The following is a 57,671-nucleotide window of genomic DNA, read 5'->3' as shown; positions in this document are numbered from 1 at the left end:
AACCATTTTTTGTTGACAATAAATGTCGGTGTCGCGTTGATGTTGTAATGTTTGGAGACTTGCGTCATATAGTCCAGCAGCGCTTGCACCTGCGGTGACTGCCTGGCTTTTGCGTAAGCCTCAGGGTCGATACCGTTTGCCTTTAGCCAGCCATCAAGATTTAGAGAGTTGCTGAGATCAATTTTATCTTTGATAACGGCGTTATAAGCACTCTGCCGATGCTGTGGCTCAATACCCATAACGGTTAATGTGGCAAACAGCGGAGAGAAGCTTGCAAGACCATCCATCTGGTTATTATTAATGTGCAGACGGATGAATTTTGAACCTGCAGGCATACGCGCTTCCAGATTGATAACATTCTCTTCATTCAGAACGCAAAAGTGACAGCCATAAGAAAATATCTCGACGATGGCATTTTCATCTTTAATCGGGCTATTTTTAATATCACTGTTACCAATTGCCATTAGGCTTTGTTGATCGCTGTTCTGATTAAGCACAAAGTAGTGAAAATAAGCCGTAGTAATCAGCGATGAAATAATAATAACTACAAAGGTGTAGGCAACAAGAAACAGATTCTTCTTAAACATAACTTATATACTCAAAATAATTCGGGTTGCTTGTAGGCGGCAAGCTTGCGAAGCCCCAGGAGCATAGATAACTATGTGACTGGGGTGAGTAAGCAAAGCCAACACCCAAGCAACTTGAAGTAACTTGGGTATATACCTATTGCATCAGCGCTGAAATGATATCCTGAATTTCAGGATATCAAGCTTGATGCTTATGGAACAACAATGATGTTACAGTCAGCCAAGCTACCAGCAGGCTTGGAGTTTGTGCTAAGAACTTTGCCGTGTTTGTCAACACAGGTGGTAACTACGTTACAAGCTTTAGTACCGGTAGCTACATACTTAACAGTACAAGTTTGAGTACAGTTACCACCAACGATAGTGGTTGCCTCAGAAATAGAAAGTTTTTTCACAGAATCATCCTTATATAATAGTGAAATAAAACAATGCCTAGTATTGCTCCCATAACTTTATTACTTAAAGCTGCAGGTTGTCTGGTCTTCCTCACTCACCCGGAACACAAGATTGGGCAAGCTTGTCGAACTCGCCTGATTTAAACAGCGTTTACACTGCTCCATAAGGCGTAGCCGACAAGTACAACCGATACACATGCGACTTGAAATGTGACGAGTATATGGTTATTGAACAACTCTACGCTTGATATAAAGACACAAAGAATTATGCCTTTATTAAAGCGTAGATTTAGTATGTTTTATTCATGCTCCCTATGTATTGCGCACAAGAATAGCGTGATGATTTAAGCAGATCAATATGATTTTGATCGAGAACAATACTCTTTTTTTTAATCGCTCAATTATTAATACAGGATAATTCTCATTAAATACTGAGATGATTATTTGCTTTATTACCCAATCCCTTTTCAGGAAAGAGTCATAATTAATATCGCACAACAGGATATTTCTTATATCCTCAATGTTGCCTGTCAAAAAAGGAAGTATATTTAAGATAAAGTTAACTGTGATGTTGCCAAGGAGATCAAGGCGAGAGCCATTAACGCCCTAACACATAGCCAGCTGTTACTAGTTGCAAGAAACCATTGACCATATGAATGTACCATGTAATCCCTGAAGCGCAGGTTGGCCACAATCAAGATGCGTCATTTCCCCGTACCCCCTTCATCTTTTCATCCCTACCGCAAGATGAAGTATGAACCCCTGTTCATCATGAAGATATTTTTACCGATATTGTGGTAACACACTAAACTTGAAGAAGTTGCGAGTGCTTGAAACAGAAGGGAACGATGACAATGCTCATCACCGCAAAGGACAACGGAAATAATATGCCGGACCTGTCGCAGGAAGAAGTTATGACCTACGCTCATTAACATAGAGCGGTGAAAAGAGGGAGTTGGAGTAGTCGGGAATCAACGGGGTTGGGGGTAAATGGTAGTAAAGCGCTTCCAATCCTAGACGCCGTCAGAGAGTCAGAATGTTGTTTGGCTGCCTGATTATCACTTGATATCTGACGTATTTTTACCAGTTTGACTCGTTGCCTGTGCCCCAATCCAGCAGATGCCACGAATCATTTATGTTCACGCTAGGGCGTGAGTAGGGCCGGAGCGGTCCAGACGAGCGATAAACCGTAGCGCAATGGTGCACCATAATCTACGTGTTGAATCATCGCTCCCTTAAAATCTGATCCGAAGAGATTACATCGTGAAAACAAAACTTGTCGCTGTTCTACTTTTCGCACTTTCCCTTTCCGCCTGTGATAGAGCAGCGCCTGAAAAAAACGAAAGTGTACGCCCGGTGAACATTTTTGAAGTTAGCAACAGTGCACAGCTTGGGGCAAGGATCTTCCCTGCCAGAATTATCGCAGGCGATCGCACCGATTTGGCATTTAAACGTCCTGGGCAACTGCAACAATTGCTGGTACGTGAAGGGGAACGCGTCAGCCAGGGGCAACTGATTGCCGAACTCAACAGTAATGATGCCAGGCTGCGGCTGCGGGATCGTCAGGCTACGTTCGACCTGGCACAGGCTCAGTTCAACCGCTTCGCTACGCTGAGCGCACGCAACGTTATCCCTCGTGCAGAACTTGACGTTCAACGGGCGGCACGTGACTCGGCACAGGCCTCCTTAAAGTTGGCCAAAGAAGAAGTGAGCGACATGCAAATCCGCGCTCCCTTTTCTGGTGTTATTTCGATGGTCGATGCCCGTAACTATCAGGTTATTCCAGCAGGTCAGCCAGTGGCCAGATTAGATTCGCTGGACTCACTGGATGTCGTCTTCAGCATCCCTGAAAACCTGTTCATTATTATTGATAAAGATAATGCTAAATACCAACCAATTGTTCAGTTGAATAATTTGCCGGGGCGCGAGTTCACCGCCCGTTATAAAGAGCACACCACGAATACCACTTCAGGCTCACTGACCTATCAAATGACCCTGAGCATGCCGCGCCCGCAAGACTTGCCTCTGCTTTCAGGCATGAGCGGCAGTGTAAAAATCAATCTCGGCAATCTGGCTGGTGCAGCACAAACGGCGAATGTCATTGTTCCCGTTGAAGCGGTATTTAACCCAGACAGCACGGCCCGTAATCAACCCCACGTTTGGGTCATTAAAGAGCGTGACGGCAAACTGTTTGTTGAATCTCGTCAGGTCGAAACCGGCCAATTAACCGCTGATGGTATTCGGATCATTTCCGGCCTGGCTGATGGTGAACGGATTGTTGCAGCCGGCACCCGCGAACTGCGTCAAGATCAAGAAGTACGCGCCTGGGTCCGTGAGCGAGGTCTGTAATGAAACTGACAGAGAACTTTATCAACAACGGTACCCGTATCTGGCTGGCCATTTTACTGCTGGGCATTGGTGGGGTACTCGCGTTTCTGAATATCGGCAGGCTGGAGGATCCGGCCTTTACCATTAAAACTGCGGTGGTGGTTACCCGTTATGACGGTGCCTCGGCACAGCAAGTGGAAGAGGAAGTCACTCTACCGTTGGAAAATGAGATCCAACAGCTGCCTTATATCGACAACGTAACCTCGATCTCCAGCGTCGGCTTGTCACAGATCACCGTCAATATTCGTGCCGAATACGGGGCTGCTGAACTACCTCAGATCTGGGATACTCTGCGTCGGCGTGTTGGTGATGCTGCATTACGCTTGCCACCAGGAACCAGCTCACCTTTCGTTAACGATGACTTTGGCGATGTATATGGTTTCTTCTTCTCACTGTATGGTGACGGTTACAGCAATCAGGAACTGCGCAACTTTGCCGAACTATTACGCCGTGAGTTGGTGGTGGTCCCAGGCGTAGGCAAAGTCGCCATTGTCGGGATTGTACCGGAAGAAGTTCAAATTGAGATATCCAGGGCCCAAATGACTGCGGCCAATATCATTCCACAACGGCTTTATGACCTTCTGAGCCGGCAAAACGTGGTGTCCAACGCTGGCGATCTGCTGGTGGGCAGCGAGTCTATCAGATTGCATCCTACTGGCGAATTTTCCAGTGTGCAGGAACTGGGTAACCTGCTGATTAGCGAACCGGGTAGCCCCCGTAGCGTTTATCTGCGCGACATAGCCACCATTACCCAGGGAGTGACGCATTCACCAAACAATATCTACCGTGCCAATGGGCGGTCTGCGCTTTCTATCGGCGTTTCATTTGCACCTAATGTCAACGTGATCGTGGTTGGCGAGGCCGTCAAGGCCCGCCTGGCAGAGCTACAGGCTGAACGCCCGGCTGGGATGGGTATCAGCGTCTTCTACGATCAGTCACATGAAGTTGAAGGTGCGGTTAACGGCTTTATCATGAACTTCTTGCTAGCACTGCTGATCGTCGTTGGCACCCTGCTGCTCTTCATGGGAGTTCGCAGTGGCCTGGTGATTGCCGCTTCACTGGCACTGAATGTGTTAGGCACCCTGTTGTTGATGAAGTTGTTCAATATCGAGCTGCAGCGGGTTTCACTCGGTGCGTTGGTTATCGCCCTGAGTATGCTGGTGGATAACGCCATTGTGATCGTTGAAGGCGTGCTGGTAGGTCGCCAGAAAGGGGAAAGTACCCTGAATGCGATTAGCAACGTGGTAAAGCGCACGATGTTCCCGCTGTTAGGGGCCACCATCATTGCTATTCTGGCGTTTGCGCCTATCGGTTTGTCCAACGATGCGACCGGGGAGTACTGTAAGTCGCTGTTCCAGGTATTGCTCCTTTCATTGATGCTGAGCTGGTTTACCGCCCTGACCTTAACGCCTGTATTCACCAAGTGGGCGTTTGAAAAACAGAAAATAGCGCAACCCAAAACCGATGAACCGGCCAAAACGCCTTATGACGGCTGGCTGTTCCGTGTATATCGCTCCATACTGGCTAAACTATTGCGCCAACGCACCATTACGCTGGGAGTTCTGGCGGCGTTGCTGGTGGCTTCGGTGATTGGTTTTGGCAACGTTCGCCAAAGCTTCTTCCCTCCGTCCAATACGCCAATCTTCTTTGTCGACCTCTGGCTGCCCTACGGCACAGATATCACCTACACCGAAAAGATGACCTCCCAGATAGAGCAACATATCAGGGAACAAGCCGGTGTCAGCGAGACCATGGTGACCATTGGTCAGGGGGCAATGCGGTTTATGCTCACCTATAACCCGCAACGGCAATACTCCAACTATGCACAGGTGATGGTACGTGCCAAAGAGTTAAGCCAGATACCCACCATGATTGGCCAGATAGAAAGCTACGTACGGAGTAATTACCCGCAGGTAAACGTGCAGGCTAAGCGCATCATGTTCGGGCCATCGAATAACAGCTCCATCGAAGCACGCTTTATCGGTCCAGATCCGAATATGCTGCGTACGCTGGCGAACGAGGCAGAGAAAATTGCCAGTTCCGACCCGCAAGCTGACGGGGTGATGCACGACTGGCAAGAACGCACCAAGGTTATTCGCCCACAGTTCTCTGAATATCTTGGCCGTGAACTTGGCGTGGATAAGCGTGAAATTGACAGTGCGTTACGTATGAGCTTTGGCGGTATTGCCGTGGGTCTCTATCGTGACGGCACCCGGCTGATGCCGATTGTATTGAGAACACCGGATAGCGAGCGGCTAAACGCTGAACGGCTCAACGACGTGATGATTTGGAGCCAGGCACGCCAGACGTTTATCCCTATCGATAACGTCGTCAGCAGCTTTACCACCGATTGGGAAGATCCGCTGATAATGCGCCTGGATCGCAAACGTACCATGACGGTGCAGGCAGACCCAAGTTCTCAGGGTGGAGAAACCTCCGCCGAGCTGTTACAGCGTATCAAACCAGGCATCGATGCCATCCAGTTACCACCTGGCTATCAACTGCAATGGGGCGGTGACTATGAGAGTACCAAAGAGGCTCAGGCCGGGTTGTTCACCAGCCTGCCTGTCGCCTTTGTGATCATGTTCATCATCACCGTGCTGATGTTTAGTTCCCTGAAAAATGCCATTGCGATCTGGTTAACCATTCCTCTGGCACTGATTGGGGTCACACTGGGCTTCCTGCTGACAGGCATACCGTTTGGCTTTATGGCGCTGATCGGCTTGCTGAGTTTAAGCGGTATGCTGATCCGTAACGGTATCGTACTGGTGGAAGAGATCGGCCTGGAACGGCAGAAGAAACCGATGCTGGAGGCGATTATTGATGCGTCGACTTCACGTTTGCGCCCAATACTCCTGACGGCTTTCACTACCGTACTCGGCCTGGCTCCGCTGTTAAGCGATGCCTTCTTCCAGAGTATGGCGGTAGTCATCATGTTCGGACTGGGCTTTGCCACCGTATTGACCCTGTTGGTGCTGCCGGTCATATACAGCTGCATGAACTCAGACAAGAAGAAAGAGACGGCTGAAGCAGAAGCCTAAGCCCTCTCTCGCTGACGAGCCCTCTTTAGGCTGCGTCTCTTAACTGCACGCGAGCGCCGCTGGCAGTTAAGGGACACAGCCTAGTAATAAAGGGGGCTCTATTTTTTTGCCTTCTGCACTAAACGCCACTTGGCCACAATGCGCTGGAACCAACCCCGTGATTCAGGATGGACAATGCTCTGCAAAGCACGGGCATAATCCATCACCAGCCCTGGTGTCCAGGCCATTGAGAGCGCGCGTTTACGCAGTTGAGCGGCGATCCACAGTTCAGGCATGACCAACATACGTAATGTGCACAACCACTTTTTGCGTCGCTTGGAAAGCACCCCGTCAAGAGAGGCTTCCAAAGCATAGGCAACACTACTGGAACAGTTGCGATAGGTCAGATTATAGGTTTTGCTACAACGATATAGGTTCCAAAACCGTAACAACGCCCTGCCATTATATTGGTGAAACTGTATCTTCCGATCTGATTCACACCAGTTTGCCGCCTCGGTAACATAGTCCGGTTGAAATACGCCAGGAACATCATTATCCCGAGTAGCCCTAAGCGTATTAAGAAACTCTGAAGGAGAGCGATCAATATCCGCCGCAGGATAAAGGCTGATATAAATACTTGGCGGCAGTTCCAATGCTGCGTGCCCCGTCGAGATAACGCCTTGCGAATCTACAGCGGCGATATAGCGATTGATCACCGGCCTTGGAATCGGCGAAGTATCGGCCGATCCTTCAGGCGTCCAAATATGGACGATCAGCGGTTCTCTGAATTCCAAGCCGGAAATATCAGCGCCGGGTTGCGTCGGCGTTTTGCCAAAAACATCGGCAATATCGGCCGGTGCCAACAGCTCAAAAACAGAGGTTCCTTCGCGTAACCGGCTCACGCGCCGAGCCAACTTGACGGTGTTCACACCGCTGAAGAACATCAGCGTACCGAGAAATACCGATACCGTAGCTTTGTAATAGATGGGGTAAGGGCTAAACATCAGCACGGCAAACAAAATCTGGCTAAAACCACTGAGCAACGCACTTTTCCAGTGAGGGAATCTGACTATCCAGGCAGAGGAAATCACAAACAGGCCAATCACGAAATAGGCAAAGCCGAAAATGATCGCCAGCAACAGATCGCTGTAAGATCGGTTGGACAGGATCAGGATAGCCACAAAACAAAAAACGCCGCCCTTAAAATAAAGAACCACTTTTTGCGCACCAACACCGCTGGAGGCAATACTCAGCGTGACCAGGCTTTCTAATAGCAGCAGGATACCGAAAACGTGCAAAGGAAAATAAGCCACGCCATCCAGGCCATCAATAAAGATGCCTATTCCCAGTACACTCCAGATTACCCCAATGATAACCAGGTACTTGGCGCGAGAACGCACAAAATCAAGACCAAATAACAGCAGAGCTATCTGGATCACAGGCTGTAGCCTCCCAGCTTGGGTTTTAAAATTTTCATTCAGGAGGCAACCTATATTGACTGGCTTGCCAGTTGCCCACAATGACTCGCTTCTCACCGCTCGCCATTTGGACTGCGCCGCTATCAACCAGCGTCAACCATTCACCATTCGCACCCCGAATGCGGAAAACCAGCGACGAGCTTTTATTAAACTCATCGGGTGAGAACCAATGGTTGTAGAGTTTGTCCCGGTCCTGCGCATGAACTCGCTGTAAAACATCCTCAACGCTTTCGAGCATCCCTGGTTGCAGGTGCCCGAACAGTGTGGATATCTCATTCGCCCAAGACAGGCTGCCGGAGACTGGATCCAGACTATAGAGCACGCCGTTGCCTGTTAGCCTGCCAGTATCCGGGTTGAAGCTGTTGTTGGTATGCCTCAACACCCGAATAAACGCAACCAGCAGAGCGGTTGCAGAGAGATAGCTTAAGGCGAGTAGCAGGGATTCGGCTAAATCCAGACCATCTATGAAAAAGGGGCCTTTGCGCAGGTCGGTGAAATGAATAACGATGACGCCAAGCGCCAATAGTGAAGCAGAAGCGCCACTGTTGCCTGATACCACAGTGATGGCTATCACCAACACGATAGGTAGACATGCCAGGGCAAAATAGAGCGCAGCAGCATGGTTCTGCAACCAGGGCCAATCATGAGCAAAAATAACCCAGGTTAGTGCGCAGAGCAAAAGCCATAGGATTATGCCAGTAAGCCGGGTGAAAAAGTTTTTATTCACCACCGTTCCGCGCCTGCTCATAAACCCCATGACCACTGCGGTTGCAAACAGGATCCCGGTAACATCGGCAATAAAGCTACGCCAGAACAGGCTGAACACTGGCAAACCGTTCGCCAACGCATATCCGCTGCCGACAATTAACGCATCCAAGCCACTAATGGCAAAGGTTGCTGCAATCCACAGTAACACCACGTGAAGATCGTCATTCAAGCGGGCGAACCGGCGTACCACCCAAGCGATAGCGACACTGGCAGGCATAGATAAGAAGGAATATGTCAATGATAACAATAGATTGCCCTGCCAACCTTTATCGAGCAGGACATTTACCAAGGTAAACAGAATCAGCAACGCTGGATATTCACGCCAGCGGGCGCTCAGAAAAGCGGCAACCGTAACGCCAGCAGGGAACCACACAATCGCTATAGGCGAGTTAGGATCATCAAACTTCAATGAGATCAGCCCAGCCGCATAGAAAGCGAGCCCCCACAATAACAAGATGAATATTTGCCGTAGCAATGAAGAATACGATTTCATTGAACCTTCGCTTATTACTGGTTGGGGTGAATGCTGCACCAAGGTGCGACTTTCATGCTAGCAATCCCTGGTTAAAAAACAAAGCAGGTCATTTTGCCTATTTCCTAAAGCGATTACCCTGCACGGCTGAATTGATGCAATACACCAATGCAAGGGTGGGCATGGTCTGGGCACGTTTGAATTCAGTCATTCCTCCGCGAGCACACCATGAGTGGGGAATGCATGTTGCCAATCAGATACGCCTTGTCATTCAGCGGCCAGACGTGAAAGATACGCGGCTCTTTTCTATCTGCGCTGCCGAGCAAATAAGTATCAACCACTTCGTCAGGAGCATTATCATTCTTCCTGACTGCATCTCTAACGGGGCGAACATCGAACCAGCCATGTTCTGCGTCTACAACGGTATAGTGCATGATAGCGGTTCGTAGTACCTTGTAGTGGCTTTCACCTATCGATAGCATCCCCGCCAAGCCGATGATGCCGCTGCCATCATTGTTAAACCGCAGAGCGAGAGTACCGCTGAAGATCGGCGACTGTGGCCCAGCGTTAAAAATAAACTTGGATTGAGCACGGCAACTCAGTGGCGATATCTTCCTCTCAGCGCCGGGCTTCCAGTGCAATGCCACCGCCGTGGCGCTGAAGCACAATAACAGCAATATCGACCATCGCACGATCATGGTAGTACCATCGAATAAGAGTAAACACTTTTGCAGAAATCAGACGTTTCCTTATTGAAATTGCAAATTGCGAAAAAAGCGCGATTATTTCCTTCACGCGTTTCACCAGAACCCTGCTCATCCTGGACATGCATCAATAGCATGTCATCAAGTGTGCAACGTTTCTCCTGCGATCGTAAAAAGTATTCGGCATAACGGCGATATTTATCTTTTTGACCATTATCAATTTGATAAACTGAGTAAATTTTACATCCAGCCACCGTCGATACATAGCTTGGGCTTTCCCCTGTTGGCTTGAGAAAATTAAAAACGGCTAAAACCAGGAGAAAGGCCAACAGCACCCCACCACCAATATAGAGGAACAAGGGAGATCTGTTTTTTAGCATCGTTTGCCGGAAACGTCGCCACGGTTTATTCAATAGTAACCTTGTCGGCGGATGCGCGATAGTTTCATTAGCATGAATTTTATCACCTACGTTATTATTTTCAGTATTTTCATATAAATCTACTTCCTGCCGATAGACCTTAACATCAACCATTTTTTCCAGTTTAAATCCAACCCGGTGTACTGTAATGATCGCATCATTGATCCCGCAATCTTTCAGCGATTTACGTAAGAATCCAATATTATGATTCAGACTATTATTTGAGGCGAGGTAGCCATTTTTTTCCCACACATGTTCCAGCAGTTCATCGCGATGGACTGGTTTACCGTGCGCCTTAACAAGCTCAGCCAACACGCCTGCCTGCAATATAGACATAGGGATAGCGACCTGATCTTGATGTTTATAGCGTAATCCCTCTGTCTCTTTGAAGACTACGCTGTCATTGAAAATGTATTCCATAGTTTTCACAGTAGGCTCGTAAAACCACCTATCTTTACCTTATATAAAATACCACCGACTTAACCCATACCCTTCAGAGAAAATCTTTTTAAGAGAATTCTCGGTAATGCTTATTGCATAATTTCCAGAGGCTTGCAATCGGTTGAAGTAAAACAAGTGCTAATAACAGATGGAGTACCCACACTGTGAAAATGCTTATTTAAGACAACGGAATACTGCTTACTTTTGCGCGTAGCCATTTAATTTGCAGCATTCTACATAATAGAATGTAACTCTGCAACAACCAACTTTACAGGCTAAAATTCTGTATTTTTTGCAAAAATTGAATGCATATTCCAATGAAAGTGCATTGATGTTTAAGATACTGCCCATCTGGAACAGGTTGAAGCTGCCTGGCTAACCAGATAAAAAACAACTAGCTACGTATTCAATTCAATCCTTGTGAAATGACCTTGTGGACCAGATACGAAAAGGAATAGTTATTCACTCGTAACTTCTCTTACGAAATTTCACCGATTGGAAAATAGCGTGTCTTCATCTTTACGGATGAGTGAACTTCCACATGGAGTATACATAATGAAATTTAATCAATGCGCACTGATTTTAGGCGTGGGTATGTTTTTCTGCACCAGTGCCGTAAATGCTGCACCAAGTAATCAGGTACCAAAAACGATTCATCTCACGGCTCAAATTAGCGACTCTCTGTTTGTATCTAAACCCGATGGTTCAAGTTGGTATGATGTTGAAGAAATCAAACCGGTAGATTATAAGCAGCAGCAATTTACCAAAACACTGCCAATACGTGTTTGGAGCAAGAATGAATCGTTTAAGGTGACTCTGGCACAGCCGCTTAAAATGAGTAACGGTAATTATGAAATGCCAAATGCTAAAGTCACCCTGGATACCGGCACCGGTGCCAAAGCATTAGCTACTGGCACTGCATCTGAAGTCAAGCAAACGACAAAGTCCGGTACTGAATATGACCAGGTTTATAACCTGAACATCAGTCTTGATGCCCCTGCAATGGTTAATAACCTTAGCACCAACGGTAGTTACAGTGGTGATTTGGTCATGCTGTTTGAACCGGTAGTGACTGGTCCATAACACCTATCAGGCCACTTTGCATTGATAAAGTGGCCTTTAATTCCTGTTAATATATTTAACCCGCAGGGAATGCATAATTAATGAACATCAAGGAAAAAAAACCTTTCATAAAAGGAAAGGTTTATCTGGCTTTATGTCAGACGACGTTCCTGACGTTTATATTCGCTATTCAGTCTCAGGCAAACGAAAAACTTCAGTTTGTCTACGGTGTCCCTGCAGGCTTTAGCGAATCGGAAATTGATGATACTGCTAAATATATTGCTACCATTGACGGCACCACTCTGCCCGATTTTATTAGCTACTCTCCTCAGTTGAATTCGTTGAGTTTTGATCGGGAAAAATATCGCCAAAATGCGGTTTCCCCAGAAACGATCGCCAAACTAGAGAAAATACTCGCTCAGTTAGACTACAAACAGTGCCAGAACGGTTGCGACCTGAACCTGGAGGGCAAACACGTGACAGTAGATAAAGCTCGCCGCACCATAACCCTGCGCAGCAGTGCAAGCGACTACGTTTTGCCTGAAACCTCATTTGGGCTGGTGCACAATCAAAGCGTGGATGTCCGAGCCGCCAACGATAGCTACCACGCAATCAATATCAGTGGTGATAGCTGGTTAGGGATGCCGCGCCAGAGCTTCGCTTACCTCCACTGGTACGCCAGCCGCACCCGCATGATCGCGGGTAATAATCAAAGCCAGGAGATCTCAACCTACTATCTGCAGAAAAATTTCTCATCAACCTACATGCGTGCGGGTCGCCAAAACAGTATCGACTATAACTCAGGTAGCATCAGTACCACCCTTTCCCCCAGTTTTGATCAGTTTGTCACGCTGGGGAGTCAGTCAAACCTGCGCATTGATGATGACAATGGGCAATTGGCGCTGTTTTCAACCGCCGAGGGTAACTATGAGTTCTATCGTGCAGGGCGCATGGTCCTCAAACGCCCTGCGGTACTGGGCCGCAATGTTATCAACCTCTCCGACTTGCCCAGCGGCTACTATTCGGTTGAGATCCGCCTGGTTGATCGTAACGGCACCATCATCAACCGTGAAAATTACCCAATCAGTAACGTCAATTTTGGCGGTTATCCCGGTTATGTGGCATGGCATCTGACGGCGGGTAAAGACTCCAGCGGCAATGGGCACTTGTTTGAAGGTGGGCTAAGCCGAGATCTGTGGTGGTTATTCTTCAATGGCACCCTTATCAAAGGTTCACAAGGGAAATGGGCTACCGAAGGTAATTTCACCCGTCCCGGTACGCTGGGCGATATTCAAATATCCCCTACGCTAGGCCTAATGAGCGGTGAAAAAGGTGCAGGGGGTTATCTCAACCTGTCGCTGAACGGTAACGCCATGGGTAGCCTTTCCTACAGCCGTTATCAGAACAGTAATGTTTCATACTATAGCTACGGCTCGTCGAGCAGCGCATTGTCCTACAGCCGTATCTTGGGAAGCACCCTGTTTTCCTACAACTATAGCCGCTACAGAAACGGCGAATTACATCAGGTGGAATTGCGCTGGAACTATCGCCCCAATGGGCTTTGGTCAACTTTTTCATTGGGCGTACAAAAAGGAGGATTCCAGCAATCTGGCGCTAACTATGGCGTTTTTTTCAACACCACCTGGACATTGGATCGGGTTCAAGGCAGCTTCACTGCCGCACGTTCCGGTAGCCAAACCCAACTCAGTGGCGATTATCGCCATGCCAGTACTGATGCCTTCGGCACCACCACACTGGGTACGACGCTCAGCCATATCAGCCAAGCCAGCAACGTTAACCTGTTTGCCATGCGGGAAGGCAGCCGTGGCGATGTCTCACTCAACCTGGGGCACACCGACAGCAGTAATAATGCTGACTTGAACTACCGCGGCATGATTGCTGCCAATAGACAGGGCATAGCCCTTGGCCGCTATAGCAACAGCGGTGCCGCCATGTTGCTCTCCACACCAAAGTTACCTGGCGTGGATTATGCCTTTGAAGTTGAGGGCTCACCCGTTGGCAGTGGCAGCGTTTACGCCGTGCCGATTGGCAGCTACCAGGATATTGCTTTCGCCCGGGTTAATAGCCAGGGACGCGATCAGGATATGAACGTCGAAGTGCCTGCCAACATTACCCGTGCACATCCGGGCCAAGTCTATGCAGCCAAGGCCAGCGTCGATATCAACCTGCTTTACAACGGATTTCTACGAGACGCGCAGGGTGATCCGGTGAGTGGCACCATTCGCGAGACCGGTGATACTGCTTACCCCAACGGCCTGTTCTCCATTGCCAGCAAGCAACTCTTAAGGACCATTGACGTTGATGGCAAAGACCGCCATTTCCGCTGCGATCTGAGTAAATCCCATAATAATTTTTATACCTGTTCGGCGCTGTAGCGCTGTGCATAGTCATATCGGAGTCATGATGAAAAAAACGCTTTTACTGCTTCCCCTATTGGCCAGCCTCAGTGGCTTCCCCTTAGATGCGAGCGCGGGCCCACAATTAATGGTGACACCGATCAGTCTCAAGGTTTTTAACCAACATGAGCAACGCGTTTCGGTGCGTAACACCGGCGATGCACCACTCTATCTTTCTATCTCGCTGGCAAAAGTGGATAACCCCGGTGCAGAACAAGAACGTAAAACGCTGATTAGCCAACTACCACATCCTGAACTTATGGCCACCCCGGATAAACTCACGTTAGGCCCAAACCAATCGCGGGATATTGTGCTCACCTCATTGCAGGAACCCGCAAACGAAGCGGTGTATCGGCTTTATGTTGTCCCGGTAAAATCCCTCAGCATCAGTGGTGCACCAGACGACAAAATCACCGCGCCGCTGACGCTTTCCGTAGGCTATGGTGTGCTGATACGCCATCTCCCAGCACCAGCCAATCAGCGCAGTGCATTGGATCACCGTTGTAGCGCCAGCGAGATCACTTTGCTTAATAGCGGCAATGTTCGCCTACTGCTACGCCAGGTGAAAGCGGGCTCCAGCCAAACTACGCTCCCTGATGTGTTAGCGCTGTTCCCGGGCATGCCGCTAACCCTGAAAACCAGGATGCTCACCGCAGACCTGGACGGTAAACGGGTTGAAATAGCATGTCCTTGAGTTTCTGCTACCAGCTCGGTGCTTTGGTCATTCTGTTATTTATTCAGGACTGTCATGCGGGTGGTTTATTGAGCCTATCGCAGGCTGAGTTGACGATCAAACCGCAAGGCCGTTTGCCAGAACTGGTGGTCGAAAATCTGGGGGATGGGCCACTGTATCTGAGCGTGAGCCAACAGTTGCTCACCAATCCGGGAACCCAACCTGAAACGTTGATCGACGTAGGCGATACCAAGTCCCCTTCTCTGTTGGTGATTCCATCTCGCCTGATCCTTGGCCCTGGGCAAAAAAGAATGATGCAGCTGAGTGTGCTCTCGCAACCAAGCAAAACCCAGGTATGGCGGATCACGTTTCGTCCACAACAGAATATCCACGTTTTCTCTAGCGAAGCTACCTCTACCCGAGTTCCTCTGCGGGTCAGTATTGGTTATGGGGTAGTGATTTATCAGACAGGAAGTGAATCATGAAAATGAACCGCGCAACAGTCTATGCACTAGGAATAGCGTTAGCAGTCTCCACGTTTACTTTCAAGGTCAGGGCTGGGGCGGTCATAGCGGGGACAACGGTGGTGATAGTGAAAGGGAAAACCACCAGTCGTATCAGCGCTACCGTCATTAAGCCTAACAGGCTGATAGTCAATGACGCCAACGGAGGTTGGTACCTACAGGAAATGGAGATGTTCCAGTCTGGTGCGGCGAGTTCACCTTATGAAATCAAACTCCCCTTGCGTATTACGTCCAGCAGCGGCAATTTCCAGGTCAGCCTGGATGAAGCACTGATGCTGCGCCATACGCTAAAACCAACCCTGCAATTTAAGGACACCAAGATCGCTATGGCTAACGTGGGGGCGCCTTTCCAGACGTTGGCGGTAGGCACCCCGGTACTGTTCCATAATGCCCCAGCGGCTCAACCGTTGCAGGACACTGTTGGGGATTACAGCCTCGCCATCAGCGCACTGCCACCAGAGGGGGATTTCAGAACCGTCGCAGGTATCTATCAAGGTGATTTGAAACTCACTTTCGAACCTGTTGCCAAGGCCGTTCCATGAAATATTTACTCCAGCTAATCAGCCTGAACGGCTTGTTGCTCGCCATTAGCACCGTTTGGGCGGCGATAGATATTTCGCCCAAACGTATTGAGCTGCGGGGCAACATGCCTCAGACCATCACCATCAGTAACAATGGTGACCGGATGGAATACGTCACTATCGCCACCGAGTTATTGACCAATCCTGGCGTTCCTTTTCCTGAAGAGCAACGTATCCCGCTGGGATTGATCCGCCAACCAACACTGTATGCTTCGCCGTTCAAGCTGACGCTAAGCCCACAGCAACAGAAGGTTATCACCCTGCGGCCCTTGAAAAGCGTTGAACGCGAAACCGTCTACCGGCTCAATGTCCGCCCGTTGGTTCAACTGCAAGGCACATCAGCCGAACAGGCCGCCGCAAGCATCGCGGTAAACCTGAGCTTCAGCGCAATAATTCGCCAACGGCCAGAAAACGAAAAAGTGTTGCTTGATGTCCATTGTGATCAGCAAGGGGCGCTGCTGACTGCACGTGGCAACGTTCATGTTGCACTCAAAGCGGTACAAACCGACACCACACCCCAAGGAGATATCAATATCTACCCTGGAACACCACAACGTCTGCAAGGCAGAAAAATTACGCTACCTGGTTATGGCGGTTGCCATGCTGGCCAACGCACGGAAAATGAGTCATGAATATTGTTATTATCGATCAAAACTACTTCTACGCTAATGGATTGAAAGAGCTCATCAAAGAGCATCTCCTACCAACAGCTTTCATCACCATCAACAATAGATCCTTACTGAACACGGCAAGTCTGGTTATCCGCACACCCGCCTTCTCCAGCAGGGAGGAATTACAGGGCGCGTTTAGCCACCCGCAGACGTTATATATCTATTGCCGTCCCTTATCCGATGACATGCAACGTCGTGGCAACGCCCTATATCGCAGCGACCCGAACGGTATTACCTTAGCCACGCTCAAACTGCATTTAGAATGCCTCGCGGGAGAGGAAATATCCCCCCCCTGTATTCTAAAAAAATTCTCCGCCAGCGAAATCCGGATGCTGAAACTCATCAAGCGTGGTTGGAATAACAAACAGATTGCTGAAAATTTTCGTTTGAACGCTAAAACCATCAGCCTGATGCGTTGCAATGCAATAAAAAGGATCGGACTGCGCAATCGCCTGGAACTCTATCAATTGCTCAACAAATTGCATTTCTAGTCTGTCGAATCTGCAAGAGAACATTATGAAACGTATTCAGGCTGTTTTTACATTACTGCTTGTGAGCACCAGTTCGGTCTATGGGGCTGCGGTCGAAATTGCAAGTGTGACCGGCAAAGTGGCCTCTGGCATCAGTAACTGTTCGATAACGAAAACCGGTAGCGATAGCTGGAAAGTCGCCCTATCCCTCAACTGGCTTGCGATAGCAGGTACACCTCCGGTCGCCAGCTTTGAGCAACGTACTGGGCGAGGGTTTCTGATCTTCCAATACGACAGCAACGGCAAAGCCATCAAGGCCTATTTCCCCGCAGCGGATATCACCATGAATGGCTATACCCCGACAGGTTATAACGAGGGTAACTTTAGCAGTGTTAACGGTTATCTGACCTATGGGTTCAGTAATTCCGCAGGATGGAATAACTACGAACCCCATTCGGCTAGCGTGGTGGCCAATATCAAACATGCTGACGTAGCTATCGTGGCGATGATCCCTGCAAATGTTTATAAGTACGGCATGGTTTACGATCAGGCTGGAGCGGTATATTTTGCTGCCGCACAGGCAACATCCGCTTGCCAATTGATGGACAACCCCAATGCCCCACCGGTTATGGTGAATCTTACAATGAATGCACCTGACTGGAATCTGGGAGAAATAGCCACCGGGAAACAAAAGAAAGTGCTGACCAATACAGCCGATCGTCTGTGCATCAGCTACCTCTCTACCGAAAGTAGCGGTAAAGATTTTATCGTTAATGCCACTAACGCTAACGGGATCGTCAATAATCGCTTTGTTCTCAAACATAGCCTGAATGCCACCAGCGTACTGCCCTATACCCTGACGCTGGATAATATGGGCAAACAGATCCTGTTACCAAACATCAACAATTCCACCATCAGATTTGATGGCAGCGGCAACCAAACCTGCTTTACCCCCACGTTTGATCTGTATGGGAGTGACGATCAGGAATTGGGCGACTATACCGATGTCATCACCTATGAGATCGTGACTAAGAGTTAAACTCTTTTTTCTTCAATACTCAGAAAATAGCGCGCGAAAACCTATAGCGTGTAGGCTTACCAAACTATTAAAATTGGCCCGTACCCCCTCTACGGCCAAGCTTTATCGACACTAAAAAATAACGCCCCGGCTTATTAATATAAGCCGGGGCGTTAATCACCTATATTTAAAAGCTGTATTTAACCCCTAACATCACTGCCGTGTCACTGTAACCTTTGTTACCTATCTGCTGACCAACATCGCCCCACAGACTCAGCTGTTTGTTGATTTGGCCATCAGCGCCGACTTTCAACTCCGCAATATTCGCGGTACCGTCTTGCTTGATAGTAACGCCGTCCATATTGGTACCAAAGTCCTTGGTATTGTGGATCCAGTTAACCTCAACAAACGGCTTGAAGAGCAGCTCTTTGCCTTTATCCTGGCCCCGGTAAGCATTCATAAAGGCTTTCACCCCCAGAAGCGTTTGGATATTGCGATTACCTTCTCCGGATACCTGAGTGCCATTGGCTTCTCTATGATCGTCAGCTTTCACCCCCATCCAAATAACCTGCGCTTTAGGCTGGATAAAGTACGTGGCATTCATCGCCGCACTTTCACCCACTTTAAAGCTATAGCCGCTCTCCACGGAGGCAGTAACCCCTTTGGATTTGTACTCTTCGGTATTCAAGTCCTGGCCATCAACCGTGTTGTTGAACCAGCTATATTGCAACCAACTGTCCACATACAAGCCAGACTTATCCGCCTCATTGGCATACCAGGTCCCGTATACACCTGTGCTGTAACCATCCACTGACGCGCGGGCACTGTAGTTGGTACTGCCTGATTCGGTTCTACTTTTACTGTTGGCATAACCGGCCATGATACCGAGGTGCAGGCGGTCAAGATCGGTAAAGCTCCACTGTGCAATATCCCCGCCTATTTGCAGTACATAGCGATTAGCCTGGGTATGCAATTGGTCATGGTTATCTCTTGAGCGGTTATGCCCCCCTTCGTTTCGCAGCCACAGGGTGGTCAATTTTTTCTCACCGGTCATGGCGTCAATATATTCTGTTTCCCCCAACCGATCATGCAAACGGGTGACAAACATGTTGTTCGCCGCTGACAGGTTCGCGGCGTAACCGCTGGCCTCCGGGCGCTGTATTGGAGCATTAGACTCAGTCTTGCTGGTCAGATACCAATTCCCTTGATTATCAGCCGCGGTGCCACGCCCCAGCGTATAATCGTAAGCTCCGGCAACAATACGCCCGGTCTGCACAAACTCCCCGTCAGACTGCCCACCAACCGCCACGACTTCGATGCCATTCAGTGTTTGAGCACCGCTACCGCCTGCGTTAGCGATCTGCACGCGCGTAGTACCCGCAGTCGTATTGCCATTGACAATCAGTTTATCAGTGAGGGAAGTATCGTCACCCAGACTGGTATTCAACACCAGCAGACCATTATTCCCTTGATAATCCCCCTCTACTGTCAGAGTTTTAAAATCTGACGCAGTCGGTACAGCAAAGGTGACCGTACCACTGTTGGACAGGTTATTGACCAGCGAATTGGCTGTCAGATCCCAGTAACTCGTGGTATCGATAGTTACGTTCGTTGGGTCGATCCACCCGGTTAGACCCGCACCATTGCGTAAGGTCAGTTGAGTACCACTCTGACCGATGATGTTGCCGGTCAGTTGTGCGCCGCCAGTCGAACCATCCAGGATCAAGCCGCCCCCCTGCAGTTCGGTATTACCTACCCACGCGGTGTTCCCACTCAAAGTCAGGTTACCCGCACCGCTTTTGATGAACGTTCCGTCACCGGTAATGTTACCCGCGTAAAGGCTATCGTCAGCGGCACTGGCATTGATAGCGGTCAGAGAAGCCCCCTTCAACTGGATTTCTCCCCCACTGCCGGCAAGACGGTTGAACTGTTGGTTGTAACCATTCAGGTCGAGCACGCCGCCATTGACGATAACGCCGCTGCTCGGCGCAATGCTGTCTGCAACATTGAATTGCAGTACCCCATCATTCACCGTGGTCGACCCGGCATAGCTATTTTGTGCTGACAACAGCAAACGCCCGGCACCCAGTTTGACCAGACTCTGCCCATCCCAACCGCTGTCAAAACCACCGACAGGAACAGCCTGGTTAGCTAACGCGATATCAATGTCAAACGCTGTTCCCTCGTTAAGCGTGAAGTTTCCTGTTCCTGCTGCCTGCCCCCCTTCTTGCCAGGCCAGACGGAAACCCAACTCATAATCCAAATCCCCATTCACAGCATGACCATCATGCAGCAGGTAATCGAGACCGGTTGAATCCAGTGGATTATTGTCGAAATCACCGCTGATACCCCCGGTTGTTCGCAGGAGAATGTAGCCTAGACTAATCGCACTGCTGGCCGTCGTAGGCTGATCGCGTTCGGCAAAACCGTTAACGATCAAGGTACCATCAAGCTGTGCGGTCGCCGCTGTGATATCGGGTGAAGCCCCTAACGTTGCGTTCAAGGTCGAACCTGCGGCTTGGGTGAACACACCGCCGACATTAATAATCGAACTACTCAAACCAATCGATGTTGTGGCACCGGCTTGAGTGGTGTAATCACCAGTAGTGATCAGACCGTCCCCCACCTGATTCAATCTCAGCGTTCCCGCCTGAACCTCAACGCTCTCCTGCCGTGCCGTGCCACCGGTCAAGGTCAGCACACCCGCGCCCTGTTTGAACAATTGCCCTACACCGCTGAGGATGCTGTCATAAGTACTATCATCACTACGGTTGAAAGTGAGTGTGCCATTATTGACGACATCCCCCGCTATGGTTCCACTGGTACCGTTGTTGCCAACCTGCAACGTGGCACCGGACGCAATGGTAGTACCGCCACCTGCGCCACTATTTGCAAGTGCACCAGTAATGGTCAGAATACCGTTCAGTATATTCGTCGCGGCAATTGTGGTGCCCGTTGTGGCGATGTTTCCCCCCAACGTCCAATTGGTACCGGACATGGTCAGGCTATTAAAACCGGTAATATTACTGCCGACGCTACTGGCCCCTTGTAACTCAAGGGTGTTACCCGTCCCCGTACTGGTGGCACTGCCGTTAAGTATTGAGCCCGTGCCCAAAATCAGCGCGTTGTTATTGCCGGTTATTGAAACAGCCGTGCCAGCGGTGCCACCGATGGTGCCAGTGTTATTTATAGTAGTAGCATTTTTCTGGACCAATAGGCCCGTTGCCCCAGTAATAGTACCGGAGTTGGTAAGCGTAGCGCCCTGGCTTGCTGCGGTATAAACCAGACCCGCACCGCCCGTTGCGGCCAAACCGGTTATGGTGCCATTATTGACGAAATTATTAATGCTACCACTGTTATAAATACCTGAGATTGCGCCCGTTATAGTGCCTATGCTGGCGAGCGTTCCCGTAATGGTACCTGTGTTATATATCCCGTAGAGGCTGCCCGTAGTTGTTCCGCTACTTATCAAACCTGTGTTGGTAAGATTCCCATTGATCAGACCACCATTGATAATGCCGTCAATACCACCAGTGAGGTTACCCTCGTTGGTGATATTGCCATTGAGAGTAGAAGTCGTTCCATTAAAGTTAATACCATAGTGCACACCGCTGATGTTGCCGGTGCTGGTATTGAGGATTTCGCCAGTGACAATGCTGCCACTAGCAAACCGAATGCCGGAGGAATCGCCAAATGGAGTATTGGCAGTTTGTATTAATCCGTTGTTATAGATAGCAATACCGGCGAAAAGTCCGCTGAGGCTGGCATTAATAAAAGAAGCAGAGCTTTGACCAGCTTCAATCGCGTGGCCCTGCGCTAAAATCGAACCGGTATTGACAATGCCCCCATTTAGGGTAGTACCACGATCAACTTCTATCCCACGTGCAGTACTCGTAGAAGCGATGGTACCGGCGTTACTGACTCCTCCAGCAGAACTGTTATTAACGTTTATCTCTACGCCATTCAAATTCGGTGCGTTAATAACCCCTGTGGTAGTGACCTCAAGACTTTCACCTGCGGCCAATGAACATTTAATAGTTTCCGCACTATTAATCACCGTTGCCGCCCCGGCATTGCCACAGGCGGCCCAGACTTGAGGCGAAAGCCCCAGAAAACATAGCGAAAGAGCTACCGAGATACGGCTTTGGCGAAATATCTTAACGCCATAATAAGATTTCCTGCTAGAGAGCGTGGCTAAATAGCGGTGAAAAAGCGTTAAATAGACAGCTGACACTAGTTTATTCTTATCGCCAACCAACGATCGTGATTCGGGACCATGTTTAACCTGTAACAGGTCCTTACTCTTGGAATTCCCCATTGACTTACCTCAGTATTTTATTCGAGCTTTAAATGTGGTCATTAAAATCATAGACCAGACTCAGAGAATAAGTGGGGAATCATTGATAAAGTTGTTTATTAAAATTTTTACTTTAAAATCAGCCACTTAATTTCATGTAAATCTGAATAACGCACACCATTCAACTTAACTTCAGCAGCAGGCCGACACCGTAGACCGCAAAAAATCCGCATCAATATACTAGCACTACCCCCATACTTAACCATATAATTACCAACCTGGAATATTCCTAATTATTTTTTGTAATTTGCATTTTGATTTACCAAAAAAACAACCCACTATAAATCCATCAATAAAAAGGAGTTTAATAATGAGTAATATATACGAAGAACTTAAAATATATGCAACAGCAAATTTCATCATACGCCTTATTTCAGAAGATGATGCGAAAAGTCTATTGAAATGCTATTCGGATATAAACTCCCGGCCACTTTTCAATTCTGATATGTGCATCGGTAACTTTAATTTCAATACAGCCGAAGAAATAAAAAGTGCAATAATAGCCTGGCTCGGCTGCTATGAGCGTGAGGAGTTCATAAGGTTTTCTATTGTGGATAAAAAAACAAACCTTGCAGTAGGTACGATAGAAATGTTTGCAATGGTTGATGCAGATAAGGTTAGCACCGGGGTTTTGAGATTAGACATTTCATCAGAATATGAAAATGAAATATCTCTAACCGAAATTATCACCTTGTGCACCGAAGAGTTTTTTGATGCTTTTAGCGTTGAGAAAATGGTTACCAAAGCCATTCCATTAGCTAAAAAACGCATAGCCTCGCTCTCAGCGCTTGGATTTAAAGCGTGTAACTTCAGAGGCAATGAAAGTTACTACTCACTGGCTAAAAAGACAACCCGCTGAAACTGGAGATCGTGTCTGTGTGCCAGTTGCCTCTGCCGGTGAACATCGGCTTCACCGACAGCCCAGATATTGCACATGAATATTAACGTTGAGGACAATTCAGATCTTGGACCTAGCGGCTTTTGAAGTTGCTTTAGTTCAATTATTTCCTGAAATGAAACAAATAATTTCAATTAAAGAAACAATTCACCTCGAGATTTTATTCTTTATCTTTAATTTTATCCACTTTAAAATAAAAATAAAATAGACATAAAATCCGGATTTTTCAAATAAAAAGAACAAACAACCAAATGACAATCATTGTCAATTCATTAAAATTTTAATCAACCTTATTAAATTATCACTATATACTCCAGTTAAATTTAGCACATCAGGAGGATTATTAACTTGAATCCACCCAAACAGATAACTCGCATTGTGCACCGATGAGTTTTCGCCAAAACTATTAGGCTGTGTCCCTTAATTGCACGCGAGCGCCGCTGGCGGTCATTTGCGCACAGGGCAAGGCGTGAGCCGCGAGGTTTGGTGGACCAAATAAGCGGCGAACAACGCAGCAATGCGCGCAAATGGCCCCAGCCCGAAGGGTCGCGCCCCAAAAGCCCGTTCGAAGTAAAGTCGGGCTCGAACAGAGGGCCACTCTGCCCTTCACCCTCCGCCTTGATAACGGGCTTTTGGGTCTGCGACGGCACCACGAGCAATTAAGGGACACAGCCTAGATCTCCACACAAAGACCGAGGAAGTATATTACTTACGATTAACAACCATAGAGAAAGCCCTATGGATTTAATTTTTATTAAAAAACATCCACCACTAGATAACAAAAAATTAAAAAACCACTTATAAAACGCATCTCTCACACGAGCAATAAGATAACAACACACTTTTACTCGCCACTTTCGCAGGAAGGAAAACTAACAGAACCACATTAAATGCCACTCTCATTTTAAACTGCCTATCCATAGGCCAATTCCAGCCATTGATTTACATCAATGACTGATTCATCTGCCCGCGCAGTGGCAGCGTAGGTAGCATGACTTAACTGATGTGCACTAAATAATGCACATCAATCCTGCCATGATTTATTAATTAAAAGGAATCATTCGATGTCATTTAAAAAATGCCTCGTTTCCACCCTGTTGTTAGCCGGTGTAACAGGTATCAGCCTCAATGCCAGCGCTGCGCCTTCTGCCGAAGTGACTCTCCAGGGGATCATCACCAGTACCACCTGTGACGTTACCGTCAACGGCGGTAAATCGACCCTCAATGTTGGCGAATTTAAATCCAGCGATTTCACCACGGCCAATACTCAGGTTGGCAGCGTGCCTCTTAAGGTGACCCTGAGCAACTGCGCCGCCGACGAAACTGGCAACCTGATAATTCAGGGGGTGACCTCCACCGCCAATAACGACAAGAACCTGTTTGTCAACGCGGATGCCGATACCGTGGGCTTTATGATCAAAAACGCGGGCAACGGGCAGGTCGCAGCTAATGCCAATAACCCTGTAGTTGGTGCGCTGGACTCCCCAACCGACTACTTGTTCTCAGTCGGCATGGGCTCCACCGCCACATCCCCGGCAGCAGGTGCCTATAGCGCGCCGATCGTTGTCGCCTATATCGTCAACTGATAGCCGTTTTCACCCACGAGCGAAGAGCACGTCTTTTCGCTCTTTTACACCCGGGCAAATAAGGAGTCACGGTGAGTCCAAAACAACAACGTTTAGGGTGTGCGGCCATGTTGTTACTGGTTGCCGCACCGGCGATAGCCGGCATTTCTGCCGATGCCACCCGTATTATCTTTCAGGCCAGTGATGTCCCCCGGGGCAAAAGCATCGGGCTGACCAGCAGCGCCACCTCTCTTTCTCCTTATCTGGTCAAAACTCAGGTGACCCGAGATATGCGGGGGCAACCCGCACAGGTGCCGTTTGTCACTACACCGTCCCTGTTTCGCCTTGAGCCCGGCACCACCAACCAGATCCGGCTAATGAAAACCCCTGACGACCTGCCAAGGGACCGCGAGTCGCTGTTTTATTTCCGGGCCGTGGCCATGCCTGCCGGGCCCGCCGATGCACTATCGTCACGCCCAGCCGTCAGCGGCGCGCTGCAGGTGGCTACTGCCACAGTTATCAAACTGTTCTACCGCCCAGAAGGGCTTGCAATGCAGCAACCAGAGGCCATGGGCAAACTGCTGTTTTCTGCCGATAAACAGGGGCTAAAAGTCACCAACCCGACCCCCTATTACATCACTCTACACAGCCTGCGCGTCGGTAATACCCCGGTGAAACTTCGCGTGGATGATAACAGCAGCATGATTGCGCCCTATGCCAGCACCGGGTACCACCATGCGCCTCGTGCCGGGGCGGTCGAGTGGACTGCCATCAACGACTACGGTGGCACGGAGGTGTTCCATGGCTCGGTGCAGTAATGCCCATTACGGCGCACTGCTGCTCTGCCTGTTGCCCGCAGTGCCCCCCCTGGCAGCCAATACCACTGCCGTAGAGTTCCGCGCCCAAATCAGTGACGGCAGTTGTGAACTGATGCTTTCAGAGACGGCCTTGTCCTATGGCGTACACCGTGTCAGCGACCTACAGGCCGCCAGCACGGCCAGCCTCCTGCCGCTCACGGCAGGTATTCAGTGCAGTGGGGCTACCACACCGACACTGAGCATCAGCGGCAACACCTACACCACGGCGTCGGTTCCCCAGCAGGCGCTTTTCCGTGATGCGGACTCTGTCGCCAGCGGTGTGGGGTTTATGGTGCGCAGGGATAACGGCGGTATCACTGCCGGAAACTTCTATAACCCCAGCGCGGCTCTGGTTAACGGGGTACCGGTCACGCTACCGGCCGTTACCGAGGGAAGCGTGCATAAAGAACCTCTACTGCTGGGGCTGGTACGAGCAGGCAATGAACCAGTGACCCCCGGCATAGTCAAAGCCACGCTAACGTTCAAGGTGACCTATGAATAACCTGACACCACGAGAGCAAGATAAATACAACCAACGCCTGTTTGCTACGCCAGCGCTGCTGACCATTGCTCTGTTTCTGTGGAGCTCACTCTGTACGGCGGGGAAGTCGTCCATACCGCTTAATTTTAGCGCCACCGTTGTGGCAGGCACCTGTGACATCAGCGTTAGCCCGACGACCATTGACTGGGGCACCGTGTCATCGTCAGACATCAAACAGGCCGGGGAAAGTGGGTTAGAGCCCCGCGATCTGGCGGTGAGTTATGCCAGTTGCGCCGGTTACGGTATCCAACCCAAGCTTAAAGTGATCGGGACAACCCTGTCTGCCGGCATCCCGCTGTTTACCCGAACCAGCGGCAACACGGATGAAAGTGCCCTAGGGTACGGAGTGCGTCTGGTAAACAAGTCATCACCACAGACGGCTCTGGGAGATGGCGATATGGTCAACGTGGGTACTCCAGAAACATTGTTGAGCGAGCTTAACGGCACCCAAACACCGTTTCAGGCCAGCCTGTCCTGCGGCAACGGTTGCAGTAACTCAACGCTGCATGGCGGCACGCTCAATGCCACCGTCACCTTCCAGTTTTTCTACGAGTAAGGACAGCCAATGAGAACCAGTTCTTTCCGCATGTCACTACTGGTGTGCAGCCTGCTGGGCAGTATCACACACACCGTGCAGGCAGACCGGCGGGGGCTCAGCCTCAGCCAAACACGGGTGGTATTTAATGCCGATGCGCCGAGCGTTACGGTAAACCTACGCAACCACAGCGACACTCCCTGGCTAACACGGGCACAGGTACTGGCTACACCCGATGGATCCTTGGCGGCCCCCTTTATGGTCACCCCCCCGCTGTTCCGGCTGGAGCCGAACAGCCAGAGTTCGGTACGTATTCTGCGTCGGGGCACCGAGGCATTGCCCATTGACCGTGAATCGGTGTTTTACCTTAGCTTTCTCGCCATTCCGTCATCGCGCAAGCTGGAGGCTGAAGCCTCTTCGACGGTATCTGCCCAGGTAACGGTTGGGGTCGATACGGTCATCAAACTGTTTTACCGCCCGGCCGGGTTGGCGCTGACGCCTCAGACGGCACCAGAGAAGCTGACAGTACAACGTCAGGATAACGGGGTGAAGGTCAGCAATCCCACCCCCTATTACCAGACCTTGACCAGCTTCAGCCTGGATGGCAAACCGGTAGCGGTACGTGAGACCGGCAGCATGATTGCCCCTTTTAGCTCCCGTATCTATTCCTTCAACGGCCATCCCCGGCAAGCCACGTGGTCGGTGCTCAATGACTACGGCGGAACCAGTCCACTTTACCAGACGACGGTGAGTTCAGGGGAGGTTCCAGAATGAACAAACTATTTGGCGTAGTGAGTTTGTGGTGGTTGTGCATGGCAATAATGCCTGTTGGCGCGCAAGCGGCACAGCAAAAACCGGGGCTGACGCTGCAGACCACCCGGGTGATTTACCCGGCGTCGGCCACTGGCGGCATCACTTTCAGCATTACCAACAATACCGATACGCCCTACCTGATACAGTCTCGGGTCCGCGACTGGGGAACCCATGTCGAGAGCTCAGTCGATACTCCAGCCCCTTTTGTCGCCCTGCCACCGTTACAGCGTCTAGACCCCGGCGACAAACTGACGTTACGCATCAGACTGATGAATACCTATTTACGGCAAGACCGGGAGTCGGTGTTTACCCTGGCTCTCAAAGCTATTCCGGCCCAGCCCGAGAAGAAGATGGGCGGTGGTGAGAAGCTGGTAGTAGCTACCCAGAACCAGCTCAAGCTGTTCTATCGCCCGAGCGAGTTACCTGCCTATGGGGCAGATGAAATGGCTACGCGGCTGCGTTTTCATCGTCAAGGTCATCAGTTGCTCGTCGACAACCCCACGCCGTTTTGGGCCACTCTAGGTGTCCTGACGCTCGGAGGAAAGCCGATCAACACCGCACTAATGGTGCCACCGTACGGTCGTCAAACCTATCCGCTGGAGGCGAACACTACCGTTAGGGAACTGGCCTGGCAACTGGTGAATGACCACGGCGCGCTGACACCCCGTCAATCGCTGACATTGCCCTGACCGTTAATACCGTGAACTGAGATAACAACAATGACCCTACATCCCTTTGTCTGCTCCCGCCGGTGCGAGCGGGGGCAGACCGTTTACAGCCGATTTTCGCTGCGTGCCCTGACGCTGGGCGTCTTGTTCGCCAGTTACCCAGCCCTGGCACGGGACTATTTTGACCCTGGTTTTCTCGGCGTAATCGGGGACACGACGCCGGTCGATCTGTCTAGCTTCAGTGAGCCAGGCGCCATGGAAGAAGGCCATTATCCGGTGGCGGTGCTCATTAACCAGAATGATGCGGGCCTGTTTACACTCGAGTTCAAGAAAAATACCTTGGGAAAAATAGTGCCCCAGTTGACGCCCACCCTGCTGGAAAAACTCGGAGTGAATATCGCCCAGATCCCCGGTTTGAAAAACCTGCCCGTCGACCAACCGGTAGATGACCTGCCCACCCTCATCCCGCAGGCCAATACCACCCTGAACCTGGCACAGTTACGGCTGAACATCAGTATCCCTCAGGTGGCGATGAAACCGGGGCTGATCAATGCCGTCGATCCCGCCCTGTGGGATGAGGGTATCAGTGCGCTGCTGGCCAACTACACCCTCAGTGCCGGGCGCAGTAGCAACCGGAGCAACAGCATCACCAGCCATAACAACAACCTGTTTGCCCTGCTGCGTGCCGGAGCCAATGCCGGGGCCTGGCGGTTTCGCAGTACAGTGACCCATGCCCGTACACAGACCAGCAGTTATGTCAATCAGCCCAGCGCCAGCACCCAGAGTACGCGCTTCTCCAACACCTACCTGGCACGCGACCTGCGCAACCTGCGTTCGACGCTGCTGGTGGGGGAAAGTAATACCGGCAGCGACGTATTTGATAGCGTGCCGTTCCGTGGGATTAAACTCAATGCCAACGAGCAGATGTTACCTTCGCAGTTGCGCGGTTATGCTCCGGTTATCGACGGGGTAGCCAACAGCAATGCCCGGATCACGGTACGACAGAATGGCAATGTGGTGTACGAAACCTGGGTTGCCCCAGGGCCATTTCGTATCAACGATATCCAACAAGCCGGCTTATCCGGGGATTACGACGTCACTGTGACCGAAGCCAACGGTGATACCCGCAATTTCATTGTGCCCTACTCGTCGTTGCCGGTAATGCTGCGCCCCGGCGGGTGGAAGTATGAGCTGACCGCCGGGCGTTATGACGGCAACCTGACCCAAGGCTCACGTCGGTCAACCTTCGCGCTGGGAACCCTGATTTACGGCCTGCCGCAGAGCTTTACCCTATACGGCGGCGGCGTGATGGCGGAAGACTACCAGGCGCTGAGTGTCGGCAGCGGTGTCTCGCTGGGGAATATCGGTGCGTTCTCGGCCGACGTCACCACCTCAGCGGCCAAATTTGAGGAGAATAAGAAAACCGGGCAGTCGTATCGCGTGCGCTACGCCAAGAGCCTGACATCCACCGGCACTTCAGTTGACCTGACGGCGCTGCGTTATTCCACCCGCCACTACTACAGCTTCAGCGAGTTCAACAGCCAAGGTTATCGTCTAGAAGATGGGGTCAGCCCATGGCTGCAACAACGGCGGCGCAGCAGTTTTCAAACTCAGCTCAGCCAGCAGTTGGGAACCTGGGGCAGCCTGAACTTTCGCGCCTCACGGGACTATTACTGGGGCAACGAACGCAGCCTGACCGGGCTGTCTCTCGGCTACAGCAACAGCTACCGCGCTATCAGCTATGGGGTGAACTACAGCATCGACCGGATGAAGAACAGTGACGGCAACTGGCCGGAAAACCGCCAACTGTCGCTGAATGTCAGCGTGCCATTCAGCGTGTTCGGCTATTCCCCGACGTTGCAGTCGATGTATGCAACAACGTCAATGAGCCGGGATAATACTGGGCGAGTCATCAGCCAGACCGGAGTTAGCGGCAGTACGCTGAACAACACGCTCTCCTACAGTGCCTCGCAAAGCCTGGGTAATCAAGGTCAAGCGGCCAACAGCAATCTGAATGCGGGCTGGCAGGGCAGCAAAGGCAGCGTGAGCGCCGGTTACAGCTATAGCAGTGCTGCACATTCGATCAACCTGAACGCCAGCGGCGGGGTGCTGGTACACCGCCATGGAGTGACCTTCGCCCGCTCGATGGGGGAGTCGGTAGCACTGGTAAACGCTCCGGGGGCGGCAGGCATGAGCGTCAGCGGTGGAACGGCAGTGACAGATGCACGAGGCTATGCGGTGGTGCCTTACCTAACGGCATACGGCAAGAACAGCGTGGGGCTGGACCCCTCGACGCTGCCGGAAGGTATAGATATCACGCAGTCGAATGTCAATGTCTACCCCACACTGGGTGCGGTGGTGAGGGCGGAGTTTGCCACCCGGGTGGGGTATCAGGTGCTGATGACACTCAAACGAGGGGCGGGCGTGGTGCCTTTCGGGGCTACGGCCTCGCTGGCCGGTCTGCCCAACGGGGAAGAGAGCGGCAGCATCGTGGGGGATGCAGGCCAGGTGTATCTGAGCGGATTGCCGGAGAGCGGCACGTTGCAGGTGGGCTGGGGTGATGGACCAGACCGCCAGTGCCAGGTGCGCTTTGACCTCAAGGCAACTAAGACTACGGCGGAAAGACCAGTGCGTGAACTCACGGCGTACTGTGAATCAACCACAAACAACAAAGGATAAGAGGCTTGTATGAAAGACAAAGAATTACCCCTGCTGACAGGGAACAGGCTGCGCCCCACCCTGGGCCGGTTGATGGTGACTGGCATACTGTTGTGGGGATGCTGCATACCTGCGATGGCACTTACAGTGAGTGGCCCAGGGTTTACACCTCTGGGGGGGAGTAATCTCAGCAGTATCGCTATTGGGCAGGGCTCTTGGGAGTATTTTTCTCACGTCACTCCCAAAGGTTTTAATTTAATGATCTCTACTCACCCGGGTAACAGATTCACAGACTGCATGCCTGGAGATGTCCTGCCTAATATCCCGACCGCCGATGGAAACTATTACGGATGGGAACTTTCCCCCAGCGGTTCCGGGGTATATGGCGTTATCTATAACAGTTGGGCATCGGGCCGGTTATGGGCATCACTGGCTGGTAAGACAGCAATCTCCATTACAGCCACCTGGGAAGCCAATGGTAAAGCTTCCACTAACGGCACGAATAATATGGCACATTGCTATACTTCAATTCCCAGGGGCGAACGCTTTGCCGTTAAAGCTAATGAAATGAGCGTCGATGGATACTTGAACTACGGGGTCTATGTTGACCCGACTAATCCAAAAGCCGGTAATTACACGCTGGCTTTTTATATCAATTCATATCGGTCAGAGATTATCACCGTCACGCAAAATTTCGACGTTATTCTCACTGCCTGCACAGTCGAAACGCCAAACCAAATCAGATTTGGTAAGGTGGATTCGGGAGTGACCACCCCGGTTATATCTCAGGACGATGATGTAAAGATTAGCTGTAGCGGCCGGCCACCCACGGTCAACGTTTCGTATACTGCTCAGGCGGTCTCCGCTACCCAATCACAAACGGAACTGTTGATGAGCAATAACCAGAACCAGACACTGGGTACGGTACGGGGCTTTATCGGCACCAATGCTGACAGCGAAGCCGGGTGTAATGATACCGCCTCCTCCATCCATTTTGGTGCCCCTGCCAAGAGTCTGTTAACTGCCGCAACGAACAATCAGGCCCATACCATTCCATTAAAATGGGTGTTTTGCCCGGTCAATTCTGCTCCCCCCGGTGAGGGAACGGCCAATGCTACCATCGATATTATCTGGCAATAAGCAAAGTTCATTTTCCGGGCGGTGAAGGGAGTAGAACGCCACCCCACAAAGCCTGCAAACACGGCACTCACTGACTTTAAAAAAATAAAACTATACACATTCCTATACACATTTGTTTTTGCTTGGGCCAAATTTGCCTGTTTTACCTGCTCACTGTCGCTGCTGCTGGTGGGTGAGAATCACCTATCTTTGCTCAACCGATCCCGCCGTGCTTTTATGGTTCGATTACCTCACCTGGTTCTACCGGAATCAAAAGCGAACCGGGCCATTTAATTCAAGACGGGCATAATCGTTTATGAGAGCAAAAAAACCTCTACGAGCCAGGCAGGAAGCTGGCTCACTGCCGTTGATGTTGCTTTGTTTGGTGCGCATTCCGCCCATAGCAGTCAAGAATTTTGCTTTATACACCCGCCTTATGTGTCGCACATAAAAGCAGGTCGGAGGCTCGACACGTAAAGGCTTCAGTTCTGTTGGTAATGCTGATATAGGCCACCAAACAGCAATCCAAATAAAGCTAAACCAGGTCAAATTAAATTTTGACGCGATCAGCCACTTTAGAGGCCCGGAAATCCGTCCAATGCCTGGCAGTGAGTGGGTTAGCCGCTATCGATGCTGCCGTGCATAATGTCCATTCCGTCTATACCAGTCTAATATTTTGCGGCCCGGCCTGTTAACCACGCAAAGAAAAACCCCGGCATAAACCGGGGTATGGTGACACACAGGGGGAAAGGCGGAGGAAGGGAGTTAACCGGCCCTGTGTAACTCGTTGCGCGTCGCAGTGGCGATAAATCCGCTTCTGCTGCTGTATTCTGGATTGCCTTTTACCATTGTGTCGATCTGGTGTATCAGACGGTGCGGGAGAGTGATATTTATCCTCTCGGCCCTCCCGTCAAACTTATCCATATTCACCCGCACAAGCGCCCACTGGCCGCCAACATAGGCCGTTACATCCTCGGTGATGTGCTCCTGCATGGATCTAGGCGCAGGCACTTCCATGCCGTTCGCGGTCAGCGCTTCAAAATGGGCATCTATGGCGCTTTCGGCGTCTGCATAGGCTTCATCAATGGTGTTACCGGCAAAAATACAGCCGTCTACATCGGGAAACCACCCGCTTGCGCTGCCGTCTTTATCAATCTCTATAAAAGCTGGGTAATGCATATTTATCTCCCCGTGGTGTTCGTCGTAAAGGTGCGCCCCGAAGAACGCATCCTGATTACTTGATCCCTGCCTTTCTAAGAATCTGCCTCAGTGTGCCGGGCTTAATCTCTTTGGTGGGATGGGGTACTGTTACCAAGTTAGAGAAATCGGGATGCTTGAACGTGTGGTGACTGCCTTTAACCCTGTCCAATGTCCACCCCCTTTCCTCTAACATCCTTATCAGTTCCGAACTCTTCAAGCTTCCTCCGCCCCGTTAACTGATGTAAGTATAATACACACGCATATGGCATTCAGCAAGCATTGCATACTCACTATACTTACTTTTTAAATGTTCTCTGGATACTGTTTTGGAAAAAACGCCCCGCTATAGGGCTTGTCTTGCGGCTTAGAGCGCCGTAGCTCAAGGTCTGTGAGGGGCATTGTGTATAGCTCCGAAGAAGATTCGACGTCCTATACACATAGATGTATAGATTTTGGTAGATGCAGGTAGACCTTGAGATAACGAGATTTCGCCGGAAGGCTTGATTTTACTGGGTTGAGTAGGCTTTGGTAAACGTTAATATAAGTGTTTTTGGAGGTAAAGGGAGTAGAACAAATGGCCCATTATAATGTTTATATTGAATATTTTATTTTTAAAAATTCAACATACCCCCAAATGTTTTCGAGCCCCACGATTTCGTATTATTTTTAACCATTTAGAGATAGACGCTGGTAGAGTGTTAGCAACAGCGTATTCAAACTTATCTATCATTCAACGCTTCAATGGTACGCCCGTGACGCTGCATAAGGCTGTCGAACTCGGCATCAAGCCTTATCTTTTGGTACTCATCAAATTCAGCTTTACCGATCACGACAACGGCAGAGATTACGGATAGCACTGATTACGGGCCAAGAAACCAAGCCAGCTAAACTTAGTGTGCTGCCAGCGCCTTGAAAAACTCAGGATTAGCCTGGATGGTAGCCAAGACCTTGGCCGCGAGCCCGGTTGGATTACGCCGTTTAGCTTCCCAGCTTTTAATCGTGTCAATGCTGGTTCCCAGCGCCTTAGCCATTTCTTCTTGGGATACGTTGAGTTGCTCTCTAATCGCGCGTACATCGGCAATTTCATAACGGGTCACTTTTGCCGGAGCTTTGACACCATTCTTAATATAAACAGCCTCTTCCAGAGAGGTTTTAAGGTCGTCAAAAAAACTCATTTCACACCTCATCTTTTAGTCATTTCGTTAGCTTCTTCAACTCAGCCTTCTCTGCATCGGTCAGGCTATCTTTGGCACTTTTCGGATAAGCCAGGACAAGATAGATAATCTCTTGGGTAGCCAGGAAGTCAATCCCTCTGCCAGCACCATTCCAGTACAACCAATTCAAATAATCGATACATTTCGATACATGGCCACTTTACACTTTTACCCTTCAGGCTTTGAAAAACCTTAGCATTTCTATACATCAATCGGCTGTCCCTCCCGCCCATTAACAAAGACGAAAGCCAGTACTGGCGCGGGTTTCGAATAAGGTGTAAGGCCGGAAAATTAACAGTGCCAAGCATGGCGAAAAACTTGACACTTTATGCGCAAACCTATTGGGTTTTCTAACATCCGTACTTGACACTTTATGCGCAGAAAGCGGGGGATTCCGGTAGTGGGTATGTATAAAACTGTATATCCTATAGCGGTAAAAACTCGTCAAACACTTATCCCACAAGGGATAAAGCGTGGTTGACACTTTTCAGAGCAGGGGCGAGCAGAAAAGTGTCAACCTATGGGGTTTAGTTTTTGGTGCTCATTTGACGCTGCCCCTGTAGATTTGCGTTGCTTCTCTTCCTGTTTGTTCATGAATCATGAACAAACAGGAAGGTATGAACAAATGAAAGAAGAACAGCTCCTGTCTGATGCTGTAGAAAACCTACCAAAAGGCTTCCTATTGAGATACGATAAATATGAATTTTCAACAGTTGTGGTTATAAGTTGAATGTATTTACTAATGAATGCTAAGAACAGCTTATTTTTCTTGATAATGCCGAGACAAGAATCTGTTTTTCTTAGTCAAAGTTACTCTCTTATAAATATCAATATCGAGATTCAATAGACCTTTATCAATTTCACTGATTTTATCACTGTTTAGAGTCAATATATATTGAGCATCTTCTAAGCAGCTTGACTTTTCAGAAAGATAGTTCAAGCTTTTAATTAAAGTATCCGTATCAACATCAAAAATATTGTCATGAACAAGGATTTTAGGGTGCCTAACAAAAATATCATGTGTTAATAATAAAGCAATGTCATAAAAGAAAACTTTTTCTCTCTCATTACTGTGACTACCATCGTCAAATATTCTTAAATCAAAGTTGAAAACTTCTTTTTTATCATTTACTGATAAGTCAAATGAGCATTTCCTATTTTCCATTACATATTCATGTATAGAGAAAATGGTTTCTTGAAACTCTGTTATGACGTTTTTTTTATTTGAAACGGACAAGTCTAACTCTAATGTTTTAGCCGATTTCTCTGCTTTCTTGGCTTTTATTTTAGACTCATAATCATCGTATTTTTTTATGAAAGTTGAAAGTTGAGATAGTTCCTCTAACTTTTTTTCATAAGCTATAAATAATATTTTTATGTTGCGAAGTTGTCCAGATTGCTTGAGTATTGCTGTTTTAGAGTGTAGGTTTGTTAATAGTACTGAAATGGATTCATCTAAGGAGTATATTTCTTGTGTTAGGGTTTCCTTTCTAGAATCAATAAGGTTTTTTTGGAATTCGTCAATTTTACGCTTGAATCTGATAACTTCACTAAGTTCTTTACCAATATTATCACCAAGGCTGGGCTTTAGTTTGTTATAAAGTTCAATAACTTCTTTGTCATCGATATAATTATCACCAGACAATAAATTTATTTTATTAACTTCCGATTTAATTATTGCTCTTTTGTCACGGAGTATATCTAACTGTTCTTCATACGAAGATACCTCATCTCTAATCATATCAAAAGTTTTGTCTCCCTCCAACATGTCCATTTCTTGTTTTATTTTTTTTACTTGAAAATCAAGATCATTTATTTCAGCTCTTGCATTGGCGAGCTTTTTACCTGTAATAGATTCTATATCATCTTTGATTTTATTTTTTGCTGTAGACAATTCCTGGATGACTTGTTGAGCTTTTTTAATTTCTCTATATAACTTTATGCTTATACCAAATAAATATAAGTGAGGTGCATAATCAGTTGGTATCTTTAATTTTGTATCATAGCAGTCTACAATAGATTTAAACTCGGATCGTTCATCCCTTATTAATAACCCAAGCATCGATCTGAATGATGGGTGAACGCTAACTCCATCATTTTTAAATAATAATAAAGAAAGGAATTTCGTTGCATCTTCGATCGAAGAAAAGATCTTTCTAATGCCATCAACATAAATGGTAGGTGTGTTTTCTTCATTGATGCTTCTTTTGGTTACAATATGTTTATCATCAATGTGAAAATCTAAGCAAACCTCAATGTCATGAGAAAAATCTTTTGCTGGAATTTTAGCTAATCGACTGCGCTTGAACTCTTTCATTAACGCGAAATTTATAAATTCAACTAAAAGTGTTTTACCAACACCATTAGTTTTATTTGATGTTTCATCTCGCTCGCCTAAAATTATATTTATGCCAGGCTTGAATTCGATCGATTCAAACGCAAATGGTTCACTATATAGTTTATTCAGTCTTATCATTTTTCAAAGCCAAGTAAGGTTCGTTAAATTCAATCAAGTCTAGAGCATATAGAAATATCATACCATAGTATATAGATCTTACTCCAATCAATTTTTTACCTCTCAATTCTTTAGCTAATGAAAATATACTGATAACTTTTTTTTCACTTAACAGTTTCAATATTTCAGCTCCAACAATCGGTGCTGACTTCTCAATGTTTTCATCTTTTGAAAATAAATTTAACATATTGATGATACCTTGTTGGGGAAAACGTTACATCTGACCATGTTATCAATCAAATAGTATTGTATGGCCGAGTCATCATAATCTATTCCATCAGCTATAAGCTTTTCAGCATAATACTCAGTCATTTTATTTAAAGCCTTTACAGGGTCCCCCTCACACTCATCTAAGTTTGCGTCACTGAATCTTTTCAAATAAGCGGAAATTTTATTTATATTTAACGTTCCAGCATCACTTTGAGAGCTTATTTCCGCTAATATCCCTGCATATGTGCTAATCAAGGATACATATATCCCCATTAGATAGTCTGCATAATCAGAAAATCTTTTATTGATTTTTTTTTGTGGATCTGGCTCATCTAAAAAACCATTTCCAATCATCGGGTGATCCTCGATGCTCAATATCTTTATCATTCCTAAAATAGTGTTTACTTCTTTGGGTATGCCCGCCTTATTATTTTTTTCAGGAATTTGGAACTCTAAATAATCATGAATTTTTTTTATTTTATCAATCATAAGAGCATTGATAGCTTTAATTATATCAGTATAATCCCATATATCATCCTTAATTGAGATCGTGAAGTTACTTCCATAAGTTTTTGCGTGATATTTTTTCTTTTTAGTTAGCATTAAAACCACAAGCCTATCAATCTTGTTTATATTATCTGTTGATATAAAACCATCAATAGTATGTTTTATTTTTTTAAAATCAGACGTTGATGTAACCTGGATTGCAAATCTATTATCGAAATCTATTAAATCTATCGCTTTCGCGTTAGCTTTTATTGTATTGGCATTAACTAGTGAAAGATCGAAAACTAAATTAAGCAACTCACAGAAGAAAAACTCAGCATGGATATTTATATCAGTAAGGTTCAATGATGTCTGTAACTCAACTTTATGAGCCAAAACAGCTAATTTATTTGTGATTTTTTCCATGTAAATTTGTCTTTGAAGCATAAGACTAAACTCCTGTAAGGATATGCTAAGTTTCAATGGTGATCATCATAGATGATTTCCCTAGTACTTTACCACATGAAGAACTCATCGAATTCACTTAAGGCAATTGGCCGAGCTCTTGGTACGCGCAATACTATCCCCGCTTCGCCTGCAAGCTGCATGTCTCGCCTTTTATGCAGTTGTATGCTCGCGCCAGCCTTGGGGTGAGATAGGTTATCCAAAATATTTTAGGTCTCTTGTAGGCGGTAAGTATCGGAGTACCAGGAGTATATCGAACTCAGTATCAACAGCTGCTGAAATATTGGTGCGGACCGGTAGTGATGTACAAACAATCATAACCCCTCTCATATAATGTAAATTATGCAATTAGGTGGACACATGATGTCCGGCAAGTTTGCCACTCTGATACGAAAAAACCGGTACATTCAGGTACAAGGCCACTTTACACTTTTGAGCAAAATACCTTTGGAAGATAAGGTTGATGCCTTAAGGATCGGAATGCAGATGTTTACGGTTCTTCATCATCGCTAATCCCGGCACGCTCATCATAGATGGCCTTAACATCATAAACAAAAGGTTCAGCTAGAGCGGCAAGCCCCGCTTTCGTAACATTATCCAGATCGCCCAATTGCTTTTTGGTGATCAACCACCGGAAAAATGTCAGGGTTTCCAGTTCATAAAATGGGGAATCAAAACGGCATGCTATATAATCCTGTTCAGCATCATAGAACTCAAGCCCAGTAACATATTCTTCGTTCCCATCAGCTGCAATCAGTCTCAATTCCAGTCCAAGCGCTTCCGAGGCGTCATGGATGCGCATCTGCAATTCCGCGTACGTTTCCGCTGGTGGGTATAAATCATCAAGTATCAGCACCATTTCCGCTGCTTTTTCGGCGGTTGCTTTAAATGGGGTATACAGCGCATCATCCTCAGACTCATCAGTGATAACGCTTGCCCTGGGTGAGATAATTATTTTCCTTTCCATGTCGATATCATCATACATTGCACGTTTCTCACCGCCTTGGCGCTGCCGTTCAGTGGCCTCAACGTCAATTTTTGTACCGGACATTACAATGTCGCCTTTAGCTATCCAATCGTAGACCGTCTGGCGGCTGACGCCACGGTGTTTGGCATAGGCCGCTTTGCTCATCAGCATTGTGTTTTCCTTCTGCTTGTTCAAGAAATCGGTTCGTGTTTGGCTGTGGCTACAGAGGGTTACCCCCCTGCAAAACTTTTAGTCCCTTTAACTGTTCACGGTGTTCACATTGGCCTGTAACCCTCGCCAAACCTGACTTTGCTAGGTGAACACCACTGTTCACAACTCGTCACGACTGTTCACTTTTTTGGTGATGAGTATGAATAGTTGTGAACAGTGGGTGAACAGTTAAAAGGGAACTATTCACTACGTTATTTATTGATAAATAATGGAATTATTTAAAAGTGAACAGTCGTGAACAGTTTTAGCCAAAAACTATTTTTAAGGGGTATCTCGTTTTACGTCGCGGTTGGCACTAAGGGCGTGGCGGGAAGCCAATCTTCCGCACTCTCGGCTAGGTCCATGTTGTATCGCCAGCCGGTGTTGGTTTTGGCGCGTTTGTACTCTGCCCCGTATTCCGCCATCACCTTGGGGAAATCCTTGCCGAACCGTGTCAGGGTTAACGGACGTTCAAAGCCGTGCGCTTCCATGTAAGACAGGTAAGCGTGATACAGGTAGGTTCGTGGCGCTCTCGGTACGATGTTTTTATTGCCCATCATCATTCCCACGGCCTCCGCCAGCGTTACGATGTGCCGACAAAAGCCGTAGAGCGGATCGGAATTACATTTGACAGTCATTGCCTCGAGTGAATTCCGCTGCGCCATCAGCAGGGATTTTGCCTTGTTCTGGTCGGCAAAGGTCGCCAGCAGTCGGCGGATAATCACAGGCAATTCACGGGCGATTTTTTGCGGCAGGTCCGGATCCTTGTCTGGCTCCTGAACCGGAATATCAAACGGGAAAATAACCCGCCGCCGTGCTACTCCGCCGTTACGCTCGGTAAAGGTCATGGGTTCGTTATTGGTGGCCAGTACCACGGCATGAAGAACGGTCGTGAACTGCTTTTCGTACTTTCCGTCGATCTCCACCGGGTCGCCGCCCGTTATCGCCTTGATGCCCGTTCCCTCGCCGCTGTATTTGGGTTGGTCAGGCAGAATAATCAGGCTCTTGCCGACGAATTGCGCCCGACCCCTTGCCTCATCCAGAGCCTTCATATTGCCGCTTGAGGTGTTGTGTTCGCCAGCCAGTAAAGCGGCTATCGCCGTGAAGACGCTTTTCCCGCTGCCCCCTTCGCCTGTCACTTCAATAAACATCTGCCAGTCGTAGCGCTTGGCCAGCACCATAAACAGCGCCGCACAGATACGCTGCATCTTGAGTGCGTCACGCCCGGCGGCATGGCTTAACCACTGGTGAAAATGGGGAGCGTTATCCCGCAGATTTTCTCCGGGGGTGGAGGACGTAAACAGAATGTTGTTGTGGTTCATCAGCCAATTGTCTGGACTGTGCGGGGAGAATGCTCCGCTAGCCAGATCATAAACCCCATTGGCGAACCCAATCAGTCCGGGCTGTTGCAGGCCAACCACGGGGATTTCCAGCTTCATGGCTTCAACGGCATTGTTAACCCCATTGGTGCTGTAGTTAACGTCATTTTCCCGGTAAATGGCCGCCATTTCGCGCCGCAATTCGCTGTCCGGCACTTTTTGCCAGATTGCGCCGTTGTAGGTAAACACGCATTCACTTTCAGGATGGACGGCTATTTGCCCATAGCGTTCTGCCAACAGCCGCCCACGCTGGCTTGCCGCCATATGAGCCAGATCACCGCCAATAACTTGTTTGGGTTGAATCGCCACCGCCTCGCCGCGTTTGGCTTCGTCCCTGAGCCGCCTTAGCTGACCTGTCCAGTTTTCTAACAGGTCATAGGCTTCGGAATGAAAAAACGCTTCAGTGACGCCAGCCAGCGCCAGTTTTGTGGCAATGGCCGTTATGTCCGATTGGCTTAACTCGCCTGCACGGTACACGCGCACACACCGCCGCCCTTCATCCACAATGTACAACCGACCGAGTTCGGCCAGTTGCTTTTTATCCAACACCACGGGCGGTACCGTATCTTTGGCCGGATTACCCGCCTGCCAGTGTTCCGCGTGGCTCCAGGCATCCGCACCGGCAAAAATAACCGCTTCGGTATACGGATCTTTCGGGATTTTTTTCACATTGGGAGCCCATTTCATTTTGGGTGAACTCCCTCTTTTTTGGCGAAGTTGAACACGTTCAGGAAGCGGAAAGTTGATGCTTCCCCACGCAGTCCACAACAGGGGGTTATCTCCGCCTCTGCCGTTTTTAGGGTGAGTTTGGCTCCCGGCGTATGGCCGGTTAGTTTTTTATTCATGGCTTATCTTCCCGCTATTCGGTTGCTGGCTCGCTGCATGCTGCGCATTGTTCCGGCAACATCTCATAGAGCGTGTCTACCCTGTCGAGAAGGATAAAAAGCAGCGTTTCCCTTACGGCTTGCTGATTTGAAAATAGGGCGGCGTGCGTCAGTGCCAGGCACTGAAAAGCCACCTCTTCGGCACTCCGTGGGGTTCTATCGATCAGGTTAGACATGATCACCCCCTTGCACCGGCAGGCGACCAGCAAACAGCAAGATGTAATCAGGGGCATAGCGGCGGCGGGCGGATTTCTCATCAAACGCGGTTCCCCGCAGCATAACGGGCTTAACTTTCTTCTGGGTGCGGTTGATCGCCGCAAAGATGTAGGTACACTTTGTCGTAGCCATGGCGTTAGTCCTTCTAACGTTGTGGTGAGAAGCTCGGTTAGTGTTGGCGCACAGCCGAGCTTCGCTATTTCTTGAGTCTGCAACAACTCAAGGTGGAGTCCACTATAACCACAAAGAGGCTCCCATCTCAAGTACTTAAATGAATATCTTTTTGTGTATACTGTACTCCACCAAATTAGCGGAGAACTCATAATGGCAACGGGTACGAAGAATGAAAAATCGCAAAAAGTACAAGCACGAGCGCCACATGAGGTTGTTGATGCAATGGAAGAGGTAAAAGAACCCGGAGAAAGTACGGGCCAATTTATCGTCAGAGCCATGCAAGGCGAGATCAAACGTAGGCAGCGCAAGAAAGGTAAACAAGAAAACGACTGATCATCCCTCAAGTCAACCCAAAGGGCAGCATTTGCCATGCTGTCTTTTTTAACTTTTGACGATCCACCAGCAGGATAGCGGCAGATTTTTACCAAGGATAAGACTGTTTTTTGGTTGGCGCTGTAGTTATGCATGGTTTGGCATCCGCCAATCTGTCCAGAAACAATCGGTACGATTGAAGCAAAACCATTGCTATTAATATCGCTGTGGCTTTCTTTGGGGTGAGTTCGGCCCCGGCCAGCGTTGGCCGTATTTTTAATTTTCATTGGTTATTCCTGGTTAAAGTCTTTGGTTGCTGCCGATGAATACTGAATGCAATTCACTGCAAAATCTAAACACCTGATGCACCTTATCAGGCAACCTCCTTGCGGGATTCAGCAATGCGTTGATTGATCCATTCATCAACTTCACCTTCAACGAAAGCAATAGCACGAGCGCCGATTTTTACGGATGCAGGGAACTTCCCTTCAGACATAAGACGGTAGATCCAAGCCTTGCTGTAGCCAGTTCGGCGTTGTACCTCTGAAAGACGGATTAAAGACTTTTGCATGGTATATCTCTTATTGGTGTTTAAGGTCTACACCGAAAATATACGCACACGGATTGATAACCGATAGACATAAATGAAAAATGGATAGTCGCAATAGAACTCATTGCGACTATTTTATATCAAATTTGGTTTTAGCGATTTTCCGCTAATTTCAGGAAATCTGAAAATTTCATATCTTCGATGTAGGGATTTTTAGCGAAGAAAAGGCTTAACTCTGGTTGATAGATAACATCAAACAACGAGTCCGCAAATGGCTTGATAGTATTTCTGATATTAGATTCAGATTTCAAATCACCCTCACCCAATGGGAAAAGCAGCCTTGAGTATAAGTCGCACGTGATCTCAACCTTGTTAGCCGCTGACCACATTTTGAGATCGAGAAAAGGAATAATCTTGTACTCGTGAATTTTCCTGATAAAAGAAAAACCTACCTTTTGACCTCTGCCTACTTCTTTCGGCTCTGGAATAGAAAATCTTTTTCTCCACTTAGGCAGATTGTAGGCAATATGGTTGGTTATTTCCTCGTCAGTCATAAGGTCTAATGATAAATCAAGAATTAATCCCATATTAAAAAATTCATTAGGATCACAGGATCCCGGCACCTCATCTTCAGGGTCATAACAATCAACCTCAGAATTAGAGGCTGTTTTAGAACCGTACTCCTCGTTGGCAAATAATCTGCCATCTGAAATTGAATAGATATTTCGTTTAATGCCAGAGTTGACCATTTTTGCAATAAAGTCGCAATCCAATGGAAGTATCCCTCTATCATTGCAATGAACCCCATCCCAATAATGTTCCTCTTCGAGATCGTCCATGCGGTCAAAAACAGGAAATTCACCTTTCATGGCTTTTTTCAAGAACGTTTCATGGATACCATACCGAAAGTGAACTTCGGCCAATACATGATTAACAGGCAAGTCGAGTAAATAGTCATATCTTTTCAAATCGAACCAAGAAATAATATCTTTCACCTTCGCTTTTTTAGCCATTGTGACCTCTCATTTCGCCTCCTAAGCGTAATAATTACAAATCTATTACCGTCTAGTCACACTGCTTATCCATCCAATCAAGCCAGCTTACCGAATGTGCCATGTAGCACATTGCCACCCTGCTCCAAACTATCCATATAGTCGGCATACCACTGAAGCATTTCCCGGCGTCCATCCAGATATTGCGCGTGGTTGTACGTTCCCCGGATGCTGTTCTTATCGACGTGAGCCAGTTGGGTTTCAATCCATGCGGTGTTATAGCCCTGCTCATGCAGAATGGTGCTCATGGTGTGGCGGAAGCCGTGGCCGGTAACTCTGCCACCGTAACCAATGCGCCTAATAAGCACATTGAGGGTCATTTCACTGATTGGCTTACTGAGCTGTATCCGGCCAGGGAATACATACTGATAGCGCCCTGTGATCGGCTGTATCTGCCGGAGTATCTCAATAGCCTGTGTGGGCAATGGCACCAGATGGGGTCTGCGCATCTTCATCCGTACAGCAGGGATTTCCCACAGCGCATTATCTAGATCGATCTCCGCCCATTCGGCTTGCCGCAGTTCTCCCGGCCTAGTACCGGTGAGAATGAGCAGGCGCATTGCCAACTTCACCAGCATGCTGCCGCTATAACTGGCCAGGGTGTTGAGAAACTCAGGGATCTCGCCAACGGTCAGGTGTGGGTAATGCTCACGTTTATGCGGCTTCATGGCGCTGGCCAGGTCGGGAGCTGGGTTATATTCCGCCCTGCCGGTGACTATGGCGTATTTCCATACCTCACCGCACCGCTGGCGCACCTTGCGCATTTTTTCCGTGGCGTTGCGCTGTTCCAGCTTGGAAAGCACCGCCATCAGCTCCAATGGTTTAATTTCCGCGATCGGGCGGTGGCCGATAAAGGGGAACACATCGGCTTCGAAAGTTTTGATCATCTCGTTGCGGTAGGATTCAGACCAGCGGTCATAGCGGCGCTGGTACCATTCACGGGCAATGGCTTCAAAGGTGTTACAGACATCACCTTGGCGGGCTAATTTTTCCTGCTTTTTATTCAGTGCTGGATCGCCACCAGCAGCGATAATTTTTTTAGCCTCATCGCGCTTTGCTCTGGCTTCAGCAAGAGTGACTTCGGGATATACCCCCACCGCCAACAGCTTTTCTTTTCCTGCGATCCGGTACTTCAAACGCCAATAGCGTGAACCGTTCGGGTTAACCAGCAGGAACAAACCGCCGCCGTCTGCTAGCTTGTAAGGTTTTTCTTTTGGCTTGCAGGTGTCTACCTGTCTGGCGTTCAGCTTCATGAGGGGGTATCTCTCAATGTGCGCACCACCGTCAAGGGGGTACTTTTTATGGACGCTTAGTTCAATACCCCCATATATACCCCCAGAAGTAGGTGGATTTCAATAGGTGTTAGTAGACCACAATATAACGAGATTTCGCCGAAAGGCTTGATTTTACTGGGTTGAGTAGACGTTGGGATACTTAGGGAGAAGTGTTTTTGGAGCGGGTGAAGGGAATCGAACCCTCGTATGCAGCTTGGGAAGCTGCCGTTCTACCATTGAACTACACCCGCTTTGGTGTGCGACTGGCATTATAACCGGTTATACGCGCTGGGCAAGCGGAGAAAGCACGTAACTGCTGATGTTTTAAGCGGTTAGCAGCAAAAAAACCTCGCCACTCGCATCAGGCAAAAAAAACCAGCGCAGTTACCTGCACCGGTTTTGTTTCTGTCAGATCACATTACTTGGTCGGACGCATTGCCGGGAACAGGATCACGTCGCGGATGGTGTGGCTGTTGGTCAACAACATCACCATACGGTCGATACCAATTCCCAAGCCTGCTGTCGGTGGCAAGCCGTGCTCCAATGCCGTGACGTAGTCTTCGTCATAGAACATCGCTTCGTCGTCACCGGCATCTTTGGCTGCAACCTGGTCAGCAAAGCGCTGAGCCTGATCTTCGGCATCGTTCAATTCAGAGAAACCGTTGCCGATTTCACGACCACCGATGAAGAATTCAAAGCGATCGGTGATTTCCGGGTTCAGGTCGTTACGACGCGCCAGCGGAGAAACCTCTGCAGGGTATTCGGTGATGAAGGTTGGCTGGATCAGATGGCTTTCCGCAGTCTCTTCGAAGATCTCGGTGACTACGCGGCCCAGGCCCCAGCTTTTCTCAACCTTGATACCGATAGCTTCAGCAATCGCTACCGCTTTCGCCATGTCGTTCAGATCGTCCAGATTGGTTTCCGGGCGATATTTTTTGATTGCTTCGCGCATGGTCAGCTTTTCAAACGGCTTACCAAAATCGAATACTTCATTGCCGTAAGGTACTTTAGTGTTACCCAGCACATCCTGCGCCAGCGTGCGGAACAGGGATTCTGTCAGTTCGATCAGATCCTTGTAATCCGCATAGGCCATATAGAGTTCCATCATGGTGAACTCTGGGTTATGACGCGGGGAAACACCTTCGTTGCGGAAGTTACGGTTGATTTCGAACACACGCTCGAAGCCGCCTACCACCAATCGCTTCAGATACAGCTCAGGGGCAATACGCAGGTACATGTCGATGTCCAGCGCATTATGGTGAGTCACAAACGGACGAGCAGAAGCGCCACCAGGGATGACCTGCATCATCGGGGTTTCGACTTCCATAAAGCCTCTGCCCACCATGAAGTTACGGATCGCTGCCATCACTTGGGAACGCACCTTGAAGGTGTTGCGGGATTCGTCGTTGGCAATCAGGTCAAGGTAACGCTGACGGTAACGGGTTTCCTGATCCGCCAGGCCGTGGAACTTGTCCGGCAATGGACGCAGGGCCTTGGTTAACAGACGCAGCTCAGTACAATGAACCGAAAGCTCACCGGTCTTGGTCTTGAACAGCTTGCCACGCGCACCCAGAATATCGCCCAGGTCCCATTTCTTGAACTGTTCGTTGTAAACGCCTTCAGGCAGATCGTCGCGCGCCACGTAAAGCTGAATGCGGCCACCCATATCTTGCAGCGTAACAAAAGAGGCTTTGCCCATGATACGGCGGGTCATCATGCGGCCTGCGACAGTCACTTCAATACCCAGTGATTCCAGCTCTTCGTTTTCTTTGCTGTCGTATTCTGCATGCAGCTTGTCGGACGTTGTGTCGCGACGGAAATCATTTGGGAACGCAATGCCGTGCTCACGCAGCGCGACCAGTTTTTCACGGCGTGACTGCAGTTCGTTGTTGAGATCCAACGCCTGTTCGGCGCCTTGTGCTTGTTGCTCAGACATTTCTGTTCCTCATAACCCGGCTTTCAAACTTGCCTCAATGAATTTATCCAGGTCGCCATCCAGTACGGCCTGCGTGTTACGTGTTTCTACGTTGGTGCGCAAATCTTTGATGCGGGAGTCATCCAGTACGTAAGAACGGATTTGGCTACCCCAACCGATATCAGACTTGTTGTCTTCCAACATCTGTTTGTCAGCATTTTTCTTTTGCATCTCGTATTCATACAGCTTGGCCCGTAGCTGTTTGAATGCCTGATCTTTGTTTTTATGCTGAGAACGATCGTTCTGACACTGCACCACAATGTTGGTTGGCAAGTGGGTAATACGCACCGCCGACTCGGTTTTGTTTACGTGCTGGCCACCCGCACCGGAAGCACGGTAAACGTCGATGCGCAGATCGGCAGGGTTGATTTCGATATCAATATCGTCGTCCACTTCCGGATAGATAAACACGGAACTGAAGGAGGTATGGCGGCGGCCACCGGAGTCGAATGGGCTCTTGCGTACCAGACGATGCACGCCGGTTTCTGTGCGTAACCAGCCAAATGCGTAATCGCCGATAATCTTGATTGTGGCCGATTTCAAGCCTGCAACGTCACCGTCGGACTCTTCGATCACTTCGGTTTTAAAGCCCTTCGACTCGGCCCAGCGCAGGTACATACGCAGCAACATGCTGGCCCAGTCCTGCGCTTCGGTGCCGCCGGAGCCGGCCTGGATATCCAGGTAGCAGTCTGCGCTGTCGTATTCGCCTGAGAACATGCGGCGGAATTCCAGTTGATCCAGCTTGACGCTAAGTTGATCGAGCTCAACCACCGCTTCATTAAAGGTTTCTTCGTCTTCCGCTTCGATAGCCAGCTCCAACAGACCTGAGACGTCTTCACAGCCCTGTTCCAGTTGGTCGATGGTTTCAACAATAGCTTCCAGCGCGGAGCGCTCTTTGCCCAATGCCTGGGCGCGTTCAGGTTCATTCCAAACGTCTGGCTGCTCCAGCTCGGCGTTGACTTCTTCTAGGCGTTCTTTCTTGGCATCATAGTCAAAGATACCCCCTAAGAACGGCAGTCCGCTCGGACAGATCCTGAATGCGGTTTTTTACCGGATTAATTTCAAACATGATTTTTAGCGTTCTTACGTTGATGTCGTCGATGGCGAAATGCCATTGGAACCGGTGATTCTAACGGATCCGGTGGCCAGTTTATAGCAAGTTGCTCAGATTTTGTGGGGGATAAAAATCAGGGCACTCAAAGGTGCCCCAAGAGACTGATTAACGTGGCCACAGGTGCTGGATCAGCAACTGCACGGTGCGGTTGCCGCGAAACTCGTTCACATCCAGCTTATAGGCCAGTTCCACTTCTTTAACGCTGCTGTCCGGCCATTGAGTGGTATCGATATTAAAGGCGATACCATCCAGCATGGGGCCTCCGCCAAGCGGTTCCACCATCAGCTTCAGGTGTTTTTCACCCACCAGCCGTTGCTGCAGAATGCGGAATTTGCCGTCGAAAGTAGGTTCAGGGAATGCCTGCCCCCACGGCCCACCTTCACGCAGCAGTTCTGCGGTGTTTAAAGTCAACTCCTGCAACATCAGTTCGCCGTCGGACCAAATCACGCCTTCCAGCATCGCCGGATCGAGCCATTCCCCTACCAGCTCACCAAAGCGCTGGCGGAACTCTTCAAATTTGGTTTGTTCCAGCGATAGCCCTGCAGCCATGGCGTGGCCACCGAACTTCATCATTAACCCTGGATTCAAAGTGTCCAACCGTTCCAATGCATCACGCATGTGCAGCCCGGCAACCGAACGGCCTGAGCCTTTCAGAATGCCGTCACCCGCAGGAGCAAAGGCGATCACCGGGCGGTGAAAACGCTCTTTGATCCGTGAGGCAAGGATCCCCACCACACCCTGATGCCATTCCGGGTGGTACATCGCCAAGCCATAAGGCAGTTCTTGGCTGCTCCGCTCCAACTGGTCGCACAGTTCCAAAGCCTCAACCTGCATCCCCTGCTCAATTTCCCGCCGGGTAAGGTTGAGAGCATCCAGATCGTTGGCAAGCATTCGCGCCTGGGCGATGTCGTCGGAAAGTAGCAACGCCACACCGATCGACATATCATCCAGCCGCCCCGCCGCATTAAGCCTTGGGCCAAGAGCAAAGCCGAGATCGTTGGCAGCCAGTTGGCGTGCATCACGGTTCGCTACTTCCAGTAAAGCGCGGATCCCAGGCCGGCACTTACCCGCACGGATACGGTTTAGCCCTTGATAGACCAGAATGCGATTATTGGCATCGAGCGGCACCACATCTGCTACCGTGCCTAAAGCCACCAAATCCAGCAGTTCCGCCAGATTGGGCTCCGCCAGCGCGCGTTGTTCGAACCAGCCACTATCACGCAGCCGTGCGCGTAGCGCCAGCATCAAATAAAACGCGACGCCTACTCCCGCCAACGCTTTCGAGGGGAAATCGCAACCACGCAGATTAGGGTTAACTATAGCCTCCGCCGCTGGCAAGGTTTCGCCGGGCAGATGGTGATCGGTGACCAGTACCTGAATCCCTTTGGCATGTGCCAGATCGACGCCCGCATGGGAGGAAATGCCGTTATCAACCGTGACGATCAATTCAGCACCGCGAGCTGCGACCTGCTCCACCACTTCAGGACTGAGACCGTACCCATCTTCAAAGCGGTTTGGCACCAGATAATCAACCTCGCTGCCCCCCATACTGCGTAAAGCCAACACCGTCAGCGCAGTACTGGTAGCACCATCGGCATCAAAGTCACCCACGATCATGATACGACGGCGATCGGCCAACGCCTGTTGCAATATGGCAACCGCTGAATCAATACCTTCCAGTTGATGCCAAGGCAGCATCCCCTTGACGCCACGCTCCAGTTCTTGCCCGCCCTTAACGCCACGCAACGCATAAATGCGGCGTAGCAGCGGTGGCAAGCTGTCTGGCAAATGGCTGGGGTCTGCCGCCTCACGGCGGCGTAATTGGGTTTTGATACTCACCACGACTTATTTCGTTGCAGCAGAGGCTGAATGAGCGTCAAGCATCGCGGCCATTTCTTTCGGGCCCTGATAGCCAGGGATCACCATACCATTTTTCAGAATGATAGCCGGGGTGCCCTGGATACCAAACTGCACGCCCAATGCGTAGTGCTTGGCGATATCTGTTTTGCAGGTAGCAGGAGAAATCGGATCGCCCTTCATGGCAGCATCGAAGGCTTTGGCTTTGTCAGCAGTACACCAGATGGACTGCATGTCTTTCTCTGCCTGAGAGTTTAACCCCTGACGCGGGAACGCCAGGTAACGCACGGTGATCCCCAGGTCGTTGTACTCTTTCATCTGCTCGTGCAGCTTGTGGCAATAGCCACAGGTGATGTCGGTAAACACGGTGATCACGTGTTTTTCTTGCGCCGCTTTGTAGACGATCATCTGATCCTGCAGCGCTTCCAAGCGCGTCATCAACAGTTGATTGGTCAAGTTGACTGGTTCCTTGCCACTCACGTCATACATGGGCCCTTGCAGAACATGCTTGCCATCTTCTGTCACATAAAGTGTGCCGCCCTCGGTCAACACGGTCTTCAAACCGGCAACGGGGGAAGGTTGCACATCGGCCTTCTCAATACCCAGGCTGCCGAGTGCTTTATGAATTGCTGTGTCATCGGCATTAGCCATGCCGGTGATCGACGCCACCAGCAGAGAGAGCAGCATTAAACCTTTTTTCATTCTTCCAATCCTTTCAATCCCGGGGCGTTAAGCGCGCGGGTGATGCTGTTGATGTAGCTGTTTCAGTCTTTCTGTCGCTACATGTGTATAAATTTGCGTGGTCGAGAGGTCACTATGCCCCAATAACATCTGTACGACACGAAGATCGGCCCCATGGTTCAGTAAATGGGTGGCGAAGGCATGACGCAGCACATGCGGGGACAGCCGTTCGCTGTCAATACCGGCCAGGATCGCATAGTGCTTGATACGATGCCAGAACGTCTGCCGGGTCATCTGCTGGCTGCGGTTGCTGGGGAACAACACATCCAACGCCTGGCCATTCAGCATCCAAGGCCTGCCGTGTTCCAGATAATTTTCGATCCAGTAGACCGCCTCTTCACCCAACGGAACCAATCGCTCTTTGTTGCCCTTACCAATTACCCGCACCACTCCTTGGCGCAGGCTGACATCGCTGATGCTCAAACCGACCAGTTCAGACACGCGTAAACCGGTAGCATAGAGTACTTCAAGCATCGCCTTATCGCGAAGTTCCAGCGGTTGATCGACACAAGGAGCCTGTAGCAAGGCTTCAACCTGTGCTTCGCTCAGATCCTTGGGCAAGCGTTGCGGTAATTTTGGCGAAGCCAACAGGGCCGTTGGATCGTCCGCACGCAGCTTTTCGCGGTTGAGATATTGAAACAGACGGCGCATGGCACTTAGCAAACGGGCTGAGCTGGTCGCTTTATAGCCGCCCTCCACCCGCTCAGCGAGGAAGGATTGCAAATCCAGCGCTTCGGCCGTTAGCAGGCTGCTATTGTTGTGCGCCAGCCACCCCGCCAACGCCTGTAAATCAAGCCGATAGGAGGCCAACGTATTTTCTGCCAGATTGCGTTCAAGCCATAACGCATCCAGGAATTGCTCAATCAGAGCACTTTCTTGCGGTTGCACGTGGTCCTCTCTTTGTTACATTGATGCCGTAGGCATTATGCCTGAAGCCAATACAAATCGGGTATACTCGTTGTAATTGTATCTAAAGTGACATGAATGGTTTGAACATGAAGATTGGTCTGTTTTACGGCTCCAGCACTTGCTACACCGAGATGGCTGCAGAAAAAATCCGCGAGATCTTGGGTGAAGACCTTGTCGACCTGCACAACCTGAAAGATGTCTCCCCCACGCTGATGGAAGATTATTCCATCTTGATCCTCGGCATTCCGACCTGGGATTTTGGCGAGCTACAAGAAGACTGGGAGGCCGTCTGGCCGCAACTGACCGAACTGAACCTGAAAGGTAAAATTGTTGCCCTTTACGGCTTGGGCGATCAGTTGGGTTATGGTGAATGGTTCCTGGATGCGCTCGGTATGTTGTACGCTCACCTGGCCCCACTGGGTGTTCAGTTTATCGGTTTCTGGCCGACAGAAGGGTTTGAATTCACCAGCCCGAAACCGCTCAGCGCCGACGGCAAACACTTTGTTGGCCTGGCGCTGGATGAAGTAAACCAGTACGAGATGAGTGAAGATAGGCTACAGCAATGGTGTGAACAGATCCTGCTAGAGATGGAGCCACTGCTGTAATGCGATTGGGCGCACATTCGCGCCCAATGCGTTTTTATTTCCACAGTCTGAAGCGATTCTCACCGTTGCTTGCTGGTGTCGCGCCCGCCTCCGCTGCAGCTGCATTGCCTTTTAAGCGTGCCGGATCGGCCACCTGATACCAGTCCAGTTTACGCGTCAGCAGCATAATGCCCGCCAGAACCCCAAACAGTAACACCGAGCCTAGCACCAGCGAGTTATCTTCCGATTGCAGCAGCAGGTACAGAACACCGTAGAGCAGCAATAGACTGGCAGCGAACAACGCGCCCCTGAGCTTGCCACGCAATACGGCGCTAAGGTAAAGGGCGATCAGCCCACTGCAGGCTACGCTTGCCAATAAATAGGCCACGTCAAAGCCAAGATGCTCAGAGAAAGCCAGCAGGATCAGGTAGAAAAGCACCAGCGCGGCCCCCACCAACAGATACTGGATTGGGTGCACCCGTAACCCAGTCAGGGTTTCAAACAGGAAGAACGCCATAAACGTTAGGCCCAGAAACAGAACCGCGTACTTCACTGCGCGCTCGGTTAACTGATAGTGATCGACCGGCTCGATCAGGCTGGTGGTAAAGGTTGGCAGGCTGTCCTGATTAAGGATCCTGTCGTCATAAAGAAAAGCGCTGTTGATATTATTGGCAAACCAGGTGCTACGCCAGCGGGCACTGAATCCCTTCTCGGTGACCTTACGTTCATCCGGCAGGAAGTTGCCCAGAAAGTTCGGATGCGGCCAGTTGCTCTGCAATACCCATTCTGAACTGCGCCCTAGCGGCACTAATGACAGACTGCTGGTTCCCGCCAATGTCAGCGTAAAACTCGCATCCAATCCCTCTTTCTGCAAAGAAGCCAGCGAGAGTGGCGCATGGATCCCCTGGGATAATCCCCTTACCATAGAGCCTGGCTCAAACGTGGCCTGTTGCTGCGCACTGCTAAGCGATGAAATGCTCTTAATTCCCCGCGAGTCACTCAATGACATCATCAGGAAAGGTTGCCCAACCGTCACATTATCTTGCTGCAAATCCTCAAGGTCAGGTTGGGTAAATTTAGCCTGGAATTCCAGCGGTCCCTGATAAATCTGAGTCTGATAGATACCCAGTTTGCGCACTTCGACGTTCGGCTTGCCGTTAACCACTAGCGTCTCGGGTAACACAAAACGTTGATGCTTACTCACCTGAACCACGGTTTCGCCTTTTTCGTCTTTCTTCTCTTCACGAACGGTATAAGGAATGACAATCAGCGGCCCGAGAATACGCTGTGCCCGGCTGGTACTTTCACTCACTTGCCCAACCACGCTCTGGCGATAGCCACTACGCTCCTGGACCACATCCATTAACTGGCCAACGGGGATCATCATCAGGATCATCAGCCCGAACAGGGTGGTGATCTTCCAAAACAGAACCGATTTAAACATCGTTGCATCCTCCTTGTAGGTAATGACGCAAAGATAAAACCAGCAAGTGAAAACAGAATGTGGTTATGTGAAGGGAAGGTGAAGTCAGAGAGATAAAGTTAAAACAGCAGCCACACCGCAGGGCTGAAGATTATGCAAACGTATGGTGCCACGATGCAACCGAGCTACTTCTTGCACGAAGTTCAACCCCAGACCGGTGCTTTTGGGCTTGTCTGCGCGTGCCAGCGAATAGAAACGTTCAAAAATCTTGTCCTGCGCATAGTCAGGAATACCGCTCCCGGTGTCGCAAACGGTAATTTGGTAATGATGCTCTAACCGTTGGCCCTCGATACTGACGCTGCCCCCCGTCGGAGTGAAATCGAGAGCATTGTCCAACAGATTACTCAGCGCCTGCCCCAGTAAAAAGGCATCACCGGTCACTGTCACCTGCGGTAGCTCGCCTAATCTTATGGTGATACCACGCTGCGCGGCCAACGCTTCTTTACCTGCGACCACCTGCCGCAACAGCGGCACCAGAATAACCGGGGCCAGTTCAAGACCGGGCCTACTTTCCAGCCGTGCCTGGACCAATAACTTGTCGACCAGTAGCTGGATGCGCGCGCTCTGCTGTTCGATATTATTCAGAAACCGTTTTGCCGTGGCCGGTGGCGGTGACTCCTGTAGCAACTCCGCAGCCCCGCGGATCGCCGCCAACGGGCTTTTCAGCTCATGAGTCAGAGTATGAACATACTGTTCGATGTAGGCTTTCCCCTCCAACTTCATACGCATACTTTCCAGCGCCTGAGCCAGTTGGGTCAATTCAATGCTGCCAATACGCGGCAGTGGGATCGCTTCCCCTTGTGCCACACCTTCGGCGTAGCGGACCAGCCGGTTGATGGAACGGTTGATCCACCAGACAAACCCCAGCCCAATCGCCAGAGCAATCCCCAACAGTACCGCACCGGCCAGCAAGATACGCCGCTCACTGCGGCGAATAACCGGTGCCATACTGCTGTTTGGCTTGCCAACGCTCAAGACGCCGATTATCTGCCCCTGCTCGATCACCGGAGCGGCGACATACATCACCGAACTGTTTTCATCATCCGCAATAGTGCGGGTGCTTCGGGCTCCGTACTGACCGCGCAGGGTCAGATAGACATCATTCCAGCGGGAGTAATCCTGTCCTAATGCTTGACCGGAAGAATCAAAAATGACCTTACCCCGTCCATCGGTCAGATAAACACGATACTCATTACGATCTTTGCGGATACCGGCAATATTGGCGCCTATGGGCCGTTGGTTCAGTTGGGCGATAGCCTGCGCCAGTTGTCCTTTTGACGCATCGCCATGTTTCATATCCAGCCGGGCGATCTGTGCCAGTAGGTTGGCGGTATCTACCAACGTGCCTTCGGTGGCACGCCGTACTCCGGGCTTTACTTCCTGCACGAAAATACTTAAGACAAAATAACCGGCTACCGCCACAATCAGGAAATACCCCAGCAACAGGCTCAGGCCAATCCTCATGGTTGGCGGCTCACGCTATAGCCCAAACCTCGATGGGTATGGATCGGCGGTTCTGCCGCATCCACCGCACGCAGTTTGGCTCGCAAGGTTTTGATATGGGTATCGACGGTGCGATCCAGGCTCTCTTCCGCTTGCGCCCAGACGATGTCCATCAGTTGTTGTCGTGAAAATACCCGCCCAGGAGCCTGCAGCAAGGTTTTCAGCAGCAGGAATTCATAGCGGGTCAAGGGCAGTGGTTGCCGGTGATAGCAGATGGTTGCGCCCGGTTCATCTAGGGTAAAGGCACCAAATTGATAAAGCACAGGCTGCTGCAAACGCTGCTGTTTTTGCAATCGCCTTAGGATAGTCCGCACCCGAGCACTGACCTCTCGCGGCGAGAATGGTTTGGCTACATAGTCATCAGCACCGATTTCCAGCCCGATCAGACGATCCATCTCGTCGCTTCGCGCAGTAAGAAACAGGATGGGTAAATCTGCCGCCTGCGCCAACAGCCGACGGCAGAGTTCAAAGCCATTGATATCCGGCAGGCCAACGTCAAGGATAGCCAGTGCGGGTGCGCCCTGTTGCAGAGCCTGTAAAACAGGCTCCCCACGCTCAAACCAGCGCACCTGAAAGCCTTCACTTTCCAGCGTATAAATCAACGTATCCGCGATGCTGGGCTCATCCTCCACCAACCAGAGCAACGGTTTCATCACTCGTCCCCGTCGTCAGCAGATTGCGGATAGTTCAGTTGTTGGCACAGACTGCGCCACTCTTGCTGGCTCAAAGCGTCTGAAGCCAGCCATAGTCGGCTACGTTTTTTGCCATTAACCTGCTGGAGTGACAACAGAATGCCAAACTTCAGCATCCAGGGCTTTTTCACCATCAGCCATTCCTGCTCCTGCCACTCAATCCGCCGCTCTCCTAACAACCTCAGCTGTCCTTGCCTTGAAGCGATACGCTTCTGGCTTCGGATGCACTCAAAAACGACCAATATCAACAGCAGCAGCCAGATCGGACCGTATCCTTCTGGCCACGGTGAAATCAGGATCAGTAATATCAGTGCGCCGTGAGTCAGTAGAGAATACAACTGGGTGCGCCAGGATACGCGGATATCACATCGCCACTGGGCCACGGGCTTTATTTCGCGTTTGGATCAAGGACACCATTCTCTGCAGTTCTTTATCCTGCGGAGAGCCATGATTCATCAACCAATTGAACAAGTCAGGGTCATCACATTCAAGCAAGCGGATGAATACAGCTTTGTCTTCATCACTCAGGGTGTCATATTCATGCTCGAAAAACGGCATGATCGAAATATCCAACTCGCGCATTCCTCGGCGACAGGCCCAATGAATACGTGCTTTATTATTAATATCCATGGCGTTATGACTAACCTCTTTTATGCATGGGGGCCAGCACAGGAGTGATACAGGCACTCTGTATGGCAACACGCGTGCGATATAATTCCATCAGCTAACGATTGGCCTGAAAGTAACCACCGTTTACTATACCCAAAATAATTCGAGTTGCATGTAGGCGGCAAGTCTGAGAGTCGCCAGGAGCATAGCTCACTATGTGACTGGTGCGAACGGACGAAGCCAACACCCATGCAACTTGAAGTATGAAGGGTATATAAGCGTATAGAGTAACAATTTGCCCTACTCACCGGGAAGTGCATTCACCTAACAACAGGTAAAATGTCAAAAAAAGCGCTGTAAAGTAATAACTGCTTGCAAAGCCTGCCACCTCTTCTACCATGGCGTTAACCGGTACAGATATACACTAAATAAGCAGCAGGAACTGACTATGGCGCTCAATATTCCTTTTCCATCTCGTCAACCTTTCGCCTCTTCCCATCTGCCGCTAACGCTGATCTCGCTGGAAGATTGGGCCTTGGTGCGGCTAAACGGGCCTGACACGATAAAATACCTTCAGGGCCAAGTGACAGCGGATATCGACAAACTGGCGGTCAATCAACACGTGCTGTGCGCCCACTGCGAAGCCAAGGGTAAGATGTGGAGTAATCTACGCTTATTTCATTGTGGTGAGGGTTTTGCCTATCTTGAGCGGCGCAGCGTGTTGGAAAGCCAGTTGGCTGAAATCAAAAAATATGCGGTTTTTTCCAAGATCACCATTGCTGCTGACAACGAAGCGGTGCTTTTAGGCGTTGCTGGTATCCAGGCTCGTGCTGCATTAGCCAACGTTTTTACCACCTTACCCGATGCGGAAAATCAAGTGGTGCACGACGGTGATAGCACACTGCTGCATTTTTCATTACCAGCAGAACGTTTTGCGGTGATCACCAATGCTGAAACTGCGAATCTCATCGCATCCCAGTTGAGTGAGCAGGCAGAGTTG

At 49.5% G+C, this 57,671-nt stretch carries 53 protein-coding genes, 1 tRNA gene and 2 pseudogenes (2 of these 56 only partly in view); 22 read left to right on the top strand and 34 right to left on the bottom strand.

The window, feature by feature from the left end; genetic code table 11:
• Window positions 1-587: the 5' portion of a DsbA family protein gene (locus tag SAQUA_RS05760; RefSeq protein ID WP_380673987.1), read on the bottom strand. Its footprint begins 79 nt before the window's first position; the window shows 587 of its 666 coding nt (coding positions 1-587); it begins with the start codon at window positions 585-587; the stop codon falls past the left edge of the window.
• A 191-nt stretch (window positions 588-778) separates the two neighbouring features.
• On the bottom strand, window positions 779-979 hold the full coding sequence (locus tag SAQUA_RS05755; RefSeq protein WP_380673988.1) for a DUF4762 family protein: 201 nt from the start codon (window positions 977-979) through the stop codon (window positions 779-781).
• 1,263 nt (window positions 980-2,242) lie between these two features.
• Here SAQUA_RS05755 and SAQUA_RS05750 point away from each other — a divergent pair.
• Entirely contained in the window at window positions 2,243-3,328 is a 1,086-nt protein-coding gene (locus tag SAQUA_RS05750) for an efflux RND transporter periplasmic adaptor subunit (RefSeq protein ID WP_380673989.1), read from the top strand.
• The gene (locus tag SAQUA_RS05745; protein WP_380673990.1) at window positions 3,328-6,408 is read left to right on the top strand and encodes an efflux RND transporter permease subunit; all 3,081 of its coding nucleotides are present in this window, start codon (window positions 3,328-3,330) and stop codon (window positions 6,406-6,408) included. Before SAQUA_RS05750 ends, SAQUA_RS05745 begins: the two co-directional genes overlap by 1 nt.
• 98 nt (window positions 6,409-6,506) lie before the next feature.
• On the opposite strand, the gene SAQUA_RS05740 is transcribed toward SAQUA_RS05745, so the two are convergent.
• From SAQUA_RS05740 to SAQUA_RS05725, 4 genes are all read right to left on the bottom strand, one after another.
• Window positions 6,507-7,826: an MFS transporter gene (locus SAQUA_RS05740; RefSeq protein WP_380673991.1), complete on the bottom strand. Its 1,320-nt coding sequence runs from the start codon at window positions 7,824-7,826 to the stop codon at window positions 6,507-6,509.
• 34 nt (window positions 7,827-7,860) lie between these two features.
• Window positions 7,861-9,126 carry an MASE1 domain-containing protein gene (locus SAQUA_RS05735; protein ID WP_380673992.1) on the bottom strand — a complete coding sequence of 422 codons (1,266 nt, stop codon included), beginning with the start codon at window positions 9,124-9,126 and terminating at the stop codon, window positions 7,861-7,863.
• Window positions 9,127-9,308: 182 nt separating this feature from the next.
• Entirely contained in the window at window positions 9,309-9,803 is a 495-nt protein-coding gene (locus SAQUA_RS05730) for a hypothetical protein (RefSeq protein WP_380673993.1), read from the bottom strand.
• Window positions 9,800-10,648 (bottom strand): transcriptional regulator, encoded by an 849-nt coding sequence (locus SAQUA_RS05725; protein WP_380674189.1) that lies wholly within the window; start codon window positions 10,646-10,648, stop codon window positions 9,800-9,802. Before SAQUA_RS05725 ends, SAQUA_RS05730 begins: the two co-directional genes overlap by 4 nt.
• Before the next feature lie 576 nt (window positions 10,649-11,224).
• Here SAQUA_RS05725 and SAQUA_RS05720 point away from each other — a divergent pair.
• The 8 genes from SAQUA_RS05720 (at window position 11,225) to SAQUA_RS05685 (ending at window position 18,106) form a co-directional block, all read left to right on the top strand.
• Complete coding sequence (locus SAQUA_RS05720) at window positions 11,225-11,752, top strand: CS1 type fimbrial major subunit (protein ID WP_404413161.1); 528 nt, start codon at window positions 11,225-11,227, stop codon at window positions 11,750-11,752.
• Window positions 11,753-11,832: 80 nt separating this feature from the next.
• Window positions 11,833-14,127: a TcfC E-set like domain-containing protein gene (locus SAQUA_RS05715; protein WP_380673995.1), complete on the top strand. Its 2,295-nt coding sequence runs from the start codon at window positions 11,833-11,835 to the stop codon at window positions 14,125-14,127.
• A 25-nt stretch (window positions 14,128-14,152) separates the two neighbouring features.
• Entirely contained in the window at window positions 14,153-14,842 is a 690-nt protein-coding gene (locus tag SAQUA_RS05710) for a pilus assembly protein (protein ID WP_380673996.1), read from the top strand.
• Window positions 14,833-15,306, top strand: a complete 474-nt coding sequence (locus SAQUA_RS05705; RefSeq protein WP_380673997.1) for a hypothetical protein — start codon at window positions 14,833-14,835, stop codon at window positions 15,304-15,306. Before SAQUA_RS05710 ends, SAQUA_RS05705 begins: the two co-directional genes overlap by 10 nt.
• Entirely contained in the window at window positions 15,303-15,887 is a 585-nt protein-coding gene (locus SAQUA_RS05700) for a hypothetical protein (protein WP_380673998.1), read from the top strand. Before SAQUA_RS05705 ends, SAQUA_RS05700 begins: the two co-directional genes overlap by 4 nt.
• Window positions 15,884-16,558: a hypothetical protein gene (locus tag SAQUA_RS05695; RefSeq protein ID WP_380673999.1), complete on the top strand. Its 675-nt coding sequence runs from the start codon at window positions 15,884-15,886 to the stop codon at window positions 16,556-16,558. The genes SAQUA_RS05700 and SAQUA_RS05695 overlap by 4 nt, the downstream gene beginning before the upstream one ends.
• Entirely contained in the window at window positions 16,555-17,088 is a 534-nt protein-coding gene (locus SAQUA_RS05690; RefSeq protein ID WP_380674000.1) for a LuxR C-terminal-related transcriptional regulator, read from the top strand. The genes SAQUA_RS05695 and SAQUA_RS05690 overlap by 4 nt, the downstream gene beginning before the upstream one ends.
• Before the next feature lie 25 nt (window positions 17,089-17,113).
• Window positions 17,114-18,106: a hypothetical protein gene (locus tag SAQUA_RS05685; RefSeq protein ID WP_380674001.1), complete on the top strand. Its 993-nt coding sequence runs from the start codon at window positions 17,114-17,116 to the stop codon at window positions 18,104-18,106.
• A 166-nt stretch (window positions 18,107-18,272) separates the two neighbouring features.
• Here the strand turns inward: SAQUA_RS05685 and SAQUA_RS05680 are convergent, their stop codons facing one another.
• Entirely contained in the window at window positions 18,273-22,319 is a 4,047-nt protein-coding gene (locus SAQUA_RS05680) for an autotransporter outer membrane beta-barrel domain-containing protein (protein WP_380674002.1), read from the bottom strand.
• A gap of 433 nt (window positions 22,320-22,752) precedes the next feature.
• On the opposite strand from SAQUA_RS05680, the gene SAQUA_RS05675 reads away from it, so the two are divergent.
• From SAQUA_RS05675 to SAQUA_RS05635, 9 genes are all read left to right on the top strand, one after another.
• Complete coding sequence (locus SAQUA_RS05675; RefSeq protein WP_380674003.1) at window positions 22,753-23,301, top strand: GNAT family N-acetyltransferase; 549 nt, start codon at window positions 22,753-22,755, stop codon at window positions 23,299-23,301.
• A gap of 1,103 nt (window positions 23,302-24,404) precedes the next feature.
• Complete coding sequence (locus tag SAQUA_RS05670) at window positions 24,405-24,926, top strand: fimbrial protein (RefSeq protein WP_380674004.1); 522 nt, start codon at window positions 24,405-24,407, stop codon at window positions 24,924-24,926.
• A 71-nt stretch (window positions 24,927-24,997) separates the two neighbouring features.
• Window positions 24,998-25,723, top strand: a complete 726-nt coding sequence (locus SAQUA_RS05665) for a molecular chaperone (RefSeq protein WP_380674005.1) — start codon at window positions 24,998-25,000, stop codon at window positions 25,721-25,723.
• Complete coding sequence (locus SAQUA_RS05660) at window positions 25,707-26,264, top strand: fimbrial protein (RefSeq protein WP_380674006.1); 558 nt, start codon at window positions 25,707-25,709, stop codon at window positions 26,262-26,264. The genes SAQUA_RS05665 and SAQUA_RS05660 overlap by 17 nt, the downstream gene beginning before the upstream one ends.
• Window positions 26,257-26,859, top strand: coding sequence for a fimbrial protein (locus SAQUA_RS05655; RefSeq protein WP_380674007.1), 603 nt, complete (start codon window positions 26,257-26,259; stop codon window positions 26,857-26,859). The genes SAQUA_RS05660 and SAQUA_RS05655 overlap by 8 nt, the downstream gene beginning before the upstream one ends.
• 9 nt (window positions 26,860-26,868) lie before the next feature.
• Complete coding sequence (locus SAQUA_RS05650) at window positions 26,869-27,612, top strand: molecular chaperone (RefSeq protein WP_380674008.1); 744 nt, start codon at window positions 26,869-26,871, stop codon at window positions 27,610-27,612.
• Window positions 27,609-28,340, top strand: coding sequence for a molecular chaperone (locus tag SAQUA_RS05645; protein ID WP_380674009.1), 732 nt, complete (start codon window positions 27,609-27,611; stop codon window positions 28,338-28,340). Before SAQUA_RS05650 ends, SAQUA_RS05645 begins: the two co-directional genes overlap by 4 nt.
• Before the next feature lie 30 nt (window positions 28,341-28,370).
• On the top strand, window positions 28,371-30,998 hold the full coding sequence (locus tag SAQUA_RS05640) for a fimbria/pilus outer membrane usher protein (RefSeq protein WP_380674010.1): 2,628 nt from the start codon (window positions 28,371-28,373) through the stop codon (window positions 30,996-30,998).
• Window positions 30,999-31,007: 9 nt separating this feature from the next.
• Complete coding sequence (locus SAQUA_RS05635; RefSeq protein WP_380674011.1) at window positions 31,008-32,117, top strand: hypothetical protein; 1,110 nt, start codon at window positions 31,008-31,010, stop codon at window positions 32,115-32,117.
• 744 nt (window positions 32,118-32,861) lie between these two features.
• On the opposite strand, the gene SAQUA_RS05630 is transcribed toward SAQUA_RS05635, so the two are convergent.
• From SAQUA_RS05630 to SAQUA_RS05570, 13 genes and pseudogenes are all read right to left on the bottom strand, one after another.
• Window positions 32,862-33,275, bottom strand: coding sequence for a type II toxin-antitoxin system HicB family antitoxin (locus SAQUA_RS05630; protein WP_380674012.1), 414 nt, complete (start codon window positions 33,273-33,275; stop codon window positions 32,862-32,864).
• A gap of 55 nt (window positions 33,276-33,330) precedes the next feature.
• A complete protein-coding gene (locus tag SAQUA_RS05625) occupies window positions 33,331-33,513 on the bottom strand; it encodes a type II toxin-antitoxin system HicA family toxin (RefSeq protein ID WP_380674013.1) in 183 nt (60 codons plus the stop codon).
• Between the two features lie 502 nt (window positions 33,514-34,015).
• Window positions 34,016-34,138, bottom strand: a pseudogene (locus SAQUA_RS05620) (type II toxin-antitoxin system prevent-host-death family antitoxin); the annotation flags it as partial.
• A gap of 48 nt (window positions 34,139-34,186) precedes the next feature.
• Window positions 34,187-34,471, bottom strand: coding sequence for a NadS family protein (nadS, locus tag SAQUA_RS05615; RefSeq protein WP_380674014.1), 285 nt, complete (start codon window positions 34,469-34,471; stop codon window positions 34,187-34,189).
• A gap of 19 nt (window positions 34,472-34,490) precedes the next feature.
• Window positions 34,491-34,622 (bottom strand): annotated as a pseudogene (locus SAQUA_RS05610) (addiction module toxin RelE); the annotation flags it as partial.
• A gap of 648 nt (window positions 34,623-35,270) precedes the next feature.
• Window positions 35,271-36,986 (bottom strand): DUF2326 domain-containing protein, encoded by a 1,716-nt coding sequence (locus SAQUA_RS05605; RefSeq protein WP_380674015.1) that lies wholly within the window; start codon window positions 36,984-36,986, stop codon window positions 35,271-35,273.
• Window positions 36,970-37,212 (bottom strand): ABC-three component system middle component 6, encoded by a 243-nt coding sequence (locus SAQUA_RS05600; RefSeq protein ID WP_380674016.1) that lies wholly within the window; start codon window positions 37,210-37,212, stop codon window positions 36,970-36,972. The genes SAQUA_RS05605 and SAQUA_RS05600 overlap by 17 nt, the downstream gene beginning before the upstream one ends.
• Window positions 37,206-38,168, bottom strand: coding sequence for an SMEK domain-containing protein (locus SAQUA_RS05595; protein WP_380674017.1), 963 nt, complete (start codon window positions 38,166-38,168; stop codon window positions 37,206-37,208). Before SAQUA_RS05595 ends, SAQUA_RS05600 begins: the two co-directional genes overlap by 7 nt.
• A gap of 508 nt (window positions 38,169-38,676) precedes the next feature.
• Window positions 38,677-39,324, bottom strand: a complete 648-nt coding sequence (locus tag SAQUA_RS05590) for a hypothetical protein (protein ID WP_380674018.1) — start codon at window positions 39,322-39,324, stop codon at window positions 38,677-38,679.
• Window positions 39,325-39,662: 338 nt separating this feature from the next.
• A complete protein-coding gene (locus tag SAQUA_RS05585) occupies window positions 39,663-41,429 on the bottom strand; it encodes a primase-like DNA-binding domain-containing protein (protein ID WP_380674019.1) in 1,767 nt (588 codons plus the stop codon).
• The gene (locus SAQUA_RS05580) at window positions 41,426-41,587 is read right to left on the bottom strand and encodes a hypothetical protein (RefSeq protein WP_380674020.1); all 162 of its coding nucleotides are present in this window, start codon (window positions 41,585-41,587) and stop codon (window positions 41,426-41,428) included. The genes SAQUA_RS05585 and SAQUA_RS05580 overlap by 4 nt, the downstream gene beginning before the upstream one ends.
• Before the next feature lie 14 nt (window positions 41,588-41,601).
• On the bottom strand, window positions 41,602-41,802 hold the full coding sequence (locus tag SAQUA_RS05575) for a hypothetical protein (RefSeq protein ID WP_380674021.1): 201 nt from the start codon (window positions 41,800-41,802) through the stop codon (window positions 41,602-41,604).
• Window positions 41,795-41,974, bottom strand: coding sequence for a host cell division inhibitor Icd-like protein (locus SAQUA_RS05570; RefSeq protein ID WP_380674022.1), 180 nt, complete (start codon window positions 41,972-41,974; stop codon window positions 41,795-41,797). Before SAQUA_RS05570 ends, SAQUA_RS05575 begins: the two co-directional genes overlap by 8 nt.
• Window positions 41,975-42,166: 192 nt before the next feature.
• Here SAQUA_RS05570 and SAQUA_RS05565 point away from each other — a divergent pair, with 192 nt between their 5' ends.
• Entirely contained in the window at window positions 42,167-42,349 is a 183-nt protein-coding gene (locus tag SAQUA_RS05565; protein ID WP_380674023.1) for a YlcI/YnfO family protein, read from the top strand.
• 352 nt (window positions 42,350-42,701) lie between these two features.
• Here the strand turns inward: SAQUA_RS05565 and SAQUA_RS05560 are convergent, their stop codons facing one another.
• The 9 genes from SAQUA_RS05560 to xerD form a co-directional block, all read right to left on the bottom strand.
• Window positions 42,702-42,899: a helix-turn-helix transcriptional regulator gene (locus SAQUA_RS05560; protein WP_380674024.1), complete on the bottom strand. Its 198-nt coding sequence runs from the start codon at window positions 42,897-42,899 to the stop codon at window positions 42,702-42,704.
• A gap of 131 nt (window positions 42,900-43,030) precedes the next feature.
• The gene (locus SAQUA_RS05555; RefSeq protein WP_380674025.1) at window positions 43,031-43,891 is read right to left on the bottom strand and encodes a DUF6387 family protein; all 861 of its coding nucleotides are present in this window, start codon (window positions 43,889-43,891) and stop codon (window positions 43,031-43,033) included.
• A 77-nt stretch (window positions 43,892-43,968) separates the two neighbouring features.
• The gene (locus tag SAQUA_RS05550) at window positions 43,969-45,183 is read right to left on the bottom strand and encodes a tyrosine-type recombinase/integrase (protein ID WP_380674026.1); all 1,215 of its coding nucleotides are present in this window, start codon (window positions 45,181-45,183) and stop codon (window positions 43,969-43,971) included.
• A 198-nt stretch (window positions 45,184-45,381) separates the two neighbouring features.
• Window positions 45,382-45,455: transfer RNA gene (locus tag SAQUA_RS05545), tRNA-Gly, on the bottom strand.
• 167 nt (window positions 45,456-45,622) lie between these two features.
• A complete protein-coding gene (gene lysS / locus SAQUA_RS05540) occupies window positions 45,623-47,140 on the bottom strand; it encodes a lysine--tRNA ligase (protein WP_380674027.1) in 1,518 nt (505 codons plus the stop codon).
• Between the two features lie 9 nt (window positions 47,141-47,149).
• A protein-coding gene (gene prfB, locus SAQUA_RS05535; RefSeq protein WP_380674028.1) for a peptide chain release factor 2 occupies window positions 47,150-48,248 on the bottom strand; the annotation gives its coding sequence in 2 pieces (ribosomal slippage) (window positions 47,150-48,172 and window positions 48,174-48,248; 1,098 coding nt in all).
• A 150-nt stretch (window positions 48,249-48,398) separates the two neighbouring features.
• Complete coding sequence (gene recJ, locus SAQUA_RS05530) at window positions 48,399-50,132, bottom strand: single-stranded-DNA-specific exonuclease RecJ (RefSeq protein ID WP_380674190.1); 1,734 nt, start codon at window positions 50,130-50,132, stop codon at window positions 48,399-48,401.
• Between the two features lie 6 nt (window positions 50,133-50,138).
• On the bottom strand, window positions 50,139-50,852 hold the full coding sequence (gene dsbC, locus SAQUA_RS05525) for a bifunctional protein-disulfide isomerase/oxidoreductase DsbC (protein WP_380674029.1): 714 nt from the start codon (window positions 50,850-50,852) through the stop codon (window positions 50,139-50,141).
• Window positions 50,853-50,879: 27 nt separating this feature from the next.
• Window positions 50,880-51,779 carry a site-specific tyrosine recombinase XerD gene (gene xerD, locus SAQUA_RS05520; protein WP_380674030.1) on the bottom strand — a complete coding sequence of 300 codons (900 nt, stop codon included), beginning with the start codon at window positions 51,777-51,779 and terminating at the stop codon, window positions 50,880-50,882.
• A gap of 107 nt (window positions 51,780-51,886) precedes the next feature.
• On the opposite strand from xerD, the gene fldB reads away from it, so the two are divergent.
• Window positions 51,887-52,405 carry a flavodoxin FldB gene (gene fldB, locus SAQUA_RS05515; protein WP_380674031.1) on the top strand — a complete coding sequence of 173 codons (519 nt, stop codon included), beginning with the start codon at window positions 51,887-51,889 and terminating at the stop codon, window positions 52,403-52,405.
• Window positions 52,406-52,439: 34 nt separating this feature from the next.
• Here fldB and creD read toward each other — a convergent pair whose 3' ends face one another.
• The 5 genes from creD to sdhE form a co-directional block, all read right to left on the bottom strand.
• Window positions 52,440-53,828, bottom strand: coding sequence for a cell envelope integrity protein CreD (creD, locus tag SAQUA_RS05510; protein WP_380674032.1), 1,389 nt, complete (start codon window positions 53,826-53,828; stop codon window positions 52,440-52,442).
• Window positions 53,829-53,912: 84 nt separating this feature from the next.
• Window positions 53,913-55,331, bottom strand: coding sequence for a two-component system sensor histidine kinase CreC (creC, locus tag SAQUA_RS05505; RefSeq protein ID WP_380674033.1), 1,419 nt, complete (start codon window positions 55,329-55,331; stop codon window positions 53,913-53,915).
• Window positions 55,328-56,023, bottom strand: a complete 696-nt coding sequence (gene creB / locus SAQUA_RS05500) for a two-component system response regulator CreB (protein ID WP_380674034.1) — start codon at window positions 56,021-56,023, stop codon at window positions 55,328-55,330. Before creB ends, creC begins: the two co-directional genes overlap by 4 nt.
• Window positions 56,023-56,445, bottom strand: a complete 423-nt coding sequence (locus SAQUA_RS05495) for a protein YgfX (protein ID WP_380674035.1) — start codon at window positions 56,443-56,445, stop codon at window positions 56,023-56,025. Before SAQUA_RS05495 ends, creB begins: the two co-directional genes overlap by 1 nt.
• Window positions 56,426-56,692: an FAD assembly factor SdhE gene (gene sdhE / locus SAQUA_RS05490; RefSeq protein WP_380674036.1), complete on the bottom strand. Its 267-nt coding sequence runs from the start codon at window positions 56,690-56,692 to the stop codon at window positions 56,426-56,428. Before sdhE ends, SAQUA_RS05495 begins: the two co-directional genes overlap by 20 nt.
• 427 nt (window positions 56,693-57,119) lie before the next feature.
• On the opposite strand from sdhE, the gene ygfZ reads away from it, so the two are divergent.
• Window positions 57,120-57,671 carry the 5' portion of a tRNA-modifying protein YgfZ gene (gene ygfZ / locus SAQUA_RS05485; RefSeq protein WP_380674037.1) on the top strand. 441 nt of this gene lie beyond the right edge of the window, so the window shows 552 of its 993 coding nt (coding positions 1-552); it begins with the start codon at window positions 57,120-57,122; its stop codon lies off the right edge, out of view.

This window comes from Serratia aquatilis, from assembly GCF_044865145.1.
Classification (GTDB): domain Bacteria; phylum Pseudomonadota; class Gammaproteobacteria; order Enterobacterales; family Enterobacteriaceae; genus Chania; species Chania aquatilis.
Note: the sequence above shows the minus strand (reverse complement) of the source record. Positions and strands in the feature narration are given on the sequence as shown.

What these genes read in the sequence shown, in the direction of transcription:
- fldB (WP_380674031.1), top strand. Translation starts at nt 51,887, where the DNA reads ATGAAGATTGGTCTGTTTTACGGCTCCAGCACTTGCTACACCGAGATG.
- SAQUA_RS05595 (WP_380674017.1), bottom strand. Translation starts at nt 38,168, where the DNA reads ATGCTTCAAAGACAAATTTACATGGAAAAAATCACAAATAAATTAGCT.
- SAQUA_RS05565 (WP_380674023.1), top strand. Translation starts at nt 42,167, where the DNA reads ATGGCAACGGGTACGAAGAATGAAAAATCGCAAAAAGTACAAGCACGA.
- SAQUA_RS05690 (WP_380674000.1), top strand. Translation starts at nt 16,555, where the DNA reads ATGAATATTGTTATTATCGATCAAAACTACTTCTACGCTAATGGATTG.
- SAQUA_RS05650 (WP_380674008.1), top strand. Translation starts at nt 26,869, where the DNA reads ATGAGAACCAGTTCTTTCCGCATGTCACTACTGGTGTGCAGCCTGCTG.
- SAQUA_RS05605 (WP_380674015.1), bottom strand. Translation starts at nt 36,986, where the DNA reads ATGATAAGACTGAATAAACTATATAGTGAACCATTTGCGTTTGAATCG.
- SAQUA_RS05630 (WP_380674012.1), bottom strand. Translation starts at nt 33,275, where the DNA reads ATGCATTACCCAGCTTTTATAGAGATTGATAAAGACGGCAGCGCAAGC.
- SAQUA_RS05555 (WP_380674025.1), bottom strand. Translation starts at nt 43,891, where the DNA reads ATGGCTAAAAAAGCGAAGGTGAAAGATATTATTTCTTGGTTCGATTTG.
- SAQUA_RS05735 (WP_380673992.1), bottom strand. Translation starts at nt 9,126, where the DNA reads ATGAAATCGTATTCTTCATTGCTACGGCAAATATTCATCTTGTTATTG.
- SAQUA_RS05745 (WP_380673990.1), top strand. Translation starts at nt 3,328, where the DNA reads ATGAAACTGACAGAGAACTTTATCAACAACGGTACCCGTATCTGGCTG.
- SAQUA_RS05730 (WP_380673993.1), bottom strand. Translation starts at nt 9,803, where the DNA reads ATGATCGTGCGATGGTCGATATTGCTGTTATTGTGCTTCAGCGCCACG.
- SAQUA_RS05635 (WP_380674011.1), top strand. Translation starts at nt 31,008, where the DNA reads ATGAAAGACAAAGAATTACCCCTGCTGACAGGGAACAGGCTGCGCCCC.
- SAQUA_RS05590 (WP_380674018.1), bottom strand. Translation starts at nt 39,324, where the DNA reads ATGCTGATGAGCAAAGCGGCCTATGCCAAACACCGTGGCGTCAGCCGC.
- SAQUA_RS05720 (WP_404413161.1), top strand. Translation starts at nt 11,225, where the DNA reads ATGAAATTTAATCAATGCGCACTGATTTTAGGCGTGGGTATGTTTTTC.
- sdhE (WP_380674036.1), bottom strand. Translation starts at nt 56,692, where the DNA reads ATGGATATTAATAATAAAGCACGTATTCATTGGGCCTGTCGCCGAGGA.
- SAQUA_RS05725 (WP_380674189.1), bottom strand. Translation starts at nt 10,648, where the DNA reads ATGGAATACATTTTCAATGACAGCGTAGTCTTCAAAGAGACAGAGGGA.
- SAQUA_RS05695 (WP_380673999.1), top strand. Translation starts at nt 15,884, where the DNA reads ATGAAATATTTACTCCAGCTAATCAGCCTGAACGGCTTGTTGCTCGCC.
- SAQUA_RS05640 (WP_380674010.1), top strand. Translation starts at nt 28,371, where the DNA reads ATGACCCTACATCCCTTTGTCTGCTCCCGCCGGTGCGAGCGGGGGCAG.
- SAQUA_RS05705 (WP_380673997.1), top strand. Translation starts at nt 14,833, where the DNA reads ATGTCCTTGAGTTTCTGCTACCAGCTCGGTGCTTTGGTCATTCTGTTA.
- dsbC (WP_380674029.1), bottom strand. Translation starts at nt 50,852, where the DNA reads ATGAAAAAAGGTTTAATGCTGCTCTCTCTGCTGGTGGCGTCGATCACC.
- SAQUA_RS05560 (WP_380674024.1), bottom strand. Translation starts at nt 42,899, where the DNA reads ATGCAAAAGTCTTTAATCCGTCTTTCAGAGGTACAACGCCGAACTGGC.
- SAQUA_RS05600 (WP_380674016.1), bottom strand. Translation starts at nt 37,212, where the DNA reads ATGTTAAATTTATTTTCAAAAGATGAAAACATTGAGAAGTCAGCACCG.
- SAQUA_RS05670 (WP_380674004.1), top strand. Translation starts at nt 24,405, where the DNA reads ATGTCATTTAAAAAATGCCTCGTTTCCACCCTGTTGTTAGCCGGTGTA.
- SAQUA_RS05685 (WP_380674001.1), top strand. Translation starts at nt 17,114, where the DNA reads ATGAAACGTATTCAGGCTGTTTTTACATTACTGCTTGTGAGCACCAGT.
- SAQUA_RS05645 (WP_380674009.1), top strand. Translation starts at nt 27,609, where the DNA reads ATGAACAAACTATTTGGCGTAGTGAGTTTGTGGTGGTTGTGCATGGCA.
- SAQUA_RS05570 (WP_380674022.1), bottom strand. Translation starts at nt 41,974, where the DNA reads ATGGCTACGACAAAGTGTACCTACATCTTTGCGGCGATCAACCGCACC.
- SAQUA_RS05655 (WP_380674007.1), top strand. Translation starts at nt 26,257, where the DNA reads ATGAATAACCTGACACCACGAGAGCAAGATAAATACAACCAACGCCTG.
- SAQUA_RS05660 (WP_380674006.1), top strand. Translation starts at nt 25,707, where the DNA reads ATGGCTCGGTGCAGTAATGCCCATTACGGCGCACTGCTGCTCTGCCTG.
- SAQUA_RS05585 (WP_380674019.1), bottom strand. Translation starts at nt 41,429, where the DNA reads ATGAAATGGGCTCCCAATGTGAAAAAAATCCCGAAAGATCCGTATACC.
- SAQUA_RS05715 (WP_380673995.1), top strand. Translation starts at nt 11,833, where the DNA reads ATGAACATCAAGGAAAAAAAACCTTTCATAAAAGGAAAGGTTTATCTG.
- SAQUA_RS05700 (WP_380673998.1), top strand. Translation starts at nt 15,303, where the DNA reads ATGAAAATGAACCGCGCAACAGTCTATGCACTAGGAATAGCGTTAGCA.
- SAQUA_RS05575 (WP_380674021.1), bottom strand. Translation starts at nt 41,802, where the DNA reads ATGTCTAACCTGATCGATAGAACCCCACGGAGTGCCGAAGAGGTGGCT.
- creD (WP_380674032.1), bottom strand. Translation starts at nt 53,828, where the DNA reads ATGTTTAAATCGGTTCTGTTTTGGAAGATCACCACCCTGTTCGGGCTG.
- creB (WP_380674034.1), bottom strand. Translation starts at nt 56,023, where the DNA reads ATGAAACCGTTGCTCTGGTTGGTGGAGGATGAGCCCAGCATCGCGGAT.
- SAQUA_RS05580 (WP_380674020.1), bottom strand. Translation starts at nt 41,587, where the DNA reads ATGAATAAAAAACTAACCGGCCATACGCCGGGAGCCAAACTCACCCTA.
- SAQUA_RS05550 (WP_380674026.1), bottom strand. Translation starts at nt 45,183, where the DNA reads ATGAAGCTGAACGCCAGACAGGTAGACACCTGCAAGCCAAAAGAAAAA.
- SAQUA_RS05675 (WP_380674003.1), top strand. Translation starts at nt 22,753, where the DNA reads ATGAGTAATATATACGAAGAACTTAAAATATATGCAACAGCAAATTTC.
- nadS (WP_380674014.1), bottom strand. Translation starts at nt 34,471, where the DNA reads ATGAGTTTTTTTGACGACCTTAAAACCTCTCTGGAAGAGGCTGTTTAT.
- creC (WP_380674033.1), bottom strand. Translation starts at nt 55,331, where the DNA reads ATGAGGATTGGCCTGAGCCTGTTGCTGGGGTATTTCCTGATTGTGGCG.
- lysS (WP_380674027.1), bottom strand. Translation starts at nt 47,140, where the DNA reads ATGTCTGAGCAACAAGCACAAGGCGCCGAACAGGCGTTGGATCTCAAC.
- SAQUA_RS05710 (WP_380673996.1), top strand. Translation starts at nt 14,153, where the DNA reads ATGATGAAAAAAACGCTTTTACTGCTTCCCCTATTGGCCAGCCTCAGT.